This is a genomic window from Undibacterium sp. TJN25 (assembly GCF_049339885.1).
Taxonomy (GTDB): domain Bacteria; phylum Pseudomonadota; class Gammaproteobacteria; order Burkholderiales; family Burkholderiaceae_D; genus Undibacterium.
The window spans coordinates 1-42,664 of record NZ_JBMPPM010000022.1 but is presented as its reverse complement, the minus strand read 5'-3'; the positions used below and the strand labels follow the sequence as shown (position 1 = coordinate 42,664).

Below are 42,664 nucleotides of genomic sequence, written 5' to 3'. Positions count from 1 at the left end.
ATTTGCACGTAATTCTGACCCACGTTTAGAACACAATCCTACTTATCTTGATGAGTAGGAGATTGGAGTGATCGACGTGGCATTACTAGGCATTATTCGACGCTGGCACATTCGTGACCAGGTCCCCCTGAGAGAAATCGCCAGACGCTTGGGTATCTCTCGAAACACAGTCCGGCGCTATCTGCGCTCGGAAACCACCAAGCCGGTTTATGCGGAATGGCAAGCAGCCAGCGCCATCGACAAATATGCTTTCCAGCTTTCGGGCTGGTTAAAGACGGAGTCAAAAAAAAACCGCAAGCAGCGACGCAGCCTGAAACAATGCACCTAGATCTGAAAGACCAGGATTTGAGGTGTACGACCGGGCGGTCGCCTTTGCCAGGCAGTGGAAAGTGGATCAAACTGACCGGGTCAATTCAGCGAGAAAAAAATTCGGAAATCAGCATGTTGCCACTGCGGTTTTTCCATCATATAGCTTTGCCTCATATTCGGGAATTACGCGAATTTTTTTGCAAAGCGGATCAGTTTCAATGCATATCAACAGCGTTGGGCTGTCGTGTTTCAGCGGGCTGAATTTCGCATAAAAAATTCATCCTACGCCGACCCAAAAAACAACACCAAATGCATGCTCGATAAAGGCCGATTTGGTGATATGCCATTCCCTTCATTTGTTCGCGTAGAACCTGTGGTTATGGGGTCCGCGATTGCAATCGATTGCTTATATCCCGAACCAGTTTCGCATATCACAGTTCCATAAATTTCGATTAAAAAATACATCGATCTGGAAAATTTTTTATGCTTCGGCGGCGTCACAAACCTTTCATATTCGCTTGATAAATTACGGCACCGTTGAGCTTTCGAGGCCGCTTTCATTTTGAAATCGGTCCAATCGGCAACGGGCAGTGTTGCGCACATTCGTGTGCCAGCTTCAAAAATTATGCGTGGCGCGTTCGTACGGACGGCCACCATATCAACAGGGGAATCATAGTGTCATCGAATATTATCCGCGACGCCGTACGTGCGGCATTTCAGGTCAGCGGCACCGCGCTGCTGACAATGGCGGCGCTGCCGCTTCATGCGCAGGAAGCACCGGTTGCGTCGCCGGCTTCCGTCATCGCTGCACCTGCAGCCGATGCGGGCTCAGGCGATGTCGTCATCGTTACCGGCCGCGCCGGTACGGGTACACGCACCAAGGCCAAGGCCAGTTATTCCATCACCACCATCAACGAAGAAACCTTGCGCATGCAGGCACCTACTTCGGTTACCGAGGCAGTGAAATCAGTGCCGGGTTTCTGGGTTGAGGCCTCCGGCGGCGAAGCTTCCGGAAACATCCGCGCGCGCGGCATCCCGGTGGACGGCTTCGGTTCGGTCACATTGCTGGAAGACGGCATCCCTGTGCAGCACGATCCATCGCTGGGTTACCTGAATGCAGACCAGGCTTTCCGCCTGGACGAAACCATCGACCGAATCGAAGTCGTGCGTGGCGGTCCATCGTCGGTGTTTTATACCAATGCGCCTGCCGGCGCGATCAACTTCCTTTCGCGCGAGATCGGCGAGACGCCAAGCGGCCTGGTCAAGTACACGATGGGCAACTACGGTTTACACCGTGGCGATTTCTGGTATTCGACACCGCTGGCCAATGACTGGGGCATCGGCATCGGCGGTTTTTACCGCCAAGACGACGGCATCCGCAGCCCTGGGTTCACAGCTGACAAGGGTGGCCAGATTCGCCTGAAGCTGGCCAAAGAGGTTGATCATGGCCGCATCACGGCCGACTTCAAGCATCTTGACGACAAGGTTGCGCTCTTCCTCGGCATTCCGATGATGACCAATCCGGACGGCTCGCTCAGCGCGGTAGCCGGATTTAACGGCAACTACGGCACCGTGGCCGGCCCGCAGACGCAGAACGTGCAAATGAAAATGGGCAATGGCAGCTTGTACAACTTCGATAATACCGAAGGGACGCACGTCAAGCGCGACCAGCTCAGCCTGAAATTCGACAAGGACTTGTGGAACGACTGGAAGCTCAATGAGTCCATGCGTTACTCCAAGACAGATACGCAGCGTAATGGTGTCTACCCTAACCAGTTGCAAAGCATCTCATCCTTCCTGGCGCAATCCCAGCCGCTGTTGTCGAACGTGCCGGGCGCCACGCAGTTGTCGTTGCAGCCGACTTATGCACCGGGCACCAATTACAGCAACGCCAATGGACTGATGATCGTCGGCGGCTTGCGCGGCGTGACCATGCCTTTGCATGAGTTCATCAACGACACCCGCCTGGGACGCAAGTTCACCATCGGCGAACAGACCCACGACGTCACTGTCGGCTACTACTACGCCAAGTTTAGCCAGGACTTCAACCGCTATTCGTCCACCGTGCTGCTGGGTGCGGAAAGCCAGGCGCCGTTGCTTGATCTGGTAGGCAGCAATGCCGCCGGCACCCGACTGGGCACCGTCACCGACCACGGCATTTATAACTACGGTTATGAATGGGAGAATGCCAGTGGCAAGTCGACCACCAATGCGCTCTACCTGTCCGATGAATGGCAAATCAACGACCGTCTGCGTATCGACGGCGGCGTGCGCCACGAGCAGGTAAATACGGCAGGCCGTACCGAGATCACGCAAAACGTCAACCTCGGCACTTTTGCCACGTCGAAGATCCGTACCGGCACCGGCTTGTTCAACTACTACGACCACACCTTCAAAAAAGACGGCTGGACGCTGGGTGCAAACTATCAGCTGGAAAAAAATTCCGGCATATTCGGCCGTTGGACCCAGGCCTTCCGCCTGCCTAACCTGAGCTCCTACATCACCACCCCGACGGCGGTGCCTATTACCCAGACCATGGGTCTGGGAGAAGTCGGCTACAAGTATGCCGGTACGATGATGGACTTTTACCCCACGCTGTTCTATTCGAAGTATAACAACGTGAGCTACACCAACTCGGTGTTCAACATCAATAACGCGACGGTGACGCCGCAGACCGGTTATGCGTCGTCCAGCACTGTCGGCCTGGAACTGGAAGGCAAAATCCATCCATACACGTGGGGCGATCTTGGTTTCAATTTGACGCTGCAACAACCGAAGTACAAGAATCTCACCTATACCGACAACGTCAACAACCAGCCGGTGGTGCGCGACTATACCGACAACCAGTTGATCCGCGTACCTAAGGTCAGCTATCGCCTGGTGCCAGGCCTGAACCTGATGGGCAACCAGTTGCGCGTGCAGATGTCGTATGAATATGAAGGCGAGCGTTTTGTGGATTCCGCCAACTCGGTGCGTCTGCCGGCTTACCATACGATCAATATGTCGGCCAAGTATATTGCTTCAAAATCGACCTCTGTATTTTTCTACGTTGACAACCTCAACAACTCGCTGGGCCTGACCGAAGGCAATCCGCGTGCCGGCGAATTGCAAAGCGCCGATGCAGGTGCGAATGCCTTCCTCGCCCGTCCGTTGCTGGGTCGGTCGATCCGCGCTGCAGTCATGTACGAGTTCTAACACCCCGTGCCTCATCCCGGCGGCGGACGTTTGTTCGCCGCCGGGTTTTTCTGCCACCCCTATAGACTATCCCATGCGTATTCTTTCCCTTCTTTTCCTGTTCCTGGCTTGCGCCGGCGGCGCTAGCGCCACGACGCCAGACCTCGTCCTGCGCGGCAACCTGACGGGCGCCGACCATCAAAGCTACCGCAGGGTGCCGTTTGTCGTACCGGCCGGCGTCCAGCGCATTACTGTTGAATTCGATTACACCGGCAAGGAAGAGCGCAGTGTGATCGATCTCGGCCTGCTCGGCCCTGACGGCGCATCGCGCGGCTGGAGCGGCGGCAACAAGCGCATCTTCACGCTCAGCAGCGTTGACGCTACTCCATCCTATACGCCCACGCCCATCGTGGCCGGCAAATGGGCACTGTTGCTCGGCATCCCGAACATGCGGGAGTACGCCAAGGCGGAATATACCGCCAAGGTGTATTTCTCGCGCACACTGGCAATTGCCGACGAGCCGGAAATTCTGCGCCAGCCGCTGAAGGCCACGCCGGCCTGGTACCGCGGCGACCTGCATATGCACACCGCCCACAGCGACGGCAGTTGCCCTGCCCGAGACGGCGGCGAGCCTGTTCCTTGCCCGCTGTTTCTGACCACTCAGGCAGCCGCGGCACGCGGGCTGGATTTTATTGCCATCTCCGATCACAACGGTGTTGCCCATGCCGAAGCGATCCGCGAATTGCAGCCGTACTACAACCATATGCTGTTGATCACTGGACGAGAACTGACTTCCTTCTACGGCCACGCCAACTTCTTCGGCACCTTGGCGCCGCTGGATTTCAGCGTAGGCAAGGGCGGCGGGCAGCGCGACTGGAATGCGGTACTGACTGCTGCCGCATCCCTGCACGGGCTGGTATCGATCAACCATCCGGTGCGGCCTTCCGGAGAACTGTGCATGGGCTGCGGCTGGGATACCGATACTGATATGCGCCGCGTACAGGCGATTGAAGCGGTGAACGGCGCCGATGCGGACACCCATTATTCCGGCGTGCCATTCTGGCAGACTCAACTCAACCGCGGTTTCCGCATTACCGGCGTAGGCGGCAGCGACAACCACCGCCTGAACTCGGAAGGCGTTGGCTCAATCGGTAAGCCGACCACGGTAGTGTATGCGCCGGAATTATCGCAACTGGCTATCCTGGCGGCGATTCGCGCCGGCCACGTCTTTATCGATGTGACGGGGTCATCTGATGGTCTGCTGGAGCTGACCGCCCAGGCCGGCTCTGAGCAGGCGATGATGGGCGATGCATTGCACGCATCCACCGGCACTGCCGTCCAGTTCAAGCTGCACGTGGCACATGCCGCCGGCGCCACGGTCAGCGTGCTACAGGATGGCAAAGCCGTTGACCTGCTCAAGAGCGCAAATGTAGAAACAGCGGACCAGCAATTCGAGTTCGGCTGGAACAGCGACGGCAAGCCTCACTGGATCAGGGTTGATGTGCGCAATGCAGCAGGCAGGCTGATGTTGATCGGAAATCCGATTTACCTCAACGTGAAAACTGAATAATTCTGCCAAAAATAGGATTGCTGGGCAATCCCTACATCGCAGCTTAGGAGGAAAATTTGCTCACGATGCTTTCTTCCCATATTACTGACACCAGCAAAAATGCCGCTCATTCTGAGCGGCATTTTTTTGGGAATTACATTTATCTGCTTCCAGCACTTTAATAGAAAAGAAAATCTGTAAAGATACCGGCTTTTTTGAGGCTGGCGCCAGTGAAGTTTATTTGCCCGTATCTTTCATATCGGCGAATTTGTCGAATTCCACGTTGAACAATTCGGAGCCGACTTTTTCCACCTTGCGTACATACACGGTCTGGATGATGTCACGGGTTTGCGGATCTATCATGATGGGGCCGCGCGGGCTGTTCAGCTTCATGCCTTTCAATATGGCCATTGCCTTGTCGCCGTCGATCTTGCCGTTCAGCTTCTTGCTGACTTCATAAATTGCAGCCATGCCGTCATACGCCGCCACCGCCATGAAATTGGCGCGGCCAGCGCCGGGGTTTGCTTCTGCAAAGCTTTTCAGGAAAGCCTTGTTTTCCGGTGAATTATGGTTGGCGGAGTAATGGAAAGTGGTGATCACGCCCAGCGTCGCATCGCCCATTGCGGGCAGTACGTGATCGTCCGTCAGGTCGCCGGTGGCGATGACCTTGATGCCTGCTTCGGCCAGGCCGCGTTCGCGGTAGCCTTTCATGAATGCCACGCCCTGTTCACCAGCGGGAACGAAAATAAACACGGCTTCAGGTTTTGCATCCTTGATGCGCTGGATGAAAGGGGCAAATTCCGGATTGCGCAAAGGCACGCGTATCGATTCCAGCACGCTGCCGCCGCCGCCGATGAAGTTGGTCTTGAATGCGGTTTCCGCATCAATGCCAGGGCCATAGTCGGCTACCAGCGTGACCACTTTCTTGATGTTGTTTTTCACCGCCCAGGTTGCCATGGGACCGGATACCTGCGGCAAGGTCATGGAGAAGCGGGCAATGTAATTCGATTTGGTGGTGATGATGGACGTCGCCGCATTCATGATGATCATCGGCTTCTTGGCCTGCTCTGCAATCGGGGCAACTGCCAGCGCTTCCGGTGTCAGGCCGAAGCCGGCGAGGAAGTCGACCTTGTCCCTAACAACCAGTTCCTGCGCCAGCCGCTTGGCCACGTCAGGCGCCGGGCCGGTAGTGTCCTTGATGATGATTTCGATTTTCTTGCCGGCGACCTTGTCGCCGTTTTGCCGCATATAGGCCTTGATGCCGCCCTCTATCTGTTTGCCGTAATCGGCAAACGGGCCGGAAAAGGCGGCGATGACGCCTACCTTGATTGTGTCTTCCGCATGCGCCGCAAAGGCGGACAGGCTGAGGATGAGGCCGCCTGCAACAGGCAGCAGCAATTTTTTGAGGCGCATTATGTCTCCTTGATGGATGCCTGCGGTGCGGCATCGCGTTCATTATTGTTGTGATCGGATCTGGACAGGCAGAATTTCACATTCCCTGATTCCCGGCGATGGCAAACCAGCCTGTGCCCAGATTATTATCAGCATACTACGTTCGGTAAGCAACTTGTTGTGCGAATATCGAACGCATTTCCGGGTTAATGCTCAAATAAGTGGCTCGCCGGGGTTGGCGTCAGGGTTATCGCCGCATTCAAAATTCTTCCCAGCCATCCGCTGCATCGGTCTGCGCAGGCTTGCCGGCTGAAGCAGGCTTTTGTGCCGCCAGCTTTTTCAAGGGAGCTGCTTTCACGGGCGCTTTTTCCGTTTTCGGGGCGGGAGATGCCGGCGGCCTGGCTGCCGTTGTCCCGCGGTTCAGCTTGAATACGCTGACCGCCTGCGCCAGCGCCGCAGCCTGTTCCTGCATGCTTTCCGCCGCGGCGGCCGCCTGCTCGACCAGGGCCGCATTCTGCTGCGTCATCTCGTCCATCTGCGATATCGCCAGGTTGACCTGCTCAATGCCGGAGCTTTGCTCCTGGCTGGCGGCGGTGATCTCGCTCATGATGTCGGCGACATGCTTGACCGACGTGACGATTTCCTCCATGGTCTGGCCGGCCTGATCCACCAGCTTGCTGCCATGGTCTACCTTCTCCACCGAATCGCCTATCAGTTCCTTGATTTCCTTGGCGGCGCCGGCGCTGCGCTGCGCCAGGTTGCGCACTTCAGCCGCTACCACGGCGAAGCCGCGCCCCTGTTCGCCGGCCCGCGCGGCTTCGACCGCCGCATTCAATGCCAGGATATTGGTTTGGAAGGCAATGCCGTCAATGACACCGATAATGTCCACAATCTTGCGCGAGCTTTCCTTGATCGAGCCCATCGTGCTGACAACCTGACCCACTACGCTACCGCCTTTGACCGCAACATCGGAGGCCGACACCACCAACTGGTTGGCCTGGCGCGCATTGTCGGCATTCTGCTTGACGGTGGAAGTGAGTTCCTCCATGGACGAGGCAGTCTCTTCCAGCGAGCTGGCCTGCGATTCAGTGCGCGATGAGAGGTCGGCATTGCCATGGGCAATTTCCTGCGATGCGCTGGAAATGGTTTCCGTGCTGCTGTGCACCTGGCCTATCGTCATCACCAGGCTGTTGTTCATGTCTGCCAGCGCGCTCAGCAACTGGCCTGTTTCATCGCGGGACTTGATTTCTATCTTGCCGGTCAGGTCGCCGTCGGCCACCCTGCGGGCAACGGTTACCGCTTCGGCAATCGGCGCGGTGATAGAACGAGTAATCCATAACGCGAAAAAGACGCTGATCACGAGACCGGCAAAACCCAGGCTCAGCACCAGCGTGCGCGAAAAGGAAATATCGTTGGTGATGTGCTCGCCGTTGGCATCCATTTCCCTGGTTTGTTCCGTCAGGATGACGTTAACATCGGCCAGCACACTTTCCAGTACGGGAAAGGTGGTGCCGGTCATCGTCTTCAGCGCTTCGTCGCGCTGGTCCAGTTCTATCAGGTCTGCCACCTTGGTAAAAGAGGCGACGAAGGCTTCGCGTGAAACCTTAAATTTGTCCAGCGCCGCTTTTTTTTCCGGCGTATCCGCCAGTTTGCCCAGCGCGGCGACGGCTTCCACGATCTGTTTCTTGTTGTTGTCGATGAAGCCGTATTGCTTGATCCTGGCGTCCTTGTCGTTCAGGATGAACAATTCCACGGTCCGGCTGCCGTTTTCCCGAACCAGGGTATTGATCTTGAATGCCAGGGCTGCCGCCGGCCAGTTGTTTTGCACGATGTCCTTGCTGGAACTGCCTATTGACGTCAGCCGCACCGCACTGATGATCAGCATGAGGATCAGTACCAGGATGACCGTACCAAAAGCCGCTCCAAGGCGGGTGCCGATTTTGAAGTTATTGAAATTCATCTTTTTTCCTTATTGGCAGGGGATGCAAATAGTGCGGGAATGCGGGTACGGAAAAGATAAACGACGAGATAAACAGCTGCATCTCACTTGTGCTTCTGCTACAGCTGAAACTGGAAAAGGCGCTAATCGATTGTAGGGGGCAGGTTGGAATTTGGCAATACGCATAAACAACGTTAATGAAATGCAAGATTGTTAGTTTGTCTCGGCGGGGCGGCCGACGCGGGCATGATCATGCTATGAGACTTAAATCCTTAAGACTTTTGCCATCCGTGTAAAATTCGCATGAAGTTGCGGATGGTGACAGAAACCATCCGCCCATTGTTTACTAAAACAGACATACCCACTATATGAAACTTGCTACCCTCAAAGACGGCAGCCGCGACGGCCAGTTGATCATCGTATCGCGCGACCTGAAAACTGCGCAGATCGCGGACGGCATCGCACCCAGCCTGCAAAGGGCGCTGGATGACTGGAACTTCATCGCACCACAACTCGAGCAGGCTTATCTGCAACTGAATGCCGGCCGGGGCACCAATACCTTTGATTTCGATGCGAAGAATTGCATGGCGCCGCTGCCGCGTGCCTACCAGTGGGCGGACGGTTCCTCTTATGTGAACCATGTCGAACTGGTGCGCAAGGCCCGCAATGCCGAAATGCCGGACAGCTTCTGGCACGATCCGCTGATGTACCAGGGCGGCAGCGATGATTTCATTGGCCCCAACGACGACATCGTGCTGGCCTCGGAAGAATGGGGCATCGATTTCGAGAGTGAAGTCGCCGTCATCACCGGCGACGTACCCGCCGGAGTCAAGGTGCAGCATGCGGCGGAACACATACGCCTGCTGCTGCTTGTCAACGATGTCTCGTTGCGGAACCTGATTCCGGCTGAACTGGCAAAGGGTTTTGGCTTCTTCCAGTCCAAGCCGGCTTCCAGCTTCTCTCCGGTTGCGGTCACGCCGGATGAACTGGGCGAGGCCTGGAAGGACGGCAAGGTGCACCTGCCGCTGCGCTCCACCTGGAACGGTACGCTGGTAGGCCAGCCGAATGCGGGCGTGGATATGGTGTTTTCCTTCCCGCAGCTAATTACGCATCTGTGCAAGACGCGCAAGGCCAGGGCGGGCAGCGTTATCGGTTCCGGAACAGTTTCCAACAAGGACAGCGCCAAGGGTTACAGCTGCATCGCTGAAAAACGCGCGCTGGAAATGATTGCGGGCGGCGAGCCGCAAACGCCTTTCATGAAATTCGGCGATACGATCAAGATAGAAATGCTGGACAAGAATGGTAAATCGATTTTCGGCGCAATTGAGCAAAGCGTGACGGAACACGAGACCTGAACCATGGCGAAGATATCCGTTCCGTTTGCCGTCCGGAGTCCGTTGTTGGCGGCACTGCCCATTGCCGCGCTGAGCATGTCCTCCGCGGCATGGGCGCAGATCAAGATAGGCGTAGACCTTTCCACCACCGGCCCGGCGGCATCGATAGGTGCAAGCTCAAAAAATGCCGTGCTGCTGTGGCCGAAGGAGATCGCCGGCATCAAGGTGGAATACATCCTGCTGGACGATGCATCCGACCCCGGCAATGCGGTGCGCAATGCGCGTAAGCTGATTGCAGAAGAAAAGATCGATGTGCTGGTCGGCCCGAATACCACACCCAATGCGCTGGCGCTGCTGGATGTCGCTGCTGAAACCGGCACGCCCATGGTGACGCTGGCGGCCTCTGCGTCCATCGTCGAGCCTATGGACGCCAAACGGGCGTGGGTTTTCAAGATGCCGCAGAACGACACCCACATGACGACCATATTGACGCAGCACATGGCCGACAGCGGGGTGCGGACCGCAGCCTTCATCGGCTTTGCCGATGCGTATGGCGAAAGCTGGTGGCGCGAATTCTCAAAGCTGGCGGAGATGCGCAAGATCAGGATCGTCGCCAACGAACGCTATGCGCGCACCGATACCAGCGTTACCGGGCAAATCCTGAAAATCATTTCCGCGCACCCGGATGCGGTGCTGATTGCGGCGTCGGCGACACCCGCAGTGCTGCCGCAAAAAACGCTGCTGGAGCGCGGCTATAAAGGCCCCATTTACCAGACCCATGGCATTGCCAGCCTGGAGTTCCTGAAAGTGGGAGGACGGGATGTTGAAAATACGCTGTTCCCCACCGGTCCGGCCGTGGTGGCCAAGCAGTTGCCGCTGGCAAATCCGGTCAGGAACACGGCACTGGATTTCACTCGGCGGTATGAAGCTGCGTATGGCGCGGATTCGATGACGCAGTTTGCCGCCGATGCCTGGGGCGCCTACTTGCTGATCGCCAATGCAGTGCCGCAGGCGCTGAAGAGCGCTCAGCCGGGTAGTAGGCAATTTCGCGCCGCCCTCAGGACTGCACTGGAAAACACACATAAGCTGATAGTGCCGCAGGGCGTCATCAACATGAGCGCTACCGACCATGTGGGGCTGGACCAGCGCTCGCGCGTCATGGGCAAGATACAGGGTAATAAATTCACTTATTCCTACGGCGGCTGATTCGCCGGGCCGCTTCTAAAAATACAAGGGGACGCAATGCAGGACGACAAGCACAAGCCGCTGACCGGCATCGATCATAAAAGGCGCAGCTTGCTCAGGGCGGGCATGTCGACGGCCCTGCTGGCAGCGCCGTATGCACGAATGGCGCAGGCGGCGACGCCTGCCGTCAAGCTGGTGCTGCTGGGCACGCGGGGCGGCCCCCGCGTGGGAGATACGGGAAAGAACCTGGGCAAATTCACGCGCATGAATGCGTCGAACCTGTTGCTGATAGGCGGCGTGCCGTACGTCATCGACTGCGGCTACGGCGTGTCGCAGCAGTTGCTGAAGGCCGGGGTCACGCTGGAAACCGTCCGTTATGTACTGATCACGCATCATCATTCCGACCATGAGCTGGAATACGGCAACCTGCTGTATAACGCCTGGTCCAGCGGGCTCAGCCATCAGATCGATACCTACGGCCCGCCGGGTCTGGAACAGATGACGCGCGACTTCATGGCGCTGAACCACATCGATATTGATACCCGCGTTGCCGACGAGGGCAAGCCGGACCTGCGCAAGCTGATACAGGCGCACGATATTACGGACCTGGGCCAGGTGCTGGTGAACGAACAGGTCAAGGTCACTGCCATGCATAGCATTCATCCGCCGCTGGCGGATGCATACGCGTACAAGTTTGAAACCGGGGGCAAGACCATCGTGTTCTCCGGCGACACGGCCTACAACCCCAAGCTGGCTGAGTTCGCCCGCGGCGCGGACTATCTCGTGCATGAGGTCATGTATGCCCCTGCGCTGGAAGCGCTGGCAAAGCGGGTACCGAACGCAAGGACGATGATGGAACATCTGCATGCCTCGCATACGGTGACCGAAGACGTCGGCAGGATTGCCGCCGCGGCGCAGGTGAAAAACCTGGTGCTCAGCCATTTCGTGCCGGGAGACGATCCCGCCATTACCCATGACATCTGGAGCGAGGGCGTGCGCAAGCACTATCAGGGTAAGCTGTTCGTAGGGCGCGACCTGATGGAGTTCGAGTTGTAGATATGGTAGCTACCGTAGCGCCGCCGCTGGTCATTGCCTGCCCAGCTGGAAGAACACGCTCTTGTTGCCGCCGCTGCCCACGGCAAAGCCTAGATAGATAGGGCCGATGAAGCTGCTGAAACCGGCAAACAGGCTCAGGCTCTTACGGGTGGACCCCAGTGAAATATCGCTGCGCCTGTCCCAGGTATTGCCCAGTTCCAGCGACGAACCGAGGAACAGGCTCTGCCCGGCCAGGTCGAAATTCACCGCCCGCAGCAGATAGGTGGCACTGCCGTACAGCATGTAGTTGCCCGAGAACTGGTCTTGCTGATACGCGGATAATTGCTGGAAGCCGCCCAGCGTCGTGCCCAGGCCACGGATCAGGTCGCCCGACTGGAACAGGCCGGCAGCGCTGAATTTGAGGTTGATGCTGTTGCGCCCGAGGCTGCGCGCCCACAGCGCATTGGCTTCCACCTGCTGGTATTTGCCCTGCGTCTGTTCCAGTCCGAAAAAGACGCGGGAATCCAGCTTGTAGCCGTCGCGCGGGAACACTGGCGCATCCAGCTGGTCGATGACAAAGGCCGCCTTGAGCCCAACCTGTTTCAATTCCGCGCTGGGCAAGGGTGTCAGGTTGATGCCGCCACCTTCATCGGCGGACAGGAAGCCGCCAATTGAGGGCCTTACATACAGGCGGCTGGCTTCGATGCCAAAGCGCGCTTCGCCCAGAGTGCTTTGCGGGCCAAGTGGAATGCCCAGGTCCATGCCCACCTGTTCCGACCGCAGCGTATATTCGGCGATGCGGGTGTCTCCCTGGTACAGGTTGCGGGTGTTTTGCCGGAAATCCAGGTAAGGAGCGACAAACATGCCTTCCCGCTCGAACAGTGGCTGCCGCAATTCGCTATGCAGGGACAGTGTATTGCCGAACTCCAGGTCGTTGCGCCACTCCAGCCCGCCGGGTGTCAGCCACGGGCGACGATGCCCAATCTGCAGCCGGTAGCCGCCGTTGCCGTCCAGGCCGCTGGATAATGCCAGGCCGAAGCGCAGGAAGTGCGGCCCCCAGTTGCGGCCATTGGCATTGATGCGCACGCCGTATTCGCCGTCGCGCTGCACCAGCTCGTGGTTGATGCTGTCGTATTCGCGCGAATTGTTCAGCACGGCCAGCTTGCGATTGATTTCCTCCGCGTCATACCGGCTGCCAATGGCAATGTCCAGCTGCCGGCGAATGTCGCTTTCCGGAATCGCGCCGTTGTCGGCAACGTCAACAAAACCGATGTTGATTGACGGCAGTTGCGGATCCAGCCGCGCCTGCTGCAACGCGATATACAAGTGTGGCGGCAGGCTGAACACCGCCAGCTTGTCCTTGATTTCCAGCGCCGCCTTTTGTCCTATGACCGATGCATCCGTCGAGCGGCCGAAATCCATGAAACTGATGGAGCCCAGGTCGGGTTCGATCAGGATATCGTTGCCGTGCAGGCTGGCCTTCTGGGTCTGCACGTTCTGCTCGGTCAGGATATTGACCATCTGCTGGCTGATGTTGAAAAACGTCTGCAACTGGTCACGCGGCAGCAGCGGCGTGCCGATATTGACGGCAATGACAACGTCCGCGCCCATGCTGCGCGCGATGTCCACCGGCAGGTTGCGCACCAGGCCGCCGTCAGTCAGCATGCGGCCGTTAACCTGTATCGGTGCGAACACCCCGGGCGCAGCCATGCTGGCGCGGATCGCGGTATGCAAGGGCCCTTTGTCGAACACGACCATCTGGCCATTTTCCAGGTCCGTCGCCACTGCACGGAAAGGGATGGGCAGTCGGTCGAAATCGATATTCGACGGTATCTTGGCTGTCCAGTTTTGCAGCAGTTCAAGGAATTGCGTTGCCTGCACCACGCCGGTCGGCAGGCGCACCCCGTTATTGCTGATGCCCACGGTAGCGCCCAGCGGATATTGCTCGTCCTCCTCGCGCAGCGGCTGGGGCAGGGCGCGGCGGTCCACCCGGTCCAGCGCCACGTCGTTGAGCTTCAAGGCGTCCAGCCTTTTTTCTATTTCATTGGCGGACATGCCCGAAGCATACAGGCCGCCGACCACGGCGCCCATGCTGGTGCCTGCGATGCAGTCAATCGGTACGTTCAGCGCTTCCAGTGCTTTCAGCACACCGACGTGGGCAAAACCGCGCGCTCCGCCGCCTGACAGCGCGAGACAAATTTTGGGGCGTTTTATATCGGGGCCGGCACTGACGTCGGCAGGAGGTACAGCGGATGGCGCCGGCGTTTGTGCGTAGGGCATTCCTGCAGGCAGGAATAAAGACAGGGAAAAGAGAAGCGGAAAACAAATTTTGTGCATGGCAGCGCGGTCAACAGGGTTAGCCGGTACTTTACAAGATATTTGCAGGATATCAACGGCCAATGTAATCGCCAATGTGAAAAAAATGGATGTGCCACGCGGAAAATAATTCTTTAGTATAATTCTTGGGCAGGTCAGCATTTCAACACAGCGGACTTGTACGTAGTACGTCTTCAGGGCGGGGTGTAATTCCCCACCGGCGGTAAGTTCAGTGGCAGCAATGCCGGGACAAGCCCGCGAGCGCTCATCAGATGAAACATCAAACCGTTAAGGTGGATGTGGTGTCGTTGAGGTCAGCAGATCTGGTGTGATTCCAGGGCCGACGGTCATAGTCCGGATGAGAGAAGATGTGCCTGCGCAGTAGTGTGCTTCCATGGCTTGCCGTGGATGGCTGCGTCCGGCTATTCAAACTGTTCCCCCTGAAACGTCTTTTGCTAATTTTTGCCGGAGCGTTTCAATCATGACCAATTTAGTATCTGTTCCCGTTTCTGCCTCGCTGCATACCAAAAACGGCGCTGCCTTGCCGCCTTCGCAACAACCGTTTGCCGAGCGATTGCGGCGTGCCTTATCCGATATGCGCGAAGGCCGCCCGGTCTTGCTGATGGACGATTTCGACCGTGAAAACGAAGCCGACCTGATCCTGGCTGCCGAAAAAATCACTACCGAAACCATGGCCATGCTGATCCGCGATTGCAGCGGCATCGTCTGCCTGTGCCTGACCGATGAGAAGCTGCAACAGCTGGATTTACCCCCTATGGTTTCCAGCAATGGCAGCCGCTACGGAACTGCTTTCACGGTAACAATAGAAGCGACTCATGGCGTCACTACCGGCGTATCGGCAGCGGACCGCGTGACAACAATCATGGCAGCTGTTGCCGACAATGCGCAGCCGTCGGACCTGGCACGCCCCGGCCACGTGTTCCCACTCAGGGCGGTACCGGGCGGCGTGCTGAACCGGCGCGGCCATACCGAAGGTTCTGTGGATCTGGCGATGATGGCAGGCCTGAAGCCGGCCGCCGTGCTGTGCGAACTGATGAACCCGGATGGCAGCATGTCCAAGGGTGAAGACATCGTGGCCTATGCAAAGCAGCACGACCTGGTGATGCTGACTATTGACGAGCTGGCGAACTACCGTTTGCAGCAGGCTGCCTGAGCACGAAAAAAAGGAAAACGTAGCCTGGATGGAGCGCAGCGCAATCCGGGAGCGACCCACAGGTTGCGGCATACATCCCGGATTGCGCTACGCTCCATCCAGGCTACAGGTCCGAGGCGGTTCACGCGCCAGGAATTGTTGTAAAGGGCTGGGTTCTACTCAAACCGGATAAAGTTCGCAGACGACCACACCTTGCTGTCGTCACGCTGACGGCCGGTGAAATAGACCGGTCGGTGGCCAAACACTGCATTGCCCGCGGCGACTTGCAGCGAACCCTCAACCTCTGCGGGCAGGGTTTTCTCGGTCAGCCTTTCCAATGCCAGGAACAGCTCGGTGCCCCCCAGATCCAGCTTCAGCCCGCCTTGTTCCAATAGCTCCGCACCGCTGATCTGCCAGTGAAAATCCGGCTGGTGCACGAAGGGATTCGGCTTTAGCGGATCACCGACTTTGACGAAGCTGTCTATCGTGCCCTGCACCGTGATGATGCAGTTGCGCAAATTGCTGACGTCGATCTCCACGCTGTCTGCATCTCCGTAGGTATCGCTGCGGAAGCTGATTTCGGTCGGGCCCGAACGCCAGCATACTTCTTCGCTGTGCTCAAAACCATGCGACTGCACGCGGTTGATGGTGCCGTTGCGTATGGTGATGCTGCCTTTCCAAACGGCCCAGCGGTAGCGGTCGGGAATCCGTGCGCCGCCCCAGCGCAGGCGGATCAGCCGGTCTGAATATCCCAGTTCTTCATGCAGGTTGCGCTGCCATAGCAGGCCGTTGTGGTCGTAAGCGGCAATCTCTTCCCAGCCCGCTTGGCCCAGGAAACGGTAATCCAGCGTAACATCGCCACGATGGCTGAAACTGTCTCCCTGGATGTGGTCGCCGCTGCGCACCAGCAGTGCCGTATGTTCGCCGGTAGTGGCCCAGGTATGCCGCGCGCGCAGCGCCCGGCCTATGCTGCGCCGGTCCAGTTGTTCTGCAATGACGCCGGTCAGCCCGCCGTGGACGCCGAATACCTGCGTACCGGGCGGGCCTCCGCCGGGGCGGCCGCGGTGCTCATCGCCGGAAGCGGCAACGCCTATCTGGTAGCCGCGCTGTATGACGTCCTGGTAGAGCCAGCCGAAATGCCCCCAGCTGGAAGCAATTTCCACCAGCCGTTCCAGTTCGGGATGATGCCAATCCGGTATATAGCGGCGGCCTCCCACGTGCGGCATGATCAGGTGCTGCTCGGGCGCGTCAATATAGGCGGCCCATAGTTCTTCCACCGGCCAGCGCCCCAGTTTGACTGCGCTGCCTTTCATGTCTTCGTTCCATACGAAGGTACGGTTGTGTTCGCCGCGCTGATTGTAAGGAAAGCCGGGTTTGCCGTCATCCAGGAAGACGACATTATGGTCGCCACCGGCAGTGGAACTGCCGCACCACTCCTGAACCGGGTAGCAGACGAATGTGCCCGGCTGGTTGAATTCTTCCACGGTGGCGACACCGAGCTGCCAGTTTTCGTCGGTAATCTGGAAGTCGTTTGCGGTATAGCCCAGCACATCAATACCGCCGATGTCACGCGCATAGGCAGCGTTATACGCCGGGCTGTTGGTGCCCACGGTATCGTGTGCGTGTACATGCAGGTCGGCGTAGAAAGAACGTACTGCCGGGAACGAAGGATCGACGCTGATCAGTGCCGTAGCGAGGCTGACGTCGCGCAGGCCCGGCGCGCCTGCAAGCAGGCGCAGCGAGCCCTTGTCGGTGGGCAGGTCCTGCACGCCTGTACTGGCCCAGCCTTTCTCGGGCAGCGTGTGCTGTTTGTCGTAGACCAGCCTGTCACCGGCATAAGCTTGCAGATGCAGCGTTTCGCCATTGGCCTTGCAGGCATTGCCCCACCTGTCCTGCAGCGAGAAGCGTACTGCGTACTCTTGCCCCGGCCTCGCAAAACGCGGGCCATTGACCAGCAGGCGGGCCGGAGCGCCTGCCGCAACGTCAATCACGATATCACCGGGCACCGGCACAAAACGCGATGTTCCCAGCGGATCCACGTAGCAGCGGAAGCGGAACTGGTCTTCGACAAAGGTCTGCACCCGCGTGCCGGGCCCGCCGCCGCGCCGGTCGCCCAGGCGGATGATGATGTGGTCACCGGCGTTCAGGTAGCCGTCGACGATATCGACGATAACCGCTTTCTGGAATGGTCTCTCATGGCCTTTCTGGTCGAAGCGCACGCTCAGCGATTGCACGGTGGCCGGGCTTTGTCCCGGCACCAGCGGCCCTGCCTGGTATTCGGCAGAAATGAAGTTGGCTGCCGTGGGGTCGCTGGTCTGGAAGATCGCCCAGTCGGAATAGAATTTGAACGTGGCCTTGAACCAGGCGCCATCCGCCAGGCCGGATGCGCCGACTTCATAGTCCAGCACAATCTCATGCCAGCTGCCCGCTTCCACGCGCTCAACATTGCAGGCGACGCTGCCGACAAAGGGCAGTTTCTTGTTTTTCAGGTACAGGCCTTGCGGCGCATAGTGCAGGCCGAGTTTATCCCGCAATAAGGCGTAGTCATCGGCTGCGGCAGGATCTTGTGTAGTCATGGTGGGTATCTGTTAATAGTAGTTAGTAGCTGTCCAGGCGGGGCCGGATCAGAACGGCCATGGGGCAGCAGGGTTCCACAGAGGTATGCCCTGCAGGGCATACCACGGCGCCATCACCACGATGCCGTAGGCAACTGCGATCAACACCGACACTACGCCTACCTTGGCGTAGTCTTCAGTCGTGAAGGCGCCGCTGCCGTAGGCGATGACGGCGGCAGTGATCTGCGTCGGCAGGATGTAGGCAAAGCTGTCGGTATCTGCCACCAGCATCGTGAAGGCAACCGGATGCAGGCCGAGCTTGGGCGCCAGCGCCAGCAATACCGGGGCCAGCATGGTGACAGCAGCGACGTTGGACAGCATGCCCAGGCGTATCACATGGGTGCCCAGCATGACGATCAGCAGGATGCCCCACCATGGATGGCCCTGCGCGACAGACTGGATTTGCGATGCCAGCCACTGTGCCAGGCCGGTGCTGCTGATCGCCGAGGAAATCGACAGTGCGCCGGCGAGCAGGAACACGGTGCCCCACATGGTGCGGTCCTGAATGTCTTTCCATTTCATCTGCAGCAGGCCGGGAGTGAAGATGGCAGCCAGGCCGAGCAGCGCAGTGACGTCGGTCGGCAGTTTATGCCATTGCTCGGTTGCCCAGAACACGGCCACCAGGCCGAACACGACGAGTATGGATTTATCCTGCTTGCCGGCCTTGGGCAGTGCACGCTGCTCCGCTTGTATGGTTTCCTGGCCACCCGGTATGCTGACGCGGCGGGTACGGAAATAGTATTGCACCCACCACTGCGTCAGCAAGAACATGCCGAGGTAAGGCCACTGCAGCTTGAGCCAGTTCAGGTAGGAGATATTCAGCTTCAATTCGCTGCTGAACAGCCCGCTCAATACCAGGTTGGGCAGGTGGGCAGTGAGGATGCACATGCCGCTGATCATGGAACCGTAGACCAGCGTTTGTATGACGATCGCCTTCTTGGCATTGCGCTCCTGTTCGCTGTCGCCGAAAAAGCCGGTCAGGCCGTTGACGACCGGCAGCAGCGTGGCGGCGCGCGCGTTGGCGGCGGGCACGATGAAGCACAGCACCAGGTTCACACCAAACATGGTCCAGATCAAACCGTTGACGGTACGGACCCTGACCTTGTTCAGGATGCCGAGCGCGATGCGCCGGTCGAGCCCCGCGATCTGCATGATGGCGGAAAAGATGAACGCCACCAGGCACAGGAAAACGACAGGGTTGGTAAAGCCGCCGGCCGCCTTGCCCAGGCCGGGAACGGCATTGGTCAGCACCAGCAGCATGGGAATCAGCAGGCCGGACACTGCGACCGGCACCGCCTCAAATATCCAGATGATGGCGGCCCAGGCCATGACGGCCAGTGTCGCCTTGGCGGTAGCACTCATACCGGCGGGCAAGGGCATGCCTTTCAGGATCAGGAACAGCACAGCCCACGCCAGCACGAAGCCGGCGAATGCCTTGACGGACGTGCGGCGTGGCTTTGCTGTATCAGTGGACAAAGCGCCCAGCCGTGGAAATTGGGGAGCAAACGCAGTCTGCGTTTGCGCAAGTTCATTACTCATGGTTTCTCTGCGAAAGATGATTCATCTGATTCATAAGGCGAACGGGGTCTGGCTGCTCGTGCCGCTCGTACTGTTCATGCTATGCGCGCTGGTAGCGGCATGCGGTGTGACGGCGGAAGGCCTGGGTAATAAAGGGGTAGAAAGCAGGGTAGCAGCATGCTTGCGGGAAAAAAACGTATATAAACGCATATCGATATACGTACTTTGATTTGCCGGCGGGCGCCCGCTAGGAAAATGCGCTATATTTGCTGTGCATTCTCAAAGCATAATTTGTATGATTTTTTCAACCAGCATTCAACGGGAGTACAAGATGGCCGCACTTAATATCAGCGATTGCGATATTCAGGCAGATGCCTATTCTCCCGCGTCCAACTTGTTGGGGGCTGCGTGAATTCCCGGGCGGCGAGTGCAGGTGCTGTTGCCGCGATTGGACTGGTACTGGCATTGGCGGCGTCTGCCGCATTCGCGGGGCCGGCGGCGTATTTCAGATGGCATAGCCGGTTTAACGACTATACGATCTGTTCGCAGGTATCTCCCGGCCCCGGCTGGGAGATATTGAAGGGGCCGTTCAAGGACGCCCAATGCACGAAGCCGGCGCCTCCGCAATAAGGCCGAAATGAAACTTACTGGCTGATCTCCAGGAATACGAGATGGCCCTGGGTGGCATCCCATGTCTGGCCATAGACTTTTTCCCCGTTAAATTCCGCACTGATGCTGCGCTGCGCATTGACGGGCAGCTTCAGCTTGCTGGCGGACAGGCCTGCGCCTGCCGGCGGCAGGCCGGGCGGCGCTTTTCCATCCAGCAGCATCTTGTCGCGCGCCGCATCCAGGTAGCCGCGCGGGCGTGTCAATATCACGATGGATTTTGCTTCCTTGTCGCTGTCCGCGATTCTTTCTGCGCGCAGATGGACAATATTGCTGGAGCGCGGGAAAGGGCTGCGGTAAATGTGCGTAACGGCATAGCCCGGCGCTGAAATGACGAATTCATACGCGGTGCCCGGTTGTGTATCGAACGGCCCCCACAGGCCATCGCTGCCTATGTGCTTGCTGTAGGCGGCGCCCCCGATGCGTGCGCCCGGCGACTTGCCGGCCGCCGTTTCAACGGCGTAAATGTCCAGCTGCGCGCCAGGCAGCGGCAGATTGTTGCCGTAATTGCCGGAAGCGGCGTTCTTAGGATCTGCTCCCAGGCCGCTTACTTTGCCGCTCAGCCTGACCCTTGCTTCCGGTTTGATCTCCAGGCTTGCAGGGGCTGCGCCGGTAATAAATTTGTAGGCCGCGGCAAAGGCGGCAGGGCTATAGGAGGTTTCCCTGTGGTCCAGGCCGGCGATGACGATATTGCTGGCGCCTTTCAGTTCAGGGCCGGTATAGGGAATATTGGTCGGCGTGCCTTTGGCGCCTATCCAGATGCCATCGGGCTGTGCATATTTGTCGTTATTGTCCGAACGCACCGTCATCCATTTCACCGGCCCGGTTACTTCATCGCCGGTGGCATTCTTCGGCGCATTCAGCATGCTCAGGAAGGGGCCGGTGCCGGAAAATTCATTTGCCTCTCGCAAGCCTTTGATTGCCCATACGCCGTGGTTTGGCGTGCCGCCCAGTATTGCATGGCTTACCTTGACGGCGTCCGGGCCGGCCTGGTATTCAGTTTGCACCAGATTGCGCACAGCGTTGCCGCCGCGCGAATTGGCGATCAGCACGACCTGGCTTGCGCCGGTAGTCTTCAGCACCTTATCGATTTCTGCTTCCAGATAATCTCTTTGTTCCGTCGTGGAGGTATGGCCTGGTTGCAGTTTGTCGTCTTCATCACGTGCCAGCGGATTCGGAAAGTCGATGGCAAACAGGCGTTCGCGCGGCCAGCCATTGGATTCGTAGCGCCACAAGGTCGTTTGCCACAAGGCTGCGGTATCGCCATTGCCGTGCACGAAGACCAGCGGCGGCGCGGCGTCGGCTGCGGGCTTGTTTGCGGCGGGCATTGCGCAGGCACTGAGCAGCATCGCTGTCACCATCGCCAGCATTGCATGGTGGCGGATCTTCATGTTCATTGTCGTCTCCTGTTTGTGTGTTGTCTGGACAAATGGGCGCGGCTCGCGTAACTTTGCCATTGGTATTAATAGATAATAAACAATCCCCGCAGACAAGTCACGGCAAGAAAAATAGAGGAGCCCCTGATGTACATTTTTGATTCTCGCGCCAGCACGCTGGCCCTGGTTTTGTGCGTTGCGCTGGTTGGTGGTGTTGCGCAGGCAAAGGACAAGGCCGCCAGACCGACGATGGCCGAGCTGGTCAAGGCCTCCGGCGCTGCCGACTGGCGTCCGCTGGATAGCGACAACACGCTGTACCTCGATCTGCCGCAGGGCAGGGTGGTGATAGAGCTGGCGTCCACCTTTGCGCCTAAGCACGTTGCCAACATCAAGGCGCTGGTGCGTGAGCATTACTTCGATGGTCTGACGATCCTGCGTTCGCAGGATAACTATGTGGTGCAGTGGGGCGACCCCGACGGAAAAAAAGAGATCAAAACCGCCAGGAAAACACTGCCGGAAGAGTTTACAGTCAAGTATGCCGCCGGCCTGCCTTTTACCCGCCTGCCGGATGCCGACGGGTATGCACCGCAGGTCGGCATTGCCAACGGTTTTCCGGCAGGGCGCGACCCCAAAACCGGACGCGCATGGCTGGCCCATTGCTATGGCATGGTCGGCGCCGGACGAGATAACGACGCAGACAGCGGCGGCGGGGCAGAGCTCTATGTGGTAACCGGCCATGCGCCGCGTCACCTGGACCGCAATGTAACACTGGTGGGCCGCGTGATGCAGGGAATGGAATTGTTGTCGTCGCTGCCGCGCGGCACCGGTCCGCTGGGGTTTTATGAAAAACCGGAACAGCAGGTGCCGATCAGATCCATACGCCTTGCTGCCGATGTGCCCGCCGAGGAACGCAGCAGGCTTGAAGTGATACGCACCGACACACCAACCTACAAGGCGATTGTGGATGCGCAGAGGAACCGGGGTGGCGACTGGTACAAGTATGCCGCGGGATATATAGAGCTGTGCAATGTGCCCATTGTGGTCCGTGCGCAGAAGCCGCAGTGATGCTGTGTCGAGCGATCAATGAAAGTAAAAGGCCATGCAACGCATGGCCTTTTTTAGTTGTGCATCTGCTGTTTATTGCGCCGGGTTGGCCATCTCTGCATGGATGGCGTTAATGGCGCTGACCAGTTCATCGGATAGTTTGATGTCCAGTGCGTCTATGTTTTCCTTCAGCTGGGCCATGCTGGTGGCGCCGATGATGGTGCTGGCGACAAACCAGCGCGAGTAGCACCAGGCCAACGCCAGCTGTGCAGGCGTCAGCCCGTTGGCGCGCGCCAGTTCCGCATAGCGTTTTACCGCGACCAGCACGCCGGGACGCATATAACGCGGGCTCCAGGTTGGCGGGAAAATCGTCAGCCTGCCGCGTGCATTGGCGTCGTCCGCATATTTGGCGCTGAGCTGGCCGAATGCCAGCGGACTGTACGCCAGCAGGCCCACCTGGTCGCGGAAGCAGGTCTCGTCCAGGCCCTGTTCAAAACTGCGGTTCATCAGGTGGTAGGGGTTCTGGATGGAGACGATACGCGCCTGACCATGTTTCTCTGACTGCTTGATGAATTCGCTGACGCCCCACGGCGTTTCATTGGAGACGCCGATCTGGCGTATCTTGCCGGACTTGACCAGTTCATCCAGCGCACCAAGGGTTTCTTCAATGGCGACAGACGGCCGTTCCAATGTGGGATCGAAAGTGCGCTGGCCGAAAATGGGGGCATTGCGGCTGGGCCAGTGCAACTGGTACAGGTCGATGTAGTCGGTCTGCAGCCTTTGCAGGCTGGTTTCTACTGCGGCGCGGATATTTTCCGGCGTCAGGTCGGTATTGCCGTTGCGTATCCAGCCGAAGCCGCGCGAAGGTCCTGCTGTCTTGGTCGCCAGGACGATATCGCTGCGCCTGCCGGATTTCTTCAGCCAGGTGCCGATGTATCTTTCGGTGGAGCCCGTGGTTTCGGCACGCGCCTGTACCGGGTACATCTCGGCGGTATCAATAAAATTGATGCCGCGCTCCAATGCGTAGTCCAGCTGGCTATGTGCTTCCGCTTCGGTATTTTGCTCGCCGAAGGTCATGGTGCCCAGGCAGATTTTGGTGACTTGCAGGTTGCTGGTGCCGAGTTGGATCTTTTGCATGGTCGAATGAGGTGGGTTAAAGATGGCCTTACTTTATCTGTTTTTGCGCAAGGCTGCAGCGCACTCGCGCACCAATGCCGGGCCGCGATAAATCAGGCCGGAATACAGCTGTACCAGCGATGCACCCGCCGCCATCTTGGCAGCAGCATCTGCGCCGGACAAGATCCCGCCTACGCCGATGATAGGCAAGGCATCTCCGAGCTCAGCCTTGAGCGCCTGCACAACCTTGTTGGACAGCTCGAACACCGGTTCGCCCGACAGCCCGCCGGCCTCGGTGCCGTACTTCAGGTCTTTGACGGCATCGCGTGTGATCGTGGTATTGGTGGCGATCACACCGTCTATCTTGTGCCTGAGCAGCGCATCGGCAATGTTCTTCACCTGTTCATCGTCGATGTCCGGCGCGATCTTCAGTGTGATAGGGACGTAGCGCTTGTGCTGGTCTGCCAGCCTTTGCTGTGCATCCTTCAACTGGGACAGCAGCGAATCCAGTTCGCTGGCGCCTTGCAGTTGGCGCAGGTTCTTGGTGTTGGGCGACGAAATGTTGACGGTGACGTAGCTGGCATATGGATACACCTTGGCCAGGCAATGCAGATAATCTTCGGCCGCATTTTCTATCGGCGTGGCGGCGTTCTTGCCGATGTTCAGGCCGAGTACGCCCTGCTTTTCCTGGTAGAAGCGGGAGGCCTGCACATTGCTGACGAAGGCATCCACACCGCCGTTATTGAAACCCATGCGGTTGATGATGGCATGGGCCGCAGGCAGGCGGAACATGCGTGGCCTAGGGTTGCCAGGCTGCGCGCGCGGTGTGACCGTGCCTATCTCTATGGAGCCGAAGCCCAGCGCTGCCAGTCCGTCGATATAGGCGCCATCCTTGTCCAGGCCCGCTGCCAGGCCGACCGGATTGGGGAAGTGGATGCCCATCACGGTACGTGGATCCGCCGCAGGTTTTGTAATAAGCCTGGTGAGGCCCATTGCCGCGGCGCGCTTCAGCGCCGGCAGGGTGAAATGGTGGGCCTCTTCTGCGTCCATGGAAAACAGGACGGGGCGTGCCAGGGCATATAACAGTTTGTCGGACATAAAATAAAGGCGTTAAAAACGTTGGAAAGAAAAGGGATTGTTTGGGCAGGCCTGCCGATGGGCAAGGGCAGGTAGTGCCCTTGCCCTGCTCCGCACAAGCATTACACCTGCAGGTCCTGCCACTGGCCGAGTAGCAGTGCATCCAGCGGCTTGAAGTTGGTCTTGTAGGCCATCTTGGCGCTGGCCTTGATCCAGTAGCCCAGGTACAGGTAGGGCAGGTCGAGCTCCTGAGTCTGCCGGATCTGCCACAGTACGTTATAGGTGCCGTAGGAAGCGCCGGCGTCGTCCGGATCGTAGAAGGTATATACAGAAGACAGGCCGTCGTTGAGCACATCGATGATGCTGACCATGCGCAGCACATCCTGTTCATCCCGGAACTCGACCAGGCGCGTGTTCACGCGGCTTTGCAGCAGGAACTGCGCGTACTGGTCGCGGCTGTCGTGGTCCATGCCGCCGCCGGCATGCCTGGCGTTCTGGTAGCGCAGGTAGAGCGCGTAGTGTTCATGCACATAGGCCAGCGTGGTGATTCGCGTCGTCAGCCCGCCATGCTTGCTTTCTGCGCGGCGCTGGCTGCGATTGGGGATGAACTCTGCCGTTCTTACCCTGACCGGCGTGCAGGCGTTGCAGCCGTCGCAATGCGGTCGGTAGGTAAAAATGCCGCTACGGCGGAAGCCGTTCTTGACCAATTCCGAATAGGCGTCGGCATTGATCAGGTGGGCTGGCGTGGCTACTTGCGAACGCGCCTGCAGGCCATCCAGGTAGCTGCATGGATAGGGGGCAGTCGCATAAAACTGTATGCTGGAAAACGGCAGTTCGTTGAGTTGACTCACGGGGTACTCATTTTCATTTCCCAGGGAATGGGCGCCCAGTCCCTGATGTCCGGTGCAACGATAGCTTGTTGCAACCTGTCAATAAATTCTGTACGCGGTATCGGCGCGGCCCCTAGAGAGGCCAGATGCGAGGTTTCCTGCTGGCAGTCTATCATTTTTACGCCTTGCGCAGACAGGAAGTGCACTAGGTGGGCCAGCGCAATCTTGGAGGCGTCGCTGACCCTGGCAAACATCGATTCACCATAGAACATGCGGCCTATGCATACACCGTAAGCGCCGCCGGCCAGTTGACCGTCCAGCCAGACCTCGGACGAGTGGGCATGGCCGCGCCGGTGCAGTTCAGTGTATCCGGCAACGATCTCTTCGGATATCCAGGTGCCTGCGCCGTCCCTGCGCGGTGCGGCGCATGCGCGCATCACCTGTTCAAAGGCGCTGTCGAAGCGGATTTCCCAACGGCCGTCCCTGCTTATCTTCCGGAGTTTTTTCTTCAGGCTGTCGGATACCTTGAAATCGTCTGTCATCAGCACCATGCGCGGATCGGTGGACCACCACAGTATCGGCTGGCCTTCCGAGAACCAGGGGAAGATACCGTGCCGGTAAGCATCCAGCAGCCGGTCTGCCGACAGGTCTGCACCTGCCGCGAGCAGGCCGGCAGCACCGTCTTCATCCTTCAGTGCCAGGGAGACGTCGGGGAACGGGGTATCGGCTTCCAGCCAGGGTATCAATGCATGCTCCTGCAGGCGGCTTCGCTCTGGTTCTGCGCTGCCCTCAACTCAGGTGGCGCTGCGCATGGGTTTGAAGATGTCCAGCGCATGCACGCCGTAGCTGCCGGCGCCATCGCGGATTTTAGCCAGGTCGGCAAAAAGGAATTTCAGCGTATGGCTGACGGTAGGGAAGGCGATATCGTCCCACGGAATATCCTTTTCCGCAAACATCTGCACTTCCAGGCTTTCTACACCAGCCTTATAGTCCAGGTCCAGCAGCGTGGCGCGGTAGAACAGATGCACCTGGTGCACATGCGGCACGTTAAGGATGGAAAACAGTTCATGCAGCTGAATATTGGCGCCGGCTTCTTCCTCGGTTTCCCTTTGCGCTGCCTGTCCGGTGGTCTCATTGTTTTCCATGAAGCCGGCCGGCAGCGTCCAGTAGCCGTAACGCGGTTCTATCGCGCGCTTGCACAGCAGCACTCGCACGACGCCGTCTTGCTCCCACACGGGAATGGAGCCGACTACCATTTTAGGGTTCTGATAATGGATCGTGCCGCACGCAGGGCAGACAAAGCGTTCGCGGGTGTCATCGGCCGGAATCTGCACTACGACCGGTGTCGCGCATTCGGAGCAAAATTTCATATATCGGCTAGAGGTAATCGGTAAGGAGACGGCCCGCCGTTTATCGGCAGCGCCATAAGCATGGCTAATTTTCGTTCTGATATGGGAGTGTATCACTGCAACAGAAAATTTCCAGTTGCAGGCGCGTATGCGATAGGCGCTTCAACCCGTACCGGGAGCGTCTCTGTAATGGCTTTATGCTTGCGTCCGTCTGCTTGCTTAATGGAAATCTAAGAAAGAATTTGCGCAAAGCAGCAAAACCATGTATAGTTTCATTCTTCAGACGCGGGGTGGAGCAGTCTGGCAGCTCGTCGGGCTCATAACCCGAAGGTCGTAGGTTCAAATCCTGCCCCCGCAACCAGTTACATTAAAAAAGCCACGTAATAACGTGGCTTTTTTATTAGCGGTATTATTATTTTTTGATCAGAATGGAAAATCTGGACTACAATCCAGTGTCTACTAATTGATCTGCTGTCCCCGCGATTGTAATGATGCTTGTCATTCCAGTCTGCCGGTGAGGGAAGACGGTACTGATCCAATATTGCCTGAGTGGCGCCCACTGGCGGTACGCCGTTGCATCATTGATGGCGAATACAGTGAAAAATAACAGCATTGGTATTTTGTGAGGCTAGGTATCTAGCCTTATTCAATGCTACGTTCTGCTTATAAAACTAAAGAGTTTGCATGAATACTGCTGAGGCCAAGAGAGTCCTCGAAACTGCGTTGTTATGCGCGCATGAGCCGCTTACCGTCAATACCATGAAAAAGCTGTTTCTCGACAGCGATGATCAAGATGATGTTGTCGGTGCGGACACCATCAAGTCCATGCTGGAGCAATTGCGCAGCGATTGGGCTGACAAGGGTATCGAACTGGTCGGTCTTTCTACCGGCTGGCGTTTCCAGAGCCGGCCCGAGATGCGAGCCTATATAGACAGGCTGAATCCTGAAAAGCCGCCCAAGTATTCGCGCGCCACGCTGGAAACCCTGGCCATCATCGCTTACCGGCAGCCGGTAACGCGCGGTGACATTGAAGAAATCCGTGGCGTTACTGTGAATTCGCAAATGGTCAAGACGCTGGAAGATCGCGGGTGGATAGAAACCATAGGCCACAGGGATGTTCCCGGCCGGCCATCATTGTTTGCGACGACGAAGCAATTTCTGGATGACCTTGGGCTGGCGTCGCTGGATCAGCTGCCCCCGTTGCAGCAGGTCAGCAAGGGCGATGTTGCCGACGCGGGCGTGCCGGAACTGGATGCGCTGGAAGAGGGAATGTTTGCTACTGCGGTGCAGGTGGCTTCCGGCGACGGTGCGGCAGACGGCTCTGCAGGGGCTGAGGCGCAGGCATTGTCCGAGGCGTTGCCGCTGGAGCAGGCGTCGGAAGACGGGCAAATTGCGGAGCCTTCTGTGCAGCAGGATGAGGCGCAGACCGGCCAGATGCATGAACAGGATGTTGCGGTAGACACCGCCGTGGCGGAGGAGGACGGACAAACCCCTGTTCCGACCAAAAACGATCAAGTACTTGCCGGCCCTGCAGCAGAGGCTGTGGCGGGCGCTCAGAATGAGAACCTTCAGGACCATGCCGGCATCGTTGCGGCAGCTGAAGCGCCAATTAACAATCTGGCAAATGAAGCCGAGGCGGATGCGTCGCTCAGCCAGCCAAATATAGAAGCAGATAATGAACACAAATAATCCAGACGACGTCAAGGCTGACGCTCCCGCTCCAGAATCCTCCGAGGGCGGCGATGTGGCTGCCAGGCCTGCCAAACGTGGCGTCCGGGGGCCAAGGAATATGCGGCGTTCGCGTGCCAGGCCGGAGGGTGGCGCGGAACAGGCTGCACCAGGTGCTGAGGAAGCAGGACATTCTGAGTCTGCGCTTGATAGCGATGGCAATGTGGCGGTAGCTGCGGAAGGCGTTGCGGGCGAAGCCGGCAAGCCGCGCGCGCGCAATCCGAGGAAGAAGAATGATGCAGGCAAGCGTGCCGACGGCAGCGACAGGCCTCCGCGGGAGCCCCGCGCGCCGCGCGCCGACAATGCCGAGCCTCGCACTCAAAATGGCGGTAACGCCGGCAACAGCGGAAACGGCAATGGCGGTAGTAACAAGCGTCCGCCCGCCAAAGGCGGCCGCCAGGGCGGTCGTGCCAATGCAGGTGGTGCGGATGAGGTATTTTCTTTTGTGACGTCCGAAGCGTTTGATGCTGCGCACGCTGAAGCGGACTCCAAGGGCAAGCGCCAGGCCAAACCGGTTCGCCGCGACCTGACTGCAGATGACGATGCGCCTAAATTGCATAAGGTGCTGGCAGAGGCCGGCCTGGGCTCGCGCCGCGACATGGAGGATCTGATCGTTGCCGGACGTGTTTCAGTCAATGGTGAGCCGGCCCATATCGGCCAGCGTATTTTGCCGACCGACCAGGTGCGCATCAACGGCAAGCCCATACAGCGCAAGGTCAGCAAGAAGCCGCCACGCGTATTGATGTACCACAAGCCTGCGGGCGAAATCGTCAGCACCAGCGATCCGGAAGGCCGCGCGTCGGTCTTCGACAGCCTGCCGACGATGAAGGCCGGCAAATGGCTTGCTGTGGGTCGCCTGGATTACAACACCGAAGGCTTGCTGCTATTCACGACCTCCGGCGATCTGGCCAACCGGCTGATGCATCCCCGCTACGGCATTGAGCGCGAGTACGCGGTCAGGACACTGGGCGAGCTGGAAGAGGGTATGCGCCAGAAGCTGTTGAACGGCGTTGAGCTGGACGACGGTCTTGCGCAGTTCTCCAAAATCATGGATGGCGGCGGCGAAGGCGTCAACAAGTGGTATCGCGTGATTATCGGTGAAGGCCGAAACCGCGAAGTGCGTCGCATGTTCGAGGCAATCGGTTTGACGGTGTCGAGGCTGATACGCACCCGCTACGGCGCGATGACCCTGCCGTCCGGCCTGAAACGCGGTCGTTGGGAAGAGATGGAAGAGGCTGCAGTGCGCGACCTGTTGAAGATCAGTGGCCTGGAAAAAGCGGGCGGTGACAAGACGGCGGGCGCTGCGGCGAAGGGCAAGGGCGGTAATTTCAGGGCCGATGGCAACAAGGCGCAGCGTCCGGCAGATCCGTTTGCACGCTCGTTTGACAAGCCTTTCGGTAAGCCTTTTGGCGCACCGGCACCACGCGGCGGCGGTGATTTCGGTAACCGCGATACCGGCAATCGTGATGCTGGCAATAAAGATTTTGGAAATAAAAAACCGGCGGGCCGTAGCCGCCAGCCCGACCCTTTGCAAACTGCGCTGGGTTTCCCGGATGCGGGACACAGGCGTGGCGGCGGCACGATGCGCGGTAGCGGCCAGGCAATTGGCCAGGGCATTGCTCAGCGCCGGCGAGCACGCGGTAAATAAGTTGGCAGGATTGTAAAAATTTTCTTTGAAGAAATTAAAACGGGCGAAGCCTTTGCGAAGGGCCTTCATCGTTTTGATTAATGAAAAGAAAATATTGACTACTTTGGCACGATTTTTGTTTAAAGGCTCGCCGTATGGGGTCAATTCAGAACTTTTGTCATTGCGACACAGTAAATAATCGTTTATAATCTTGTAGTTAGCAGATTTTGCCCGTATTGAATGCGTAACTGGTTCATTGGTCGTTTATGTGGCATTGCATTAAAAAGATGGGCTTTGCCCATTTTTTTTTGGCGCTGCGATTCCTGCATGTCCTGTTGTAGGGCAGCGCAGCATGACGCCGCAAGGCCTGGCCTGGATCTGAACGCGATATTGGCATTTTTGGAGAATAGTTTTGCAGTTGCTGGAATTAATAGAAAAAACCGTCAACGGTACCGGATACGATCTGGTGGACTTTGAGCAGGCTGAACGCGGCCTGTTCAGGGTGTATATCGATTTTTTGCCGGAGGATGCGGAGAAGGGAAATATCACAGTCGAAGACTGCGAGAAAGTCAGTCACCAGTTGTCCCACGTGTTGACGGTCGAAAATGTGAATTATGAGCGGCTGGAGACTTCTTCACCCGGCCTGGACAGGCCGTTGAAGAAATTCAGCGATTTTGTGCGTTTTGCCGGCGAAAAGGTCACCGTGAAGTTGCGCCTGCCCATGCCGGGAACGCCGAATCGCAAAACATTTGAAGGTGTATTGCATGAGCCTGAAGGCGATACGCTGAAGCTGGAATTTGAAGGTAAAGACGGGGCGGCAATGCTGGAGTTTACGCTCGCCGATGTGGATAAGGCACGTTTGGTGCCGCAAGTGGATTTTAGGAGTCGCAAAGCATGAGTCGCGAAGTTTTGTTATTGGTTGATGTGCTGGCGCGTGAAAAAAACGTCGATAAGGATATCGTCTTTGGTGCACTGGAGCATGCGTTGTCGCAGGCGACCAAGAAGCGCTATGAAGGAGAGGTTGATATTCGCGTATCGATCGATCGCGAATCCGGCGAATTCGAATCTTTCCGCCGCTGGCACGTAGTGCCTGATGACGCCGGCCTGCAATTGCCTGACCAGGAAATCCTGCATTTCGAAGCGGTGGAACAGATCCCAGATATCGAAGTGGATGAATATATAGAAGAAGCCATCGAGTCTGTCGATTTCGGCCGTCGTTTTGCGCAAGACACCAAGCAGGTTGTCTTGCAGCGCATCCGCGATGCGGAACGTGAGCAAATCCTGGCGGACTTCCTTGAGCGCGGCGACTCGCTGGTGACCGGCACTATCAAGCGTATGGAGCGCGGCGAAGCTGTCGTTGAATCCGGCAAGATAGAAGCGCGCCTGCCACGCGACCAGATGATCCCTAAGGAAAATCTGCGCGTAGGCGACCGTGTACGTGCCTACATACTGCGCATAGACCGCAATGCCCGCGGCCCTCAGGTGATTCTGTCGCGTACCGCGCCCGAGTTCATCATGAAGCTGTTTGAGCTGGAAGTGCCTGAAATTGAACAAGGCTCGCTGATCATCAAATCCGCAGCCCGCGATCCTGGCGTGCGTGCAAAAATTGCCGTATTCACCAATGACAAGCGTATCGATCCTATCGGCACCTGCGTCGGCATGCGCGGCTCGCGCGTGCAGGCTGTGACGGGCGAACTGGGCGGCGAACGTGTTGATATCGTGCTGTGGTCGGAAGATCCTGCGCAATTCGTCATCGGCGCGCTGGCGCCGGCCAATGTCTCCTCCATCATGGTGGATGAAGAAAAGCATGGCATGGACGTCGTCGTGGATGAAGAAAATCTCGCGATCGCGATCGGCCGCAGCGGCCAGAATGTACGCTTGGCAGCGGAACTGACCGGCTGGCAGATCAATATCATGACCGCGGAAGAATCTGCGAACAAGGCGGCGCAGGAAACTGCTGGCATCCGCGTACTGTTCATGGAACGGCTGGACGTTGACCAGGAAGTGGCAGACATCCTGGTGGATGAGGGTTTCTCCAGCCTGGAAGAAATTGCCTATGTGCCTATCAGCGAAATGCTGGAAATCGACGCGTTTGACGAAGATACCGTCAACGAACTGCGCAACCGCGCAAGGGATGCGTTGTTGACGGAAGCCATTGCGTCGGAAGAAGGCGTTGAAGGCGTGGAAGACGCGTTGATCAACCTCGAAGGCATGAGCCGTGTAACAGCCGGCAAACTGGGCCTGTCCGGCATCAAGACGCTGGAACAATTTGCCGGCCTGGCATATGACGAGTTTGGAGCGATTTTGGCATTGTCGGCCGATCGTGCGCGCCAATTGATTAAAAATGCATTTGAAGATGTGACCGATGATGAGATGAAGCTCATCGACGCTAAATATGATGAACAGGCGAAGGCGTTGTTGGCCAAAGCCTGGAAACTCGTAGAAGCCAAGTAGTAAAAACGAGTTTCATCATCATAATGCGCACATAGAAAAAGAGGACTGAATGGCGAGTAACAATGTAGCCCAATTTGCCACCGAGCTGAAGATGTCAGCGGATTTGCTGCTCACGCAATTGCGTGCCGCAGGCGTCAGTAAAAGCTCGACGTCCGATTCGTTGTCGAAGGAAGATAAAGATCGGCTGCTGGATCATTTGCGTCGTTCGCACGGTGTTTCTGCCGATGCTGAAAAGAAAAAGATCACGCTGACACGCAAGGAAACAACAGAGATCAAGCAGGCGGATGCCACTGGCAAATCCCGTACGATCCAGGTGGAAGTCCGCAAGAAACGCACTTTTGTCAAGCGCGATGAGCCGACTGCTGAAGAGCTGGCGCGTCCGGCTGCCGGTGGCGAAGCCCCTGAGCCGGCGCCAAGCGAAGAAGATATGCGCCGCGAAGCGGAGTTGGTAGCACGCCAGGAAGCCGAATTGCTGGAGAAGCAGGCACACCTGGCCAAGCTGGAAGCTGAAAAAGAAGCACAGGCGCAAGCCATGCGTGAAGCTGAACTGGCTGCCGCTGCGGAAGCCAAGGCGGAAGCGGAAGCGGAAGAAAAAGCTCGCGCAGCAGTTGCCTCCAACTCGGAAAAGGCAGATGCCAAGCCGGCTTCGGATGCGAAGCCTGTGGAAGCCAAGCCGGCGGAAGTCAAAGCAGTTCAGCCAGAAGACGATAAAAAACGCGTTGCTGCTGAAGAAGCGAAGAAAAAAGCTGCCGTGGATGCCAAGGAAGCCGCCGAACGCGCTGCTGCTACCGAAGTCGCCCGCAAGAAAGTGGCTGACGAAGTAGCGCAGATCAAGGAAATGATGAACGCGCAGCGCCGTCCGGTGAAAGCGCCGGAACCGGTTGCTGCGGCAGCCGCTGCGCCGAAAGTCGCGGAAGGCACCTTGCATAAGCCTACGGATAAAAAACCGACGGACAAGAAGCCTGCTGCCAAGGCAGACGAGAAGAAACCGGTTGTGGCGGACAAGAAGTCGATCAAATCGGCAAATGTGTCCTCCACCTGGCAGGATGACAAAAAACGCGGCAGCGGCGGCATTAAAACCCGCGGTGATTCGTCGGGCGGCCGTGACGGCTGGAAGAGCGGCAAGGGTGGCCGTCGCAATAGCCACCATGATGACCGTGAAACCAACTTCCAGGCTCCGGTAGAAGCGATTGTGAAGGACGTCTACGTTCCTGAAACGATCACTGTCGCCGAGCTGGCGCACAAGATGTCGGTCAAGGCATCCGAAGTGATCAAGCAATTGATGAAGCTGGGCCAGATGGTAACGATCAACCAGGTACTGGATCAGGAAACTGCATTGATCCTGGTCGAGGAAATGGGCCATAAGGCGTTTGCCGCCAAGCTGGACGATCCGGAAGCGATGCTGGCCGATGGCACTGAACATGCCGACTTTGAATCTTTCCCGCGCGCCCCTGTGGTGACGGTGATGGGTCACGTCGATCATGGTAAGACATCGTTGCTGGATTACATCCGTCGTGCCAAGGTTGCCTCCGGCGAAGCCGGTGGGATTACGCAGCACATCGGCGCATACCACGTGGAAACACCACGCGGCATGATTACTTTCCTGGATACGCCGGGCCATGAAGCCTTTACGGCGATGCGTGCCCGCGGTGCCAAAGCGACCGATATCGTTATCCTGGTGGTGGCAGCTGACGATGGCGTGATGCCGCAGACCAAGGAAGCGATTGCGCATGCGAAAGCCGCAGGCGTGCCGCTGGTCGTGGCGATCAACAAGATCGACAAACCGGGCGCCAACCTCGACCGCGTCAAGCAGGAACTGGTTGCGGAAAGCGTTGTGCCGGAAGAATACGGCGGTGACTCACCTTTCGTGTCGGTATCGGCAAAAACCGGCGAAGGCATCGATGCCTTGCTGGAGCAGGTATTGCTGCAGGCCGAGGTTCTGGAATTGAAGGCGCCGAAAGATGCGCCGGCAAAAGGTCTCGTTGTTGAGGCGCGTCTGGATAAAGGCCGCGGTGCAGTTGCAACGATTCTGGTTCAGTCCGGTACCTTGAAGCGCGGTGACGTCGTGTTGGCGGGTTCATCCTATGGCCGCGTTCGCGCGATGCTGGATGAAACTGGTTCCAATATCTCGGAAGCCGGTCCATCCATCCCTGTAGAAATCCAGGGCCTGACCGATGTTCCATCGGCCGGTGAAGAAGTGATGGTCATGACGGACGAACGCAAGGCACGCGAAATTGCATTGTTCCGCCAAGGTAAGTTCCGCGACGTGAAACTGGCCAAGCAGCAAGCTGCCAAGCTGGAAAACATGTTCGAACAGATGGGCGAAGGCGAGTTGAAAAACCTGCCTATCATCGTCAAGACCGACGTACAGGGTTCACAGGAAGCATTGGTGCAATCCTTGCAGAAATTGTCCACCAACGAAGTGCGCGTACAGGTTGTGCACGCGGCGGTTGGCGGCATTTCGGAATCCGACGTCAATCTGGCGGTTGCTTCCAAAGCGGTCATCATCGGCTTTAACACCCGTGCCGATGCATCTGCCCGCAAGCTGGCGGAATCCAACGGCGTTGATATCCGTTACTACAACATCATTTACGATGCAGTGGACGAGATCAAGGCAGCCTTGTCAGGCATGTTGACTCCGGAGAAGCGCGAGCACATTCTGGGTATGGTCGAAGTGCGCCAGGTTTTCCTGGTCAGCAAAGTCGGCGCAATTGCCGGTTGCCTGGTGACAGAAGGCCTGGTCAAGCGCGGTTCCTCGGTTCGCCTGTTGCGCAACAACGTGGTGACCTGGACCGGCGAACTGGATTCTCTGAAACGCTTCAAGGACGACGCAAAAGAAGTGCGGGCCGGCTTCGAGTGCGGTCTGTCCCTGAAAGGTTACAACGATATCCAGGTTGGCGATCAGTTGGAAATATTTGAAGTACAAGAGGTAGCGCGTACGCTGTAATCCATGTGGCGCCCGGCATGTGCTGGGCGCCATCAGTTATGGTGTGTGATGAAAGTTTATGGCAAAACATAGTAAAACCATCCCCGGTCGCGGTCTGCGCGTAGCAGATCAGATTCAGCGCGATCTGGCGGAAATTATCTGGTCCGAGCTGAAGGACCCGCGCGTCGGCATGATCACGCTGACCGAAGTCCAGCTGACGCCGGATTACGCGCATGCGAAAGTATATTTCACGACGCTGACCGACGATGCGGAAGCAATCAAGAATACTGTGGAAGCCCTCCTCAAGGCGTCCGGTTTCCTGCGCGCGCAACTGGGTTTGCGTCTGCACATCCATACTCTTCCACAGCTGCATTTCATCCACGATACGTCGACCATGCGCGGTATTGCAATGTCCAGGCTGATTGATGAAGCTAATGCCAGCCGCGCCAAAGACGCCGACGAAGACTGACCCGCTGGCGGACTTCCCGTTCGCCGGTATATAAATTCAAATGACGACTCCGGTTAAAAAAAGAACACGTGTTCCCGTGCACGGTGTATTGCTGCTCGATAAGCCTGTGGGCTTGTCCAGCAATGATGCGCTGATCAAGGCCAAACGCTTGTTCAACGCGCAAAAAGCGGGCCATACCGGCACGCTGGATCCGTTCGCGACCGGTTTGCTACCGCTGTGCTTTGGCGAAGCGACCAAGTTTTCGCAGGATTTGCTGGAAGCGGATAAAACCTACCAGACCATCGTGCACCTGGGTATTGCCACCACTACCGGTGACACCGAAGGCGACGTCACCGGGAACCGGCCGGTGAACGCATCCATTGATGAGATCCAGGCAGTATTGCAGCAATTCCGTGGCGACATCCAGCAGGTTCCGCCTATGTACTCCGCGCTGAAGCGCGACGGTAAACCGCTGTATGAATATGCGCGCGCCGGCGTGACGCTGGAACGCGAGGCGAGGGCGGTGACGATACACTTGCTGGAATTGGTCAGCTACGAAGCTCCGTTCCTGACATTGAATGTACGTTGCAGCAAAGGCACCTATATCCGTGTGCTCGGCGAAGACATCGGTAATGCGCTCGGTTGCGGCGCTCATCTGAAGGCACTGCGCCGTACGCAGGTCGGGCATCTGGTCTTGCAGGAATCCATTACGCTGGAAGCGCTGGCGGAATTGCCGGAAGAGCAGCGTTTGCCGCTGCTGGCGCCGGTGGATGCCCTGCTGTCCAGCTTTCCCTCTATCCATCTGGACGATGTGCTGGCCAAGCGTTTCCTGCAGGGGCAGCGCCTGGCGCTGGGCAAGGAGGCAGTTGAGTTGCCCGGGCAGCAAGGACGGGTGCGGGTGTATCGCACTGCCGACGGGCAACTGTTGGGGTCGGCGCAACTGCAGGAATACGACATCCTGGCGCCGGAAAGACTGATCGCCACAGTACAACACAGCTAGCTTCCCCGTTTATCTGCCAAAAACATAATCAGCTAAACTAAAAACAGACTAACTCATTGAAATTATTGATGTTTTAGGTTTCTTGCATCGCAACATGCTATAATCCGGGGTTATCTGGATCACCCCCTCTCTATCGCTATCATGTCAAATACAAAACGCGCTATACGTAACATCGCCATTATCGCTCACGTCGATCACGGCAAAACCACTTTGGTTGACCAATTGCTGCGTCAATCCGGTACTTTCCGTGAGAACCAGCAAGTCGACACCCGTGTCATGGATTCCAACGACCTGGAAAAAGAACGCGGTATCACGATTCTGGCGAAGAACTGCGCGGTAGAGTACAAAGGCACGCATATCAACATCGTTGATACGCCGGGCCATGCCGACTTCGGCGGCGAGGTGGAGCGCGTATTGTCGATGGTGGACAGCGTATTGCTGCTGGTGGATGCAGTTGACGGCCCGATGCCGCAAACACGTTTTGTCACCCGTAAAGCATTGGCCCTGGGCCTGAAGCCTATCGTGGTCGTGAACAAGGTTGATCGTCCAAGCGCGCGTACTGAATGGGTTGTGAACCAGACTTTTGAATTGTTCGACAAACTGGGTGCAAGCGACGAACAGCTGGATTTCCCGGTTGTTTATGCCTCCGCACTGAACGGCTACGCCAGCCTGGATTCCGAAGCCCGCGAAGGCAACATGGACCCGCTGTTCGACGCAGTGCTGAAACACGTTCCTGTGCGTGAAGATGACCCTGACGGTCCTTTGCAATTGCAGATTTCTTCGCTGGACTACAATTCCTATGTCGGCAAGATCGGTATCGGCCGTATTACCCGCGGTCGCGTCAAGGCACTGCAAGATGTGATCATCATGGACGGCCCGGACAGCACTCCGCGCAAGGTACGCATCAACCAGGTACTGAATTTCAAGGGCCTGGAACGCGTATTGGTGGATGAAGCAGTTGCCGGCGACATCGTACTGATCAACGGTATTGAAGAACTGGGCATCGGCACCACCGTTTGCGCAGTCGACACGCCGGACGCGCTGCCCATGCTGAAAGTGGATGAGCCTACCCTGAACATGAACTTCATGGTCAACAACTCTCCACTGGCAGGCCGCGAAGGCAAATTTGTTACCAGCCGCCAGATCCGTGATCGCCTGGACCGCGAACTGAAAGCCAACGTGGCTTTGCGCGTGACCGACACCGGTGATGACACGACATTTGAAGTGTCCGGCCGCGGCGAGCTGCATCTGACGATCCTGATCGAAAACATGCGCCGCGAAGGCTATGAGCTGGCGGTATCCCGTCCGCGCGTAGTGTTCAAGATGGTGGATGGCGTACGCCACGAGCCGTTTGAAATGCTGTCCATCGACGTGGAAGAAGTCAACCAGGGCGGTGTGATGGAAGAATTGGGCCGCCGTCGCGGCGACCTGCAAGACATGCAACCGGACGGCAAAGGACGTGTGCGTCTGGAATACCGTATTCCTGCGCGCGGCCTGATCGGCTTCCAGGGCGAGTTCATGACATTGACCCGCGGTACCGGCTTGATGAGCCACATTTTTGATGAATACGCACCAGTGGACAATTCCAAGGGCGAACTCGGCGGCCGTCGCAATGGCGTGCTGATCTCGCAGGACGACGGCGCTGCCGTTGCCTACGCCATCTGGAAACTGCAGGACCGCGGCCGCATGTTCGTCAGCCATAATGACCCAGTGTATGAAGGCATGATCATCGGTATCCATTCCCGTGACAATGACCTCGTTGTGAACCCTATCAAGGGCAAGCAATTGACCAACGTGCGTTCTTCCGGCACGGATGAAGCGGTTCGCCTGGTGCCGCCTATCCAGATGTCCCTGGAATACGCGGTGGAATTCATTGACGATGATGAACTGGTTGAAATCACACCGAAGAGCATACGCTTGCGCAAGCGCTACCTGAAAGAACATGAGCGCAAGAAAGCCTCGCGCGACGCCGCATAATAGGGGCGTCAGCTGCAGCGGTGCCTGATCAATCCGGCCCTGCTGCAAGAGAAAATCCGTTTTGCTCAGCCGTTCGCGGCATGACAAAACGGATTTTTCTTTTTGATTTTAAAAATAAAACGATACGCTCTGAGATGACTTCACCCGCCACGCATCGCAAGGCCCTCCTGTTGATGATATCCGCTGCGAGTCTATGGAGCATCGCCGGCGTGCTGACGCGGCAGCTGCATGCAGCCCACGGTTTTGAAGTCACTTTCTGGCGCAGCCTGTTTGCGGGTTTGTTCGTTGCCGGCGCAATGCTGTGGCAGCACAGATCGCAGGCGCTGGGCAAAGTGGCTGCGGCGGGCAGGTTCGGCCTGATTTCCGGCGTGATGTGGGCGGTGATGTTTTGCTGCTTCATGATCGCGCTGACGATGACCACTGTTGCCAACACGCTCATTGTCATGAGCGTAACACCGCTGTTGACGGCTGTGCTGGCGTGGATGATCCTGCATCAGAAGATTGTATTGCGCACCTGGCTGGCTATTGCCGTGGCGCTGGCAGGCATGGTGTGGATGTTTGCAGGCGGCATGTCCAGCGTGGACGCGACCGGGCTGGCAGGCATGCTGGTTGCAACCGGCATTCCCATTGCGATGTCGGTCAACGTCATCGTATTAAAAAAGGCCGGCAAGTCGCTGGACTTGATTCCTGCGGTGTTGCTGGGCGCCGTGATTTCCGGCGTCTTGATGCTGCCGCTGGCAATGCCGCTGCAGGCGTCGCCGCATGACGTGGCGATACTGGCGGTTCTCGGGGTACTGCAACTGGGTTTCCCCTGCATGCTGATGGTCAGCGCCTCGCGGCATCTATCCGCGCCGGAGATATCGCTGCTGGGCCTGCTGGAAGTGTTGCTGGGACCAATCTGGGCCTGGCTGGGGGCAGGAGAAGTGCCCGCCCATGAAACGCTGGCCGGCGGCGGGATCGTACTTGCCGCACTGGTATTCAATGAACTGCTGGCATTGAAAGAAGACGTATAGACGTAAGGAGCCGTGCCCGTGCCTTTTTACGGACTTACTTTGGCAATCTAATCCCTTTTTCTGTATCTATCCATGACCGAAACCCTGCGTCTCGCAAAACAACTTTCCATCCAGCTTGGCTGTTCGCGGCGCGAAGCCGAGATCTATGTCGAGGGCGGGTGGGTCACCGTTGACGGCCTGATCGTCGAAGAGGCCGGGTATAGGGTGGATGCCGCACAAAAACTGGAATTGCTGCCTGGAGCCAGGCTGCAGGACATCGAGCCGGTCACCATTTTGCTGCACAAGCCCGCCGGCCTTGCAAGCACTACAGGTGATTACGGCATCAACGCTGCGCTGGCGCTGATCAGCGCCGACAATCTGGCTCCTGATGACCGTTCAGGCCTGCGTTTCCTGAAAAAGCACCTGGCAGGTTTGAAAGCGGTCGATACGCTGGAAACCATGGCCGGTGGTTTGCAGGTATTTACGCAAGACTGGCATGTCGCCCGCAAACTGGTCGAGGATGCTGCCAAGGTCGAATACGAATACATCGTGGAAGTCACGGGAGAGCTGCAGGCAGACGGACTGGCGCTGCTGAATCATGGCCTGAAGTTCAGCGGCAAGGCTTTGCCGCCTATCAAGGTCAGCTGGCAAAATGAAACCCGGCTGCGCTTCGCATTGAAGACGCCGCCGCTGGGACTGATCCAGCACATGTGCGAAAAGGTGGGGCTGAAGGTGGTGGCAATGAAGCGCATCCGTATCGGACGCGTGCCGATGTCCGGACTGGCGGCAGGGCAATGGCGCTACCTGCTCGGCTACGAAAAATTTTGATCTCTGCGCCCGGCTGCTGCCGGACGCAAAGCACCTGGTTTACTGCGCTTTCAATACATTGGCAATCGATCCGAATAACTGGTCGATCTGCTGCTTCTCTATCACCAGCGGCGGCGACAAGGCAATAATGTCGCCGGTCGTGCGTATCAATACGCCTTGTTCCCAGAAGCATTTCAGGAATACGTCAAAGGCGCGGCTACCCGGCTTGCCGGGTATACTTTCCAGTTCTATGCCACAGACCAGGCCCAAGTTGCGGATATCCTTGACGAAGGGCAGGCCCTTCAGGCTGTGCGCTGCATCGGCGAAATGGGGGGCCATGTCGTCGGCGCGTTCAAACAGTTTTTCTTCCTTATACACTTCGATGCTGGCGATAGCGGCTGCGCATGCGAGCGGATGGGCGGAATAGGTATAGCCGTGGAAAAATTCAATCGCATTTTCCGGCGCGGCGGCCATGAACGCATCATGGATCTCCTGCTTGACGATGACCGCGCCCATAGGCACTGCCGCATTGGTCAGGCCTTTGGCGCACACGATCATGTCCGGCACCACGTCGAAATGCGTCGCCCCAAAAGCACTGCCCAGGCGGCCGAAACCGGTAATCACTTCATCGAAAATCAGCAGGATGCCGTACTTGTCGCAGATGCTGCGCAGTTTTTGCAGATAACCTTTGGGCGGCAGGATCACACCGGTAGAGCCTTGCAGCGGCTCCACGATCAGCGCGGCGACTGTTGCGGGGTCATGCAGGGCCAGCAGGCGCTGTTCCAGTTCATCCGCCAGTTCAGCACCGTGCTCAGGCAGGCCGCGGCTGAAAGCATTCTTTTCTATATTTAGCGGATGGCGCAGATGGTCCACTGCCGGCAGCGCCGGGCCGAAATGCTTGCGGTTGCCGGCAATGCCGCCTACCGAAATGCCGCCGAAACCGACGCCATGGTAGCCGCGCTCACGGCCTATCAGCCTGTGGCGCAGGCCGTCTCCGCGCACGCGGTGGTAGGCCAGTGCAATCTTCAGCGCGGTGTCCACGCCTTCGGAACCGTCATTGCAGAAGAACACGCGGTTCAAGCCCGGCGGCGCAATCGACACAAGCGCGCTGGCGGCTTCAAATGCCAGCGGATGACCCATCTGGAACGTCGGCGCAAAGTCCAGCTTCGCCACTTGCTGCTGCACTGCACTGACAATTTTCGGATGGGAGTGCCCGGCGTTGACGCACCACAGGCCGGCCGTGCCGTCCAGTATCTTGCGCCCATCGTCCGTGGTGTAATGCATGCCTTCGGCAGCAACCATCATGCGCGGTTTGGACTTGAATTGCCGGTTCGCGGAAAATGGCATCCAGAAATGTTCGGTGTTCAGTTGAGTGCTCATAGGGTTCATCCGATAAGGGGAGAAAAAAGATCTATCCGTGCCGTACTTATTTTGCCAGCAAACGCAGACGATGAATATATGAATATACTCTTTTAATTCTTTGTATTCAGCCCTCGGCTAACGCACGCCCCATAAAAAAAGGCACCAACCTTGCGGCGGCGCCTTGAGTCTCGATGTTCCGTATTTATTGCGGCATGGTTTTCCCGAGCCAGGCATGCAAATCTTCCCTGGTCATGGGTTTGGCAAACAGATAACCCTGAGCGAGATGGCAACCGAAAGAGCGCAAGGTCTGCGCCTGCATTTCACTCTCCACCCCCTCCGCAATCACCGACAAGCCCAGGTTCTGGC

Annotated in this window: 32 protein-coding genes, 1 tRNA gene and 1 riboswitch; of the genes, 20 read left to right on the top strand and 13 right to left on the bottom strand. The window is 57.6% G+C overall.

Features of this window, described 5'->3' with window-relative positions:
* Positions 1 to 67: 67 nt before the first annotated feature.
* The 3 genes from ACO0LO_RS28735 (at position 68) to ACO0LO_RS28725 (ending at position 5,053) form a co-directional block, all read left to right on the top strand.
* The gene (locus ACO0LO_RS28735; RefSeq protein ID WP_422969932.1) at positions 68 to 328 is read left to right on the top strand and encodes a helix-turn-helix domain-containing protein; all 261 of its coding nucleotides are present in this window, start codon (positions 68 to 70) and stop codon (positions 326 to 328) included.
* A 656-nt stretch (positions 329 to 984) separates the two neighbouring features.
* On the top strand, positions 985 to 3,504 hold the full coding sequence (locus ACO0LO_RS28730; protein WP_422969930.1) for a TonB-dependent receptor domain-containing protein: 2,520 nt from the start codon (positions 985 to 987) through the stop codon (positions 3,502 to 3,504).
* Between the two features lie 73 nt (positions 3,505 to 3,577).
* The gene (locus ACO0LO_RS28725; RefSeq protein WP_422969928.1) at positions 3,578 to 5,053 is read left to right on the top strand and encodes a CehA/McbA family metallohydrolase; all 1,476 of its coding nucleotides are present in this window, start codon (positions 3,578 to 3,580) and stop codon (positions 5,051 to 5,053) included.
* Positions 5,054 to 5,269: 216 nt separating this feature from the next.
* Here ACO0LO_RS28725 and ACO0LO_RS28720 read toward each other — a convergent pair whose 3' ends face one another.
* Positions 5,270 to 6,445 carry an ABC transporter substrate-binding protein gene (locus ACO0LO_RS28720; protein WP_422969926.1) on the bottom strand — a complete coding sequence of 392 codons (1,176 nt, stop codon included), beginning with the start codon at positions 6,443 to 6,445 and terminating at the stop codon, positions 5,270 to 5,272.
* Between the two features lie 238 nt (positions 6,446 to 6,683).
* Positions 6,684 to 8,384, bottom strand: a complete 1,701-nt coding sequence (locus ACO0LO_RS28715) for a methyl-accepting chemotaxis protein (protein WP_422969924.1) — start codon at positions 8,382 to 8,384, stop codon at positions 6,684 to 6,686.
* 347 nt (positions 8,385 to 8,731) lie between these two features.
* Between ACO0LO_RS28715 and ACO0LO_RS28710 the strand changes: the two genes are divergently transcribed.
* The 3 genes from ACO0LO_RS28710 to ACO0LO_RS28700 are packed head-to-tail and all read left to right on the top strand — an operon-like array spanning position 8,732 to position 11,938.
* Positions 8,732 to 9,718 carry a fumarylacetoacetate hydrolase family protein gene (locus ACO0LO_RS28710; RefSeq protein WP_422969922.1) on the top strand — a complete coding sequence of 329 codons (987 nt, stop codon included), beginning with the start codon at positions 8,732 to 8,734 and terminating at the stop codon, positions 9,716 to 9,718.
* A gap of 3 nt (positions 9,719 to 9,721) precedes the next feature.
* On the top strand, positions 9,722 to 10,903 hold the full coding sequence (locus ACO0LO_RS28705; protein ID WP_422969920.1) for an ABC transporter substrate-binding protein: 1,182 nt from the start codon (positions 9,722 to 9,724) through the stop codon (positions 10,901 to 10,903).
* A 36-nt stretch (positions 10,904 to 10,939) separates the two neighbouring features.
* Positions 10,940 to 11,938, top strand: coding sequence for an MBL fold metallo-hydrolase (locus ACO0LO_RS28700; RefSeq protein ID WP_422969918.1), 999 nt, complete (start codon positions 10,940 to 10,942; stop codon positions 11,936 to 11,938).
* Between the two features lie 30 nt (positions 11,939 to 11,968).
* On the opposite strand, the gene ACO0LO_RS28695 is transcribed toward ACO0LO_RS28700, so the two are convergent.
* A complete protein-coding gene (locus ACO0LO_RS28695) occupies positions 11,969 to 14,197 on the bottom strand; it encodes a patatin-like phospholipase family protein (protein ID WP_422969916.1) in 2,229 nt (742 codons plus the stop codon).
* A 222-nt stretch (positions 14,198 to 14,419) separates the two neighbouring features.
* Positions 14,420 to 14,607: riboswitch (FMN riboswitch) on the top strand.
* Positions 14,608 to 14,714: 107 nt separating this feature from the next.
* Here ACO0LO_RS28695 and ribB point away from each other — a divergent pair.
* Positions 14,715 to 15,407 carry a 3,4-dihydroxy-2-butanone-4-phosphate synthase gene (gene ribB / locus ACO0LO_RS28690; RefSeq protein ID WP_422969914.1) on the top strand — a complete coding sequence of 231 codons (693 nt, stop codon included), beginning with the start codon at positions 14,715 to 14,717 and terminating at the stop codon, positions 15,405 to 15,407.
* Positions 15,408 to 15,562: 155 nt separating this feature from the next.
* On the opposite strand, the gene ACO0LO_RS28685 is transcribed toward ribB, so the two are convergent.
* A complete protein-coding gene (locus tag ACO0LO_RS28685) occupies positions 15,563 to 17,962 on the bottom strand; it encodes a hypothetical protein (protein WP_422969912.1) in 2,400 nt (799 codons plus the stop codon).
* Positions 17,963 to 18,010: 48 nt separating this feature from the next.
* A complete protein-coding gene (locus ACO0LO_RS28680) occupies positions 18,011 to 19,540 on the bottom strand; it encodes an SLC13 family permease (protein WP_422969910.1) in 1,530 nt (509 codons plus the stop codon).
* A gap of 387 nt (positions 19,541 to 19,927) precedes the next feature.
* Here ACO0LO_RS28680 and ACO0LO_RS28675 point away from each other — a divergent pair, with 387 nt between their 5' ends.
* Positions 19,928 to 20,149 carry a hypothetical protein gene (locus ACO0LO_RS28675; protein ID WP_422969908.1) on the top strand — a complete coding sequence of 74 codons (222 nt, stop codon included), beginning with the start codon at positions 19,928 to 19,930 and terminating at the stop codon, positions 20,147 to 20,149.
* 14 nt (positions 20,150 to 20,163) lie between these two features.
* Here the strand turns inward: ACO0LO_RS28675 and ACO0LO_RS28670 are convergent, their stop codons facing one another.
* Positions 20,164 to 21,582: a twin-arginine translocation pathway signal gene (locus ACO0LO_RS28670; RefSeq protein WP_422969906.1), complete on the bottom strand. Its 1,419-nt coding sequence runs from the start codon at positions 21,580 to 21,582 to the stop codon at positions 20,164 to 20,166.
* Between the two features lie 126 nt (positions 21,583 to 21,708).
* Here ACO0LO_RS28670 and ACO0LO_RS28665 point away from each other — a divergent pair, with 126 nt between their 5' ends.
* Positions 21,709 to 22,626: a peptidylprolyl isomerase gene (locus ACO0LO_RS28665; RefSeq protein WP_422969904.1), complete on the top strand. Its 918-nt coding sequence runs from the start codon at positions 21,709 to 21,711 to the stop codon at positions 22,624 to 22,626.
* Positions 22,627 to 22,698: 72 nt separating this feature from the next.
* Here ACO0LO_RS28665 and ACO0LO_RS28660 read toward each other — a convergent pair whose 3' ends face one another.
* The 5 genes from ACO0LO_RS28660 to ACO0LO_RS28640 all read right to left on the bottom strand — a co-directional run bounded on the left by ACO0LO_RS28660 (position 22,699) and on the right by ACO0LO_RS28640 (position 26,998).
* Positions 22,699 to 23,742 carry an aldo/keto reductase gene (locus ACO0LO_RS28660; RefSeq protein WP_422969902.1) on the bottom strand — a complete coding sequence of 348 codons (1,044 nt, stop codon included), beginning with the start codon at positions 23,740 to 23,742 and terminating at the stop codon, positions 22,699 to 22,701.
* A gap of 33 nt (positions 23,743 to 23,775) precedes the next feature.
* Positions 23,776 to 24,819 carry a quinone-dependent dihydroorotate dehydrogenase gene (locus ACO0LO_RS28655; RefSeq protein ID WP_422969900.1) on the bottom strand — a complete coding sequence of 348 codons (1,044 nt, stop codon included), beginning with the start codon at positions 24,817 to 24,819 and terminating at the stop codon, positions 23,776 to 23,778.
* Between the two features lie 101 nt (positions 24,820 to 24,920).
* Positions 24,921 to 25,649, bottom strand: a complete 729-nt coding sequence (locus ACO0LO_RS28650) for an arginyltransferase (RefSeq protein ID WP_422969898.1) — start codon at positions 25,647 to 25,649, stop codon at positions 24,921 to 24,923.
* The gene (aat, locus tag ACO0LO_RS28645; protein ID WP_422969896.1) at positions 25,646 to 26,374 is read right to left on the bottom strand and encodes a leucyl/phenylalanyl-tRNA--protein transferase; all 729 of its coding nucleotides are present in this window, start codon (positions 26,372 to 26,374) and stop codon (positions 25,646 to 25,648) included. The genes ACO0LO_RS28650 and aat overlap by 4 nt, the downstream gene beginning before the upstream one ends.
* A gap of 48 nt (positions 26,375 to 26,422) precedes the next feature.
* Positions 26,423 to 26,998, bottom strand: a complete 576-nt coding sequence (locus ACO0LO_RS28640; protein WP_422969895.1) for an NUDIX hydrolase — start codon at positions 26,996 to 26,998, stop codon at positions 26,423 to 26,425.
* A 263-nt stretch (positions 26,999 to 27,261) separates the two neighbouring features.
* Here ACO0LO_RS28640 and ACO0LO_RS28635 point away from each other — a divergent pair.
* The 11 genes from ACO0LO_RS28635 (at position 27,262) to ACO0LO_RS28585 (ending at position 40,957) form a co-directional block, all read left to right on the top strand.
* Positions 27,262 to 27,338, top strand: a tRNA-Met gene (locus ACO0LO_RS28635).
* A 323-nt stretch (positions 27,339 to 27,661) separates the two neighbouring features.
* Positions 27,662 to 28,666, top strand: a complete 1,005-nt coding sequence (scpB, locus tag ACO0LO_RS28630; protein WP_422969893.1) for an SMC-Scp complex subunit ScpB — start codon at positions 27,662 to 27,664, stop codon at positions 28,664 to 28,666.
* On the top strand, positions 28,653 to 30,353 hold the full coding sequence (locus tag ACO0LO_RS28625) for a pseudouridine synthase (protein WP_422969891.1): 1,701 nt from the start codon (positions 28,653 to 28,655) through the stop codon (positions 30,351 to 30,353). The genes scpB and ACO0LO_RS28625 overlap by 14 nt, the downstream gene beginning before the upstream one ends.
* 391 nt (positions 30,354 to 30,744) lie before the next feature.
* A complete protein-coding gene (rimP, locus tag ACO0LO_RS28620) occupies positions 30,745 to 31,230 on the top strand; it encodes a ribosome maturation factor RimP (protein ID WP_422969889.1) in 486 nt (161 codons plus the stop codon).
* Entirely contained in the window at positions 31,227 to 32,786 is a 1,560-nt protein-coding gene (nusA, locus tag ACO0LO_RS28615; RefSeq protein WP_422969887.1) for a transcription termination factor NusA, read from the top strand. The genes rimP and nusA overlap by 4 nt, the downstream gene beginning before the upstream one ends.
* A gap of 49 nt (positions 32,787 to 32,835) precedes the next feature.
* Positions 32,836 to 35,733 (top strand): translation initiation factor IF-2, encoded by a 2,898-nt coding sequence (infB, locus tag ACO0LO_RS28610; RefSeq protein WP_422969885.1) that lies wholly within the window; start codon positions 32,836 to 32,838, stop codon positions 35,731 to 35,733.
* Positions 35,734 to 35,791: 58 nt separating this feature from the next.
* On the top strand, positions 35,792 to 36,181 hold the full coding sequence (gene rbfA / locus ACO0LO_RS28605; protein WP_422969883.1) for a 30S ribosome-binding factor RbfA: 390 nt from the start codon (positions 35,792 to 35,794) through the stop codon (positions 36,179 to 36,181).
* 40 nt (positions 36,182 to 36,221) lie between these two features.
* The gene (gene truB, locus ACO0LO_RS28600) at positions 36,222 to 37,160 is read left to right on the top strand and encodes a tRNA pseudouridine(55) synthase TruB (RefSeq protein ID WP_422969881.1); all 939 of its coding nucleotides are present in this window, start codon (positions 36,222 to 36,224) and stop codon (positions 37,158 to 37,160) included.
* Between the two features lie 141 nt (positions 37,161 to 37,301).
* Positions 37,302 to 39,137: a translational GTPase TypA gene (gene typA / locus ACO0LO_RS28595; protein ID WP_422969879.1), complete on the top strand. Its 1,836-nt coding sequence runs from the start codon at positions 37,302 to 37,304 to the stop codon at positions 39,135 to 39,137.
* A gap of 134 nt (positions 39,138 to 39,271) precedes the next feature.
* Entirely contained in the window at positions 39,272 to 40,150 is an 879-nt protein-coding gene (locus ACO0LO_RS28590; RefSeq protein WP_422969877.1) for a DMT family transporter, read from the top strand.
* 72 nt (positions 40,151 to 40,222) lie between these two features.
* Positions 40,223 to 40,957 (top strand): rRNA pseudouridine synthase, encoded by a 735-nt coding sequence (locus ACO0LO_RS28585; RefSeq protein ID WP_422969875.1) that lies wholly within the window; start codon positions 40,223 to 40,225, stop codon positions 40,955 to 40,957.
* A 39-nt stretch (positions 40,958 to 40,996) separates the two neighbouring features.
* Here ACO0LO_RS28585 and ACO0LO_RS28580 read toward each other — a convergent pair whose 3' ends face one another.
* Both ACO0LO_RS28580 and ACO0LO_RS28575 read right to left on the bottom strand, forming a co-directional pair.
* On the bottom strand, positions 40,997 to 42,316 hold the full coding sequence (locus tag ACO0LO_RS28580) for an aspartate aminotransferase family protein (RefSeq protein ID WP_422969873.1): 1,320 nt from the start codon (positions 42,314 to 42,316) through the stop codon (positions 40,997 to 40,999).
* A 184-nt stretch (positions 42,317 to 42,500) separates the two neighbouring features.
* Positions 42,501 to 42,650 carry an EAL domain-containing protein gene (locus tag ACO0LO_RS28575; protein WP_422969934.1) on the bottom strand — a complete coding sequence of 50 codons (150 nt, stop codon included), beginning with the start codon at positions 42,648 to 42,650 and terminating at the stop codon, positions 42,501 to 42,503.
* Between the last annotated feature and the right edge of the window lie 14 nt (positions 42,651 to 42,664).

Bases quoted from the DNA above. Each gene is read 5' to 3' on its own strand.
- ribB (WP_422969914.1), top strand. From the start codon at position 14,715: ATGACCAATTTAGTATCTGTTCCCGTTTCTGCCTCGCTGCATACCAAA.
- ACO0LO_RS28640 (WP_422969895.1), bottom strand. From the start codon at position 26,998: ATGAAATTTTGCTCCGAATGCGCGACACCGGTCGTAGTGCAGATTCCG.
- typA (WP_422969879.1), top strand. From the start codon at position 37,302: ATGTCAAATACAAAACGCGCTATACGTAACATCGCCATTATCGCTCAC.
- ACO0LO_RS28710 (WP_422969922.1), top strand. From the start codon at position 8,732: ATGAAACTTGCTACCCTCAAAGACGGCAGCCGCGACGGCCAGTTGATC.
- ACO0LO_RS28670 (WP_422969906.1), bottom strand. From the start codon at position 21,582: ATGAACATGAAGATCCGCCACCATGCAATGCTGGCGATGGTGACAGCG.
- ACO0LO_RS28725 (WP_422969928.1), top strand. From the start codon at position 3,578: ATGCGTATTCTTTCCCTTCTTTTCCTGTTCCTGGCTTGCGCCGGCGGC.
- ACO0LO_RS28580 (WP_422969873.1), bottom strand. From the start codon at position 42,316: ATGAGCACTCAACTGAACACCGAACATTTCTGGATGCCATTTTCCGCG.
- ACO0LO_RS28590 (WP_422969877.1), top strand. From the start codon at position 39,272: ATGACTTCACCCGCCACGCATCGCAAGGCCCTCCTGTTGATGATATCC.
- ACO0LO_RS28585 (WP_422969875.1), top strand. From the start codon at position 40,223: ATGACCGAAACCCTGCGTCTCGCAAAACAACTTTCCATCCAGCTTGGC.
- ACO0LO_RS28625 (WP_422969891.1), top strand. From the start codon at position 28,653: ATGAACACAAATAATCCAGACGACGTCAAGGCTGACGCTCCCGCTCCA.
- ACO0LO_RS28660 (WP_422969902.1), bottom strand. From the start codon at position 23,742: ATGCAAAAGATCCAACTCGGCACCAGCAACCTGCAAGTCACCAAAATC.
- ACO0LO_RS28665 (WP_422969904.1), top strand. From the start codon at position 21,709: ATGTACATTTTTGATTCTCGCGCCAGCACGCTGGCCCTGGTTTTGTGC.
- ACO0LO_RS28720 (WP_422969926.1), bottom strand. From the start codon at position 6,445: ATGCGCCTCAAAAAATTGCTGCTGCCTGTTGCAGGCGGCCTCATCCTC.
- nusA (WP_422969887.1), top strand. From the start codon at position 31,227: ATGAGTCGCGAAGTTTTGTTATTGGTTGATGTGCTGGCGCGTGAAAAA.
- ACO0LO_RS28685 (WP_422969912.1), bottom strand. From the start codon at position 17,962: ATGACTACACAAGATCCTGCCGCAGCCGATGACTACGCCTTATTGCGG.
- ACO0LO_RS28695 (WP_422969916.1), bottom strand. From the start codon at position 14,197: ATGCCCTACGCACAAACGCCGGCGCCATCCGCTGTACCTCCTGCCGAC.
- infB (WP_422969885.1), top strand. From the start codon at position 32,836: ATGGCGAGTAACAATGTAGCCCAATTTGCCACCGAGCTGAAGATGTCA.
- scpB (WP_422969893.1), top strand. From the start codon at position 27,662: ATGAATACTGCTGAGGCCAAGAGAGTCCTCGAAACTGCGTTGTTATGC.
- ACO0LO_RS28655 (WP_422969900.1), bottom strand. From the start codon at position 24,819: ATGTCCGACAAACTGTTATATGCCCTGGCACGCCCCGTCCTGTTTTCC.
- ACO0LO_RS28715 (WP_422969924.1), bottom strand. From the start codon at position 8,384: ATGAATTTCAATAACTTCAAAATCGGCACCCGCCTTGGAGCGGCTTTT.
- rbfA (WP_422969883.1), top strand. From the start codon at position 35,792: ATGGCAAAACATAGTAAAACCATCCCCGGTCGCGGTCTGCGCGTAGCA.
- truB (WP_422969881.1), top strand. From the start codon at position 36,222: ATGACGACTCCGGTTAAAAAAAGAACACGTGTTCCCGTGCACGGTGTA.
- ACO0LO_RS28680 (WP_422969910.1), bottom strand. From the start codon at position 19,540: ATGAGTAATGAACTTGCGCAAACGCAGACTGCGTTTGCTCCCCAATTT.
- ACO0LO_RS28705 (WP_422969920.1), top strand. From the start codon at position 9,722: ATGGCGAAGATATCCGTTCCGTTTGCCGTCCGGAGTCCGTTGTTGGCG.
- ACO0LO_RS28700 (WP_422969918.1), top strand. From the start codon at position 10,940: ATGCAGGACGACAAGCACAAGCCGCTGACCGGCATCGATCATAAAAGG.